This window comes from Pseudoalteromonas sp. 78C3, assembly GCF_002836695.1.
GTDB lineage: Bacteria > Pseudomonadota > Gammaproteobacteria > Enterobacterales > Alteromonadaceae > Pseudoalteromonas > Pseudoalteromonas arctica.
Genome location: NZ_PJAV01000122.1, coordinates 1 through 54,827 on the forward strand (window position 1 = coordinate 1; position 54,827 = coordinate 54,827).

Consider the following 54,827-nt stretch of genomic DNA (forward strand, 5'->3'; position numbering starts at 1 on the left):
TCGGCCTTAACAGTTAGTGTAAATCTACACCCTAAAAATTGGTTTAATAATGTATTTTGGGAATGGTTACCTAGTCAAATAGCAGAGCTTAAATTAAGTGCTAAATTACAATTTGAAATAAGTGAGGTTGAGTTTTTTACTCATAGAGAATCGATAACTAATGCACTAAATATAATTAAAAAAAGCCGTTCACAAGTTGTGATTGATAATGTAAAAAGTAGTGAGAAAATAGCTGTATTAGCTAATTATAACCAAGTATGCGGGCTTAAATTATCATACGAACTAATTCATTTATTAAATGAAAAAACTCAAAATCAAAGGCAAATAAAAAAGATAGTTGAAGCCGCAAACCTTTTAAATTTACCTGTATATGCCGTTGGTGTAGAAACTCAAAAAGAGTTATTTACGCTTGCCAAATTGGGAGTAGTGGGGGCTCAAGGGTTTTACTTTTCCGAGCCACTTCAAGAGTTTACGCAAGCGGTATTTAATTAAATTAATCCTCTATATTTAAGTCCATTTAGCCCCTGAAGCCCGCCAGTATGAACCGCAATAATTTTACTCCCAGGTGGGAAATAATCTTGCTCGATAAGTTGCCACAATGCATACATCATTTTTCCGCTATAAATAGGTTCAAGTGGCAGATTATAGGTGCGGCTCATATCTTGGCAGAACTGCCATAACTCAGGAGAAAACTTACCATAGCCACCACCATGAAACTCGGTGAGTAACTGCCAGTTGTTTTGATTATTAGCTTTAGCGCTCAGCTTTTTTATTTCTTCATTTAAATAATTAGCTTGTTTTAATACTGCTACACCAATCACTTGTGTTGTTGAAGCACTGCCTTCTATTAATCCAGCAAGCGTGCCACCACTACCGGTAGGGCACACTAAGTAGTTATGCTCAGGTAAGCTTTGTACTAACTCTTTACATCCTAATAAGGCGTGCTCGTTTGTACCACCTTCAGGAATAATATAAGCATTTGGAAAGCGCTCTTGCAGAGCATTAAGGTAATCGGTGTCGTGGCGTTTTCGATACTCTATACGATTAACTACATGTAGGTTCATACCACAATGTTTTGCAAATTGGATTGTTGGATTGTTGTTATCCAGTTCAGGTCCGCGAATAATCGCGCGAGTTTTTATATTAAATTCTTTTCCCGCAGCTGCACAGGCGTGAATATGGTTTGAAAACGCACCACCAAAAGTCAGAATTTCTGTTTTATTTATCTTTTGCATGTACGCTAAATTATATTTTAATTTACGCCATTTATTGCCACTTATTAGCGGGTGGAGCAAATCATCACGTTTTATACCTAAATAAATGTTTCTCTTTTTTAGAAACGAGCTATGTATTTGTTGAATATAGTTATTTTCATCTATTTTGAATGTTTCATGCATTTTTTTGGTTTTCAATTTGGCAAAGTAGTTAAAATGTACGACACTTATTTCATACACAATTAACAATAGTAGCTATATGAAAGAAAAGCTGTTTTCATGGTTAAATCGTAGTTTAGATCCAAATACAGCTATTGGTGTTGCAACTTACGCAGATACTGTTAACGCAGTATGTTTAAAAAAACAACGCGACCAATGGATGGTTCACAGTTCTCACAGTGTAAATGTGTCTGAGCAAACCGATTATACCGCTGCAATTGTTGCTTGTACAAATGAGGTTTCTACTGATATTTGTGCAGTTAATTTAGTCATACCGCACTACTTTTATCAAATAGTGCAAATGGATAAACCAAACCTTAGTGATGAAGAAATCATTCAGTCACTCCCTTGGACTACAAAAGATTTAGTTGATATAGCGCCTGAAAATATTGTGGCTGATTTTATCGATTATCCAATAACATTACCGATGCAAAGCAGCAAAATGAATGTGTTTATTACGAATAAGCTGCAACTACTTCCGTTTATAGACAGTTTTGAACAAACTAAACCTGTTTTGCGTGCAATGACCTCTGAAGAAATGGTTTTAGTTACCTTGTTTGGCTCATACAAAGAGGCGCATATGCTGATTGTGCAACATGCTAATCATGAACCTCGAATCTTAATTATTCGTGATGGGCAATTAGTATTAGCTAGGCGATTAAATGGTTTTTTAGGTATTTCAGATAAGGATCAAAATCAAGAATTGGTAGAAGCGTTAGGATTAGAAATTCAGCGTTCTATGGACTTTTTTGAAAGCCAGCTCAAGCAACCACCAATTCGCAGTATTCAGTTACAGTGCGATGATTTATCTTCATTAACTCTTAGAGCCGGGCTTGCAGAGTTTTTACAAGTAAAAGTTGTAGATTTTGAGCCTAACTTAGAATTAGCGCAGCAATTAGAGCCAAATTTTTATTATGCGCTTGGGGCAGCCTATCAATTAACAGATCCTGAGTCTGTGCTATGAAAACCCGGATTAACTTTTATCAAAAAACCTTACGTGTACGGCGAGACCCAGTTCCTTTGTCTGGAATGATTACGTTGTGGTTAGGTGCGCTATTAATTATTGTAATCACGTGGGCTTTTTACAGTTATAAAACATATTCTAGTGAGCTTGATTTAGAACAAAATAGGCAATACCTCAAACAAGGAAAAGCTCAGTTAGAAGTTGTAAAACAGCAGTTAGCAGAGAAGCAAAATAAAACACTCTTTATTAATGAGCTAAAAACACTTCAGCAAGAGGTTTTGCACAAGCAGCAAATATTTAGCTATTTAGAGCAAAGTTCAGATCAGTCTGCAACCGACTACGCACAGGTAATGCACGATTTAGCGAAGTATCATGAACCTAATATTTGGCTGACCCACATTAAGTTTGTAGGGCAGAGTGTGACGCTTCAAGGTCAAACATCGCAATCAAAATTCTTACCAATTTGGTTTGATAATTTAAAACAGTCGCCATTTTTTATTGATAAAGAGTTTTCAGTTTTAGAGTTATCTACGCAAGCAGGTGTGAGTGAATTTAATGTAGCGACAGACCTTAGTGATGAGGGCGATAAACCATGAGCCAAACAACAAGTCGCCAGAATAATAAAAATAAAGGTTGGCCATTATGGGTCAAATACCAAGCTCAGTTTGCATCGCTGCAAAAACGTGAGAAGTATTCCACCTTATTTGTTGGTTTGTTTATAGTGATTTACCTCGGTCTCTGGTTCGTTATTTTTCCACAGCAAGATGAAGTTGCCAACATACGTTCAAAGCACAATACAACGCTGCAAGAGTTACAGCAGATAAATGCGCAACTCTCCATGTTAAACCAAGCACTAAACTACGACTACACTAAGGTTTTACGCGGTCAAATTGCACAAACCAGAGATGAATTAGCCGAAATAAATAATCAACTTAATAGTTTTAGCCAAGGCTTTGTAGCTGCTAAAAATGTACCTGCCGTTTTAAAAGATTTGCTCGTAGATAGTAGCGACGTAAAAGTGAGTAGCTTTAATGTAAAACCAGCACGGGCTATCGATGTAGAAAAACTAGGTGAACATGATACGCAAACATTATTTTTTGAGCATCAGATGGTAGTTACTTTGCAAGGTAGCTACTTTAGCTTACAAAAATATTTAGCCGCATTAAAAAATAATCAAGATAAGTTATTAATACAAGAGTTTAGTTATCAGGTACTAGAGTACCCTCAAGCTGAATTAACTTTACAAATTGCTACAGTGAGCGCTAATGAAAAATTTATCGCATTATAATTTATATTTTTTATTACTTTTGTTCGCTTTAGCACCGAGTGCGCTTGCGCAACTTCGCGATCCGACTCAGCCAAATATGTTCGTGAGTAACAATAGTCCAATTAAGCAAAGTACAGAACTTAAATTGCAATCTATTATTAAAAACAGTACAGCATTTAAGGCCATTATTTCAGGCCATATTTATCGAGTTGGTGATGCTGTAGATAATTTTCGGGTGCTAAGCATTAACTCAAAACAGGTTGTGTTAGCAAATGATGATAAACAAATAAAATTAGAATTATATGACTATGAAATTAAAAAATAATTTATCTCATCCGTGGCTTGTTCTTCTATTGTTACCTACATTTTTAACTGCGTGCCATAGCTTTAAACCAGGCAAAGAGGTTAAAAACCATATAGAGCAAGAATTATCTGAAAGACCTACAGAGCCTAAAGTAATTGCGCCTTTACAAATGCCAAGCGAACTTACACAAAGCTTATTGTCATCTATAAATAATGAGCAAACTATAAGTGATGATTTATCTATCAAGCGTTTTGATGTCGCAGCAAATGATGTCGAAATAGGCGCTTTTTTTGCAGGCTTAACAGACGATACCCCTTTTAGTGTTGCTGTGCATCCTGAGGTAAATGGCACAATTAATTTAAATCTTAAAAGCGTTACGTTTAATGAAGTCATTAATGTTATTAAGCGTATGTATCCTTTAGATATTGTTAATGAAGGACGAATTGTACAAGTACTACCAGCCAAAATGCGCACAGAAACAATACCTGTAAATTATTTAATGATGCAACGCCATGGTCAGTCTACAGTGAGTGTTGTTGCTGGTGGGGTGAGTCAATTTGCACAAAGTGGCAGTGGTTCGAGTGGTTCAAGTTCAGGTAGTAGTAACCAGCAAAATAGTGAGTTTGGCGGCGATAATCAAAGCTTAGATTTAAATGGTTCTCGAATCCAAACAATTAATAAAAACGATTTTTGGAAGGAATTAGAAGTTGCCCTTAAGTCTTTAATTGGCGCAAGCGATGGGCGATATGTTGTTGCAAGCCCACAAGCTAGTTTGGTAACCGTAAATGCATTACCAAGCGAAATTAGTCAGCTAAAAGAGTTTTTACGTCAAAGCCAAGAAAACCTACAACGCCAAGTTATTCTAGAAGCAAAAATAATAGAAGTAACCTTAAAAGATGAGTACCAACAAGGGGTCAACTGGGAGCGCATAGCCAGTGGTTTAGAAGGCGGTATTTCGTTTGCTACAACAGCGGGTTCTACAATTAGTAATAGCATTTCGGCTGCCATTGGCGGAGCGTCATCGCTGACAATTCAAAAAGGTGACTTTAACGGGGTTATTAATTTGCTAGAAACCCAAGGTGATGTGCAAATGTTATCCAACCCTCGCGTTACGGCTACAAACAACCAAAAAGCAGTTATAAAAGTAGGGCAAGACGAATACTTTGTTACTAATGTATCAAGTACGACGGTAACAGGTACTGCTACAACTACCTCGCCTGAGATTGATTTAACGCCGTTCTTTTCTGGTATTGCCCTTGATGTAACGCCGCAAATTGACAAGTACGGCTCAGTTATTTTGCATGTTCACCCTTCAGTAACTGAAACAGAAGAGCAGCTAAAGGTAATTACTTTAGACGATCAACGTTTTGAATTACCTCTAGCGCAGAGCAACATTCGAGAGTCAGATACCGTTATTCGCGCTCAAAGTGGCGAGATAGTGGTTATTGGTGGTTTGATGCAAACGTCAACACAGGATGAAGAATCAAAAACACCCGTGCTGGGTGATATCCCCATATTTGGCAACTTATTCAAAAGTATTCGTAAACGCCAAGAGAAAAAAGAACTAATTATTTTAATCAAACCAACCGTTGTTATGCCCGATACTTGGAAAAAACAACAAGGTGAAAGCCGTCAGCTTTTAAAAACATGGTATGAAAACTAACTATGTATTTAAGCTTTTTTAATTTAAGTGAAATGCCTTTCACGTTAACCCCTAACACACAATTTTTTTGTGCACTTGAACCGCACCACGAAGCGATGCAAGTGCTAACAACAGCCATTGAAATGGGTGAAGGGTTTATTAAAGTCACCGGTGAAGTTGGGACTGGTAAAACATTGCTTTGTAGAAAGCTATTAAACCAACTTGAGCCAGATTACATTGTGGCTTATTTGCCTAACTCTTATTTAAGCCCTGAAGAGCTTAGATGGGCGATTGCAATTGAGCTGGGTATGGATGTAGATAAAGCATTGGACCAACAAGCACTAGGGCAGCTTATAAATCATCACTTACTCGACTTACAAGAAGATAATGAGCGCGTAGTGCTTTTGATAGATGAGGCGCAATGCTTGAGTTGGGAGACACTAGAGGCGCTGAGATTATTTACAAACTTAGAAACAGAAAGCGAAAAGCTGATTCAAGTTGTGTTATTTGGGCAACCTGAACTTGATGAAAAACTGGCAAACAATAAAGTAAGGCAGCTGCGCCAACGTATCAGTTTTTCTTATAAATTACGGGCGATGACTGGCGCTGAGGTTGTTTATTATATTAATCATCGCTTACAAGTTGCAGGATTTAATAGACCTCCTTTATTTAATAATAGTATGGGGCTTAAGATTGCCAGAGCAAGCCGTGGAATTCCTAGATTAGTTAATATTTTATGCCACAAAGCACTATTACAAGCTTATGGGGAAGGGTTAAATACAATAACAAATCGCCATATTCAGCTTGCCATAAAAGATACCGAAGACTGCGCAAAATATCGAACCGGTCAATATTGGAGCTACAGCGCGTTAATGTTTAGTGTTTTAGCTATTGCTGCCATATGGGTTTGGAGGCAGTGGTTATGAGCGTTATAAATAATATGCTTAAAAATATTGAGCAACGTGAAGCTAAACAAGTGAATATTCAAGAAGGTATAAGCGTAAAGCCAATATATGATGTAAAAAACATTGTATTTAAAGCCGTAATTTTACTTATTATGCTAAGTGTCATTTTTTTAGCATACCTGTATTTACCGACCGCCGACAAAAAAGAAACTCAACGTGAGTCTGTGCTACCACAGCAAAAAATGGTCGCGGTTTTGAGCTCTAATTTATCTGATTCTCAAGATGAAAAAAGCACTGTAGAGCCTTTAGTTGAGCAAGAAGTTGTGAAGAAGGCTGTGCAAGTTGAGCAAATAAAACCGGAAGTGAATGATTTAGCTGAATCCAAGTTGAGTGAAGCAACATCACTGGTTTCTCAACCAACGGCTGAGCCGGTTGTAATTGCCGAGGTTAAACAAAGCCCTGCACTAGCTAAAGATAATATGTTAGTGGCTAGCAAAGTTATTGTCAGCAAGCCAAAAATTACTTCAGTGGCTAAAACTAAGCCACAAAATACTATGATCAAAAGCGCAGCAGAAACTAAGTCACCACAGGCTTTATTAGTCGAGCAATTAGCAGCAGCTAAACAGGCAATACAGTTTGGCTTATACAATGAAGCTATTAGTGATTTAAACATTATTTTAGCGCAATCGCCTTTACATGTTGAGGCCCGAAACTTACTGGCTGCAACTTACTTTAAACAACAAGATATAAATTCTGCGCAACAGGTTTTGCAATCAGGTATTCGCCAAAACCCTAACGTACTTGAATGGCGTGTAATGCTAAGCAAAATACTCATTATGCAACAACAGTATGAAGGGGTATTACTGCTTTTAAGTGATGAATTTGAATCCCAGGCGAATCTAGATTTTTGGGTGCTGCAAGGTACTGCTGCGCAAAGTGCGAGTAAGCACCATAAAGCACTTGAAAGCTTTAAACATCTTACACAGCTCCAGCCTAGTCAAGCCAAGTGGTGGCTTGCACTTGCAACCTCAAAAGATGCACTGGGAGAGTACCTCGATGCTAAACAGCTTTATAAGGTGGCTCTAGATTTAGGTGGGTTAAATACCGCTATGACCCAGCATGCATTACAGCGTTTAGTTGCACTAAAGGAGGCCGTATGAGACCTAGTTTAAAAATGCGCTTAGGCGATTTACTTGTCCACGAACACATGATCACCGAAGCGCAACTAAGTGAAGCATTAAACGTTCAAGCTGCAACGGGCCGTAAATTAGGTTCGACACTTATTACACTTGAGTTTATTAGTGAGCCACAATTATTACGCTTTTTAGCGCAGCAATTACAGGTACCTTTTTTAGATATATCACAGCGAAAAATATCACACGATGTATCTAAGCTTTTATCTGAGGTATATGCGCGTCGTTACAGAGCACTAGTAATCGAAGATAATGGTGACTCTGTTTTGGTTGGGATGAGCGATCCTGCTGATTTAAGGGGCCTTGATCAACTTGCGACTATGCTTGCTCCTAAACGAATAGATTTAGCTGTTGTACAAGAAAGCCAAATCATGGCTGCATTTGACAACGTATATCGTCGTACAGATGAAATTACCAACTTTGCAGCACAACTCCATGAAGAATATCAAGACGTAGAAGAGTTTGATTTAAACTCTTTAGGTGATGAGACATCCGATGCAACCGTTGTAAAGTTACTGCAATCAATATTTGAGGATGCTGTGCAAGTTCGCGCATCTGATATTCACATTGAGCCAGATGAAGGTTTGCTTCGCATTCGTCAACGTGTAGATGGAATATTACAAGAGCACACTCTTAACCAAGTAAAAATAGCATCGGCACTAGTGCTACGTTTAAAGCTTATGTCGGGATTAGATATATCTGAAAAACGCCTCCCTCAAGATGGCCGGTTTAATATAAAAGTGCGCAGCCATAGTATTGATGTGCGCCTATCTACCATGCCGGTTCAGCATGGTGAATCAGTTGTAATGCGCTTGCTTGATCAATCTGCAGGATTATTATCGTTAGATGAAACAGGCATGCCGGCACACATATTAAAACGTGTGCGCAGCATTATAAAACGTCCACATGGCATGGTTTTAGTTACTGGGCCAACAGGCTCGGGTAAAACAACCACACTTTATGGTGCATTAAGTGAGTTAAACCAACAAGAAAGTAAAATTATTACAGTAGAGGATCCTGTTGAGTATCGTATTGGACGTATTAACCAGGTACAAATAAATAATAAAATAGGGCTAAGTTTTGCCAGTATTTTACGGACCGCTCTAAGGCAAGATCCTGACATTATAATGGTTGGCGAAATGCGTGACCAAGAAACCGTAGATATTGGATTAAGGGCCGCTTTAACAGGCCACCTAGTACTATCAACGTTACATACCAATGATGCAATTACCAGCGCTATGCGCTTAATCGACATGGGTGCACCGGCTTACTTAGTGGCAAGTTCACTGCGAGCGATTATTGCTCAGCGATTAGTAAGGCGAGTATGTAATGACTGTAGAGTACCGTACTTGCCAGATCGCCAAGAAATAAGTTGGTTAAAATATTTAGGCGAAGAGATTACAGATGCTCAATTTTCTAAAGGGCAAGGTTGCACAGCATGTAATCACACTGGTTATAAAGGACGTGTAGGTATTTTTGAGTTGCTCGAAATGGATGATGCAATGATGGATGCCTTACGAGTTAACGACACACAAGGCTTTGCAAAGGCTGCTAAAAATAGTGCTAACTTTTCGCCGCTCTCAGCAATGGCATTAAATTACGCTAAGAAAGGTATTACCTCTTTAGATGAAGTATTTAAAGTGGCTGAATATATCCCAGAAATAGTAGGGGATATTGATGCAACTATATAGCTATAAAGCGAAAGACAGCAAAGGTGTTTTGGTAAAAGGCCAATTAGAAGCGAGTAACCAAGCTGGCGTAGCTGATAGTTTAATGAAGCGTCAATTTATACCAATATCAATTTCTTTAGTTGAAACAAAAAATAATATTAAAATTTTTGATAATTTATTTGTCGAAAAAATAACGCTAGACGACATGATTATGTTTTCTAGACAAATGTATTCGCTACTAAAAGCGGGTATTCCAATTATACGAGCAATGATTGGATTGGCAGATACAACACAAAATAAAGAATTTAAAAATGTATTGATGGAAGTTACCAGGCAACTTGAGCAAGGCCGGGACTTATCCAGTGCAATGGCAATTCATAACGAGGTATTTAGCCGCTTAACCGTGTCAATGGTAATGGTTGGTGAAGGTTCTGGCCGATTAGAAGATGCATTTTATCAACTCGCTATTTACTTTGAAAAAGAACAGGAAACTCGCAAACGAATAAAAGCAGCTATGCGCTACCCTACTTTTGTTATTTTGGCTCTTGTAGCAGCTATGGTTATTTTAAATATTTTTGTAATTCCTACCTTTGCTAGCATGTTTGCCAAATTCGATGCCGAATTGCCGTTAATGACTCAAATATTAATTGGTACTAGCAGCTTTTTTGTTAATTACTGGTGGTTATTGTTGGTAATGGGTATTGGGGCGGTATTTGCGTGGAGGCGTTATTTAAATACAGATGCTGGGCGCTTCAAGTGGGATCAATATAAATTAAAAATTCCATTTATTGGAGATATTTTAAAACGCACATTGCTTGCGCGCTACAGCCAAAGTCTAGCTATGGTATTGCGCTCTGGCGTACCTATGACCACGGGGTTATCGCTAACAGCGCATGCCGTAGATAATAGCTATATGGAAAAAGCGATTATTACTATGCGCCAAGATATAGAAAAAGGCGATAGCTTACTTAGAGCCTCAAAAAGTTCTGAGCTGTTTTCTCAGCTTGTATTACAGATGGTCGCCGTAGGTGAAGAAACCGGTCGGGTTGATGAGTTACTTCAAGAAGCAGCTGATTATTATGAGCGTGAAGTTGATTATGACTTACGAAGCTTAACTGCAAAAATAGAACCTATTTTAACTGTGTTTGTTGCCATTATGGTGCTGATTTTAGCATTGGGTATTTTTATGCCTATGTGGAACATGATGTCGGCAATTAAAGGGAATTAAGGTGAACACAACCATAGCTTACTCAAAAGGTTTCTCATTATTTGAGTTAGTTATTGTTGTTATTTTACTGGCAGTAATTTTGAGTTTTGCTATACCTCAATATATAGGTATTAAAAATCAAGCGCATAATGCAAGCGTAGATGCTATTGCGGGTAGTTTTTCATCGGCTGTTGGCATGGTTAGAGGTCAATGGGAGTTAGAAGGGAGACCAAATAGTAAGTCAAATATAACATTCGTTAATTATGGAGGAGTGATAGTTGCTGTTGATGGATCGTTAGGTACACCAACGGGTGATGGAACAGAAAAAAAAGATACTCGCGCAGAGTCTATAAATGCTTATAAATGCCGCCAAGTATTAAATATAATTTTACAAGATGCACCAAGCAGTACCTTAAGTAGTGAAATATCGATAATAAAAAGTGTAAGTTTTTTAGTTAGGTACCATGCAGAAAGTACGCAATGCGTCTATTATTTAACTCATACCATTGATATTAAAAGTATACCTACCAATACGGGTGAAATATCAGGTTTAACAGGTTTTTCATACTTTGCTAAAACAGGCAAAGTAAAAATATTTAAAAACTAAGTAATTAAAAAGAGGCTTATCTATGAAAACGCAATCGTTAAAAAGTTTACCAATAAATAAACAAGCAGGTTTTACACTTGTTGAATTGATCATCGTAATTGTTATTTTAGGCATTTTAGCCGTTACCGCAGCCCCTCGTTTTTTAAACTTGCAAGGTGATGCGAATGCTTCAACACTTGAAGGCTTACAAGGGTCGATTCGCAGTGGTATGAATATTGTAAATGGCAAATCTATTATTGCTAGTGATCACAAAAAGGCAACGGCTACAGTTACAGTAGATACTGGTGTACCAGTACCTACTGTTTATGGTTACCCAGCAGCAACAGAAGAAGCCTTTGAAGCATTTTTAGATGTCAACTTTGCAGATGGAACACCAAATGCAATTGATTCAGCTGATTTCAATTTATTTGTAAACGATACAACAGTAACTATTTTTCCAAATAGTTACACTGTGGATGCAACTACTGTTGATGATTGTCGCATTGAATACACACAAGCTACTGCGACGACAGGCCCTGTAGTTGTAACTCCTCCAGTAATAACACTAGTTACTACGGGCTGTTAATTACATAAATGATAAGCAGTAGTAAGCAACGATTGCGTGGCTTCACACTCATTGAGTTAATTATTACTCTAGTGATATTGGGAATACTGTCGGTAACGGCAGTTCCCAAATTTCTGGGCAGCTCAACAGAAGATGCATACTCATATCGAGACCGTACTTTAAATGCACTGAGAACAGTGCAGTTACGTGCAATGCAAAATACAGCGACAACAAGTTGCCATACTCTTTATATAACCTCCACACTTATTGCTCCCCCCAGACCTGATACATGTATCGGTGGCGCTGATACCAACAACACCGATCATTTAGTGGTACAAATAAACACGCAAAGAAGTGATATAACATTTAGCGCTTTAGATAGTAACGCGAATATATTTACCCAAATTAGTTTTGATCCTTTAGGTAAATCAAATCAAACCTGCACTTCGCAGTGTCGAATAGATGTTGGATTAGCTGGCGTATGCATAAGTGGTGAAGGGCTTATCTATGCGTGCCCTTAAAGTACAAGGTTTTACTTTAATTGAGCTTATTATTGGCATAGTGATGTTTGCTATTGCATTAAGCATTATTACCGCGCTCATTGCCCCGCAAGCAAAAAGAAGTGCAGAGCCAATTATTGCTTTAAGAGCCTCTGAATTTGGTCAATCACTAATGAACGAAATTCAAAGTAAATCGTTTGATGAGCACAGCGATAGAAGCGCACCTTTTAGACGTTGCGGCGAAACAACCTTAGGTGCAGAGCCTTGTACCGCAGAGGGTGATTTAGGCGTCGATAACTTAGGGGCTGGCCTAGAGACCCGAACCAGTTATAACGATGTAGATGACTACATTGCACTTTCTAACCAACCTATTACAAATAGCTTAGGTGAGGTGTTAAGCCAATACAGTGACTTTAACTTAGTTGTTACTGTTGAGTACGATAGCGACTTTAACGAATTGACCATCAACGATGGCACAACCTTTAAGCGTATTACTATTGAAGTAACATCACCCTTAGGCGAAGTTTACGGATTTAGTGCATATAAAGGGAATTACTAATGCAAAGAGCTAAATACCAAAATGCATTTACCCTTATAGAACTATTACTTGTCATGGTTATTATTGGTATTTTAGCCGTAAGTGCATTTTCATTTATTGGTGCTGGGGTCAGTATTTACTCACAAGGGGTTGAGCGCCAAGAAGCAGTAGCTCAGGCCCGCTTTTTAATAACGCGACTTAGTAAAGAGCTTCGCCACGCTACGCCAAACTCTTTAAGGCTCTCTTGCGATAACAGTACTAGCGGAGCGTGTAGTGCTCAGCAGTGCCTAGAATATACGCCGTTTTTATCAGCGACTCACTATACAAATTACCTACCTACCGTAGCGCCTTTTAATGTTAGCGCTGTTGATTTTGAACTTAATAACTTAACGCAGCCGCAAGCTGGAAATTGGGCAACGATATACCCATTAAGCAGTGCTGATATATACGATGAGAATAATAATAAGCGTTTGCAAGTATCAGCATTTAATAGTTCAGCGAGCGAAATTGATGAGTGGCAATTTAGCAAAGCATTTACCCAAGAGTCGCCGAGTAAACGCCTTTATTTACTTTCAGAACCTGTAAGTTTTTGCGTTGAAGGGCAGTATTTATATAGATATACCAATTACGGTTTTACTATTAATCAATCAGATGCTGTGAGCTTACAAATAAGCAGTGGTGTTAAACGTGATTTATTAGGTATTTACATTGCTAACAATTTAGCGAGCGATTTATTTTTTACTCTTGATGCGCTCTCCCTACAAAGAAACGCTGTGCTTAATGTGAATGCGCAAATGCAATTTAACGATACTGAAGTAATGAACTTTAACCATGAGGTACATATTCCTAATGTACCTTAAAAAAAATCCTCACGGAAAAGCCTTACCCAGTAAACAAAAAGGGAACTTAATAATTGTTTCTTTGGTAATTATTGTTGCTTTATTAGCACTAGGATTAGCATTAGTTAAAGTGCTTTCTGGTGCATCTCAACAAAATACAATTGAGTATTATGGGGCTCGCGCTTTTATGGCAGCACAAAGCGGCCTAGAAAGTGGTTTAACGCAACTATTTCCAATAAATAGCTCAGTTCAAAGCTGTACATCAGTTACTACTGATTTAACCTTCCAAACTGCATATTTAGCTAACTGTAAAGTAGTGGTGAGTTGCGATGAATATATAGACTTACCTGATAGCAGTACAACCAACGGGCTTGTGAATATATATTACTTACAAAGCAGTGCAACGTGCGCCGCAATTGATTGCCCTGCAGGGAGTAGCTGCAGAAAAGATTATTGGCAAACACAAAGAACGCTCAGTCTGGAGGCTAAAACTTTACCATGATGAAAAATGCATTGGTCACTATATTTTTTAGCTGCGTGTTACTTTGTAATTACGCAAATGCAGTGCCTCCAAAAATCGAAGGCCGTTATATAGAGCTGCAAGATACATATACATCGCCTGTTTGGACAAAAGTTAATTTTCAACAGCAATATATAACGCCTCCTGCTGTTTTTATGCTCTCAACAAACCAAGGCGGAAACCCTGCAATAATAAGAATACGTAATATAACCACAACTAGCTTTGAGGCCTTACCGCTTGAACCTTCAGGAGAGGATGGCGGGCATATTAGTATGGGAGCGCACTATTTAGCTATTGAGTATGGTGTGCATCAATTTCCAGACGGCACAATTATGGAAGTAGGTAATACTGATCTATTACTCGAATTACAGTATGGCTCTAAGTCTGGTTTTGCTCCACTAACACCTAAAGGCTATAAGCCTTTAACATTTGCTGAACCGTTTACTCAAAGGCCAAACTTTTTTCATTCGTTACAAACACTCAATAGCATAGACAGCAATCCACCAACGCAAGCATTAATACCATTTTTAACAGTTGCAGTAGAAAGTAATTCTCTATCTGCCAGCGGCGTTAATATTGCTTTAGAAGCATCTGAAACAGCACTTGGGCTTATAAAAACCGAAACTGTTGCCTATATGGCTGTGGAACCCGGAAGTAACCGCACATTTTCTGACGATAATGGCGTTGAGGTATCGTGGGAAACTTTTTTCACAGGCTTTGAAGTTGACGGTTGGAGCAATGGCTGTAATTACTTTAGTTTTACTAATAATTTTAGTGTGGCTCCGTTAGTTGTAGCAAGTAAAAACTCACGCCAAGAAGATGATGGCGGGTGGCTACGCAGCTGTAACCTGCGAACTGACAGGTTAGGACTTGTAGTTGACGAAGATCGTGATGGCGATAACGAGCGCCGTCACGTAAACGAGGAAGCATCAATACTCGCCATGACTAGTACCTTTGTATTTAATGGTGATACTTTAGATTGTGATACGTTATTCCCGGGCGCTATTTCTACTTATAACAATGGTGAAGTGCAGCTGGTGCAGGGAGTAGAAATAACCGATGGTAATGCGCAGTTTGTCACCACCACAAGTTTAATTTCTACAGCGCTGACGAGCCCTCCTTTGTGTAATGGTCAGGCGTGTGTTGCTGGTGGTTATAACTCTTTAGAACCGAATCAAGCGGCGCAGGTGCCAACGGTTACAAATGATGGTAGCTCAACAGGGCCCGTACCTACTTCTTTAGCTGGCGACTATTATTACGATGAGTTGCAGTTAAGTATGCTGGAAACAGAGTACAGAGTAACAGCGCCTACACGTATTTTTTTAAAAGACACAACCTCACTTCTATCAACTTCATTTTTGAATATAGGTAAAACAAATATAGTAGTAGAAACTGGCGCGTACTTGGCTATTTATGTGGATGGTGCGGTTGCTATTGCAGCCGATGCAAATATTGCGGGCTATATTGTTGCAACTGGTGAGGTAAGAATCGCTCAAAATGTAACGTATCAGGGATCAATTACATCGGCTACTCAAATTATTACCGAAGGGAGCTCAACGTTTGACGCTCTACCAGTACCCGAAAGTATCCCTGGTTTTTGTGGTATTTATACACCAGAAACACTGGATCATTATCGTTTAACAATAAGCGATAACAAAGGTCTGACGTGTGAAGCTAAAGAAATGACACTAACAGCCTGCGCTAATGATGCCTGCGACTTATTATTTGCGGAACCCTCTAGTTTAAACCTTTCTCCAGATAATAGTGGTCAGCAAAGTTGGGTTACGGGGGAGAATATTAATTTTACAGGATCAGCGGTTGTCGAATTTGCTAAACGCACCACAGGCAGTGTTACATTTGGATATAACACTGCTGATCCTTCTGCACCTCTTCGTTGTTATATCGGTGGTAATAATGTTGGTTTGAGTGGCTGTAAAGTTACGTTTTCTGATGCTGGATTTATTTTTAATAATGATACAGATGGAAATACTACAATTCCTACTCAGTTATCAGCAAAGCCTTCAAATACTGGATTTAATGCAAAAGTGCTATCTATTCAAGCGGTAAAAACAAATACCACTACGGGCGTATGCGAAGCTGCATTTCCCGCTGGTGGCGATGTAAGCTTAGATTTATCGTATACATGCAGTGCTGGTGCAAGTTGCTCTGATACGGTTTCACTTAGTAACAACAATAATACCTTTGCGGTCGAGCAAGCCTCTAAATCATTCATACTTAACTTTGATAGTGAGTCTAAAGCCCCGATTGTTATAAATTACCCCGATGCAGGAAAGTTGAGTTTAAATGTAAATACCAATTTAATTTTAGACCCACTAACTAATTTATCAGTAAATTTAACGGGTAGTTCAAATGAATATGTCGTAAAACCATTTGGATTAGCCATGGAGGTAGCAAGTGATGGTTATGCAGCAGACGCTGATGGAAGTTTATTTAGACTAACGGGCGAAGCATTTGATTTAAAAATGAATGCGGTGCAGTGGCAAACAGGGCAAGACACTAACAACGATGGTTTCCCAGACAACTACAGCAATATTACAAATAACACCATTGCCAAGCATTTTATTACAGAGCAACCACTTGTAGAGGCATTACTTAAAGCGCCTACGCCAGGCATTCAAGGTACGCTTGAAGCTATGAGTACTGTTGCCTTTAATGACACAGGTAGTTTGAGTGAATCTATATCGCAATATAATTACGACCAAGTTGGCATCATTGATTTAACAGCAGGCCTTCAAGATGCCGATTATTTTGGTGCGGGAGATGTAAAAGGTGAGCTATATAACGTTGGTCGTTTTGCACCTTCGCAGTTTCAGGTAGTGGGGGTTCAAGCTGCCGCGCAATGCACGCAATACGGCAGTAATTTAACTTACCTTGATCAACCTTTTGAACTTGGCTTTACAGTACAAGCACAAAATCAAAATGGTGAGTTAATGGCTAATTATAAAGCGGGCTTTGATAAGTCCAGTGTAGCCATTAATGCCGAAAATAATGAAGTAGGTAACTATGTACCTGCAACTAATTTTACTAGCCGCTTAATAAACCTAGGAAATAACAACTGGGGAGATACAAGCGATGGTCAATGGCAAATGAGCCAACTCAACACGACACTTAAAAGATTAGGTGTAGGGCAAGCAGACGGACCGTTCGCTATGGTGAGCTTAATGGCAACGCTTTCTAACATAGAAGGAGCAACACTCATTGATGCAAATGATAAACCTAATACACAAACAGCATGCTCGGGTGGTTGTAATAGCGTACGACTAAATGCATTACCGATAGAGTTTAGGTTTGGACGTTTAGTCCTTGGTAATAACGCAGGCTCCGATCTCGACCCTTTACTTATTCCTATGCAGGCTCAGTATTACAACGGCAGTGGATTTGTAAATAACACTGAAGATAATTGTAGTGTATTTGATCATACCCAAATCACTCAAATATCACCTAGCAGCCCACAATTAACCTATAAATATGGGACTGGTGTATCTGGCCAGCTAGAAGCGGGAGTGTATCCGGCAGATAACGGTATTTATGCACAGCCAAATGGTTTGGGTGAATTTACCTTAGAATATAATACTTATGATTGGTTAAAGTGGGATTGGCAGGGCGATGGAACACAGCTTGATCCTCGTACTATTTTACAATTTGGACGCTTTAGAGGAAATGATCGGGTTATTTACTGGCGTGAAACACGCGAATAGTTGTAAACTAATATAATAATTGAACAAAGCTTGTGTTTTGTGCTGCAAGTACATAGCATAAGGCTTTAATTATAAAAAATAATAACGACCAAATAATTGCCGCTTTTTGGGACTGGAATATATGCGAATTACTCCTTTATCTCTGTTAATTTCAGCTAGTTTGTTAGCTAGTAGTGCATTTGCACAAGACACAGCTACAGTGACTGGAATTGACTCAGAGATTAGTGTTAAACAGACAGAATACGATAACTCGACAAGAATACTTGAAAAACATCTTAAAGAAGAAAGTCAGTTACAAAATCAATTAGAGCTACTTCGTTCTCGTTCTACAGAGCTAGATAAAGAAAAAAACCAAGCGCTCGATGCGATGAACGAAATGTACCGTCGTTTAATTGACGATCCCACTATTAATATTAGTGCGGCTCAATCACGCTATCAAAAAGCGGTGATTGATCATAAGCAAAATAAAGATGATATTTCTATGCAGTTGGCGGCAATTGCATCCCACCGTAAAGATATAGAACAAATTCGTGTTGCTAAGCATACGCTTTTAAATACATTAGAAAGTTTAAAAGAACAGTTAACTACAGCCCGCGTAGAGCGTTTACGTAACGAGTTTACACGTGAAGGTACGCTTGAGGTTAACCACACTATTAACTGTAAGCGAACAGAAACGCTAGCAGCATGTGAGCAACGCGGTCAGCAAATGGGTCTACAAAAAGCAACTAAACGCTTTGTTGATCAAATTTTTGCAAATCTAACAGAAGAGCGCATTGTTGAGCCAAAACGCAATTTGGCGGGCGCTCAAGTACAAATATTAAGTAGCCATGTAGTTAACAGTGCATTTAGCGGCCAAGGTAATTACAACGTTAACTTAAGTGTAACTATGCGCGGCGAAGTTAATAGCAGCCGTTTATGTAGCTTATTAAGCATAGATAACCGCTATTGTTCTGAGTACGGCACGCCACTTACGGCTGCTTATCAACCAGCGTATAATAATACATTTACCGATAGTCAGTTAACATTCAGTAATAGCGCGGATAATAGCAACACAGTGTCGGTTTCTCGTTTAAATGAGCAGCCAGTACGTGATTATTCAGTTAAACCTGCATCGGTGAAAAAAGATTACCCTTCTATCCTTAATAAGAAGAAGGATAAATCAGTAGAGCTAACATTACGATCAAACGTATACGACGATGAAGTGTTTATCGATGGTGTAAGCTTTGGCTCAACACGCTTGATTACACGTTTACCGCCGGGCATTCATAACATTGAAATACGTAAACTTGGTTATAAACCTTATCAAGCACGTGTTGATTTGAATAAAGCGCAAACAATTAATGCAAATTTAGTAAAAAAGCCTAAGTCGATTGCTGCACCGACCTATACTCGAGAGCAACCAGAAGTAACAACACGCCAGGTTAGTGAAAACGTTAATGTATTAAATGCAAACGTTGAAACGCCGGTTGTCGTTATTCCTGCAGGCAAATTTAAAATGGGCGATATTAACGGCAATGGTTTAGCTAATGAACGTCCAGTGATTGAAAAAGTAATAGCAAATTCTTTCGCTATGCAAAGTAAAGAAGTAACCGTGGGTGCCTACGAAAAGTTTGTAGCAAATACAGGTTATAAAACTCAAGCGGAAAAAAATAAAGGGTGTGCGTATTATTTAAATGGCGAACCAGTATGGGAAGCAAATTTAAATTGGCGTAATCCTGGTTTTGAGCAAGGCAGTGACTTTCCTGCTGTATGTTTAACTTATAACGATGCAAAAGCTTACGCTGAGTGGTTATCTGGTCAAACAGGACAGCAATTTCGTTTACCTAACGAAGTTGAGTGGGAATACGCAGCACGCGCAGGAACTGAAACAGAATACCCTTGGGGTAACGAAATTGGTAAAAACCTAGCTAACTGTGGTTGGTGTGGTAGTGAATGGTCAAACAGACGTGCATCACCAGTAGGTTCTTTTTCTCCAAATGCATTTGGATTATACGATACCGTAGGCAATGTATGGGAATGGACCGATAAAGAATCAGGTGAGTCTGATGTAGCAGTAAGAGGCGGAGCGTGGAACTTTGCACCAAGCCTTGCTCGTGCATCTACGCGTTTAATTTTAGCGCCTGATTTTAGATCTAACTACATTGGTTTTCGCTTAGTTCGCGAACGATAAAACTCAATTAAGGAAGCTTTGCTTCCTTTTTTCACAAATTCACAAAGGCGCTGCGCTTTATATTGCTCATATAGTTGAGCATGTTAAAGTGAGGCAGCTAATATAAGAACGTATTTCAAAGGTCATCCAGCCTCATGTTTAAAAAACTCCGTGGTATTTTTTCTAACGATCTATCGATCGACTTGGGTACAGCCAATACCCTAATTTATGTAAAAGACGAAGGCATTGTATTAAATGAACCTTCTGTTGTTGCTATCCGCCAAGAGCGTGCTGGTGGACCTAAAAGTGTTGCATCTGTAGGTACAGAAGCAAAGCTTATGTTAGGTCGTACACCGGGTAATATAAAAGCGATTCGCCCAATGAAAGACGGTGTTATTGCTGACTTTTTTGTAACAGAAAAAATGTTACAACACTTCATTAAACAAGTGCATAACAATAACTTTATGCGTCCAAGTCCGCGTGTACTAATTTGTGTACCGTGTGGTGCTACTCAAGTAGAAAAACGTGCAATACGTGAATCTGCAATGGGTGCAGGTGCTCGTGAAGTTTACTTAATTGAAGAACCAATGGCAGCAGCTATTGGCGCAGGCTTACCAGTATCAGAAGCAACAGGTTCTATGGTTGTTGATATTGGTGGTGGTACAACTGAAGTTGCTATTATTTCACTTAACGGCGTTGTTTACTCATCATCTGTTCGTATTGGTGGTGATAAGTTTGACGAAGCTATCATTAATTATGTACGCCGTAACTTTGGTAGCTTAATTGGTGAAGCGACAGCTGAAAATATTAAGCATCAAATTGGCTCTGCGTTTAAAACTGATGAGCCAATCGAAATTGAAGTGCGCGGTCGTAACCTTGCTGAAGGTGTTCCGCGTTCATTCACACTTAACTCGCACGAAATCCTAGAAGCTCTACAAGAGCCATTAATGGGTATTGTGAGTGCAGTAATGGTTGCGCTTGAGCAATCACCACCAGAGCTGGCATCAGATATTTCTGCACACGGTATGGTACTTACTGGCGGTGGTGCATTGTTAAAAGATTTAGACCGTTTATTAATGGAAGAAACGGGTATTCCGGTTGTTGTTGCTGATGATCCACTTACATGTGTTGCACGTGGTGGTGGTAAAGCACTTGAAATGATCGATGTTCATGGTGGTGACGTTTTTAGTTACGACTAATGAAATTAATGTTTGGACGCACAGTCTCTTTGCAACTGCGACTTTTTGTCGCAGTGCTTTTGAGTATCGCACTCATTGTTGGAGACAGATATACGCAAGGTGGTACCGTTGTTCGTACCAGCCTCAATACCTTAGTTAGCCCACTAATTTATGTTGCTAATTTACCCTACGAATTATTTAGCTTAAGTGCTAAAAGCCTGCATACGCGAGAGCAACTTCTTACTGAAAACGAAGCGCTGAAAAAAAAGCAAATGCTACAAAGCGAGCAACTTCAGCAGTATCAATTTCTAGCCAGAGAAAATCAAAAACTACGCGCCTTATTAGGCTCATCTGCAAAACAATCAAATCGTAAAATTATTGCTCAAGTACTTTCTGTGCATTCAAATCCGTATAGCCATCAAGTTGTTATAAATCGTGGTACCACCGATGGACTTAGTGAAAGCCAAGCCGTAATTGATGAGATGGGTGTAGTAGGGCAATTAACTAAAGTAGGGTCAACTACGTCACGCGTATTACTCATGACCGACACTACGCATGCCACACCTGTGCGTATACTGCGTAACGATGTACGAACGGTTGTTGAGGGCATAGGTAAAATTAACGTCGTTAAGCTCTCTCACGTTCCGCACAGCTTAGATGTGCGAATTGGCGATGTACTTGTTACATCAGGATTAGGTGGCACATTCCCAGAGGGATACCCGGTGGCTGTAGTAACCGAAATAAATCGTGATGAAGGCCGCCCGTTTGCACAAGTTTTTGCAGAACCTATTGCGCAATTAGATCGCATTCGTTTGCTGGTTATTTTATGGCGTAATCAACAGGAGCAAATCAGCGATGATTAACCGTTATTCATTGTTAATTGCGCTAAGCATCTTTTTTGCGTTAATAATGGCATTAATGCCGCTCCCTTTTTCGTTTGAACCATTTAGACCTGACTGGGTTTTACTTGTACTAATGTATTGGTCGTTGGCAGTACCGCATCGTTTAAATATTGGTACTGCTTGGGTTGTTGGTTTATTAATAGATTTAGCATCTGGCTCACCGCTAGGTGTGAACTCGCTTACATTTTCAATATGTATATTTGTAACCGCGAGCAACTTTCAAAAAATTCGTAACTTTTCGCTTTGGCAACAAAGCTTATTAATTGGTTTGTTTTTAACGCTGTATCATTTAATGCAGTTTTGGCTAAATCACTTTTTGTTAGGGGTTTACTTTAATCCACAGTATTTATGGCCAGTAGCAACCGGAATGGTTAGTTGGTTTTGGGTGTTTTTACTACTTCGTAAATATCGCAGACATTTTAGGATCAGGTAATGACTACCGCAGTATATTTGGCATCAGCCTCTCCCCGTCGTAAAGAGTTATTAAGCCAATTAGGTGTCGAATTTACACAATTTAGTGTTGATGCAGATGAAAGCCCACTTCCAAACGAGCAACCCAGAGCACTTGTTGAGCGTTTAGCTCGCTTGAAAGCCCAAAGCGGTGTAGAGCTTGGATATACTGATCGCCCTGTACTTGGTAGTGATACCGTGGTTGTTATCGATAATGAATCACTGGGTAAACCTCGTGATAAAAACGATTTTATACACACATTAAAACGTTTATCAGGTAACACACATCAAGTACTTACCGCAGTTGCATTTGCGACGCAAAATGATGTGCTTAGCTGTGTTGTAAGCACAGATGTCACCTTTAAAACTTTAACTGATGAAGAAATAAATACCTACTGGGATTCTAATGAGCCACAAGATAAAGCCGGTGGCTACGGTATCCAAGGTTTAGGTGGTCGCTTTGTAACTCACATTGCGGGTAGCTATTTTTCTGTTGTAGGCTTACCTTTATATGAAACCGAACAATTATTAAAAACATTCTTAAGAAGGTAACATGAGTACAGAATTACTGATCAATGTCACACCGAGCGAAAGCCGTGTTGCCCTAATAGAAAACGGTGTACTGCAAGAAATACAGCTAGAGCGAATTGGTAATCTAGGTATTGTAGGCAATATTTACCTAGGAAAAATAAGCCGTGTACTTCCGGGTATGCAGGCTGCTTTTGTTGATATCGGCCTTGAAAAAGCGGCATTTTTACATGCATCCGATATTGTAAATAGTGCCTCTATTGTTGAAGGCGTAGACGACGTACCAATAAAAAAAGTACAAGACATTAGAGAGTTAGTTCGTCAAGGCCAATACATTATGGTGCAAGTGGTAAAAGATCCGCTAGGCACTAAAGGCGCAAGACTCACCACAGATATAACTATTCCTTCTCGCTATTTAGTGTTTATGCCAGATGCGACCCATGTAGGGGTTAGTCAGCGTATTGAAACTGAAGAAGAGCGCTCACGCCTTAAAAAAATAGTCGCAGAATATGGCGATGAAAATGGCAGCTTTATTGTACGTACAGCAGCCGAAGGCGCTAGCGAAGCAGAATTACGACACGATGCCGGTTTTTTAAGAAAACTGTGGGAAAAAATTACAGCTCGTCGCAAAAAAACCAGTAAGGCCAGCATCCTTCACGAAGATTTAACGCTTGCCTTTAGAACCCTACGTGACTATGTAGGCGAAGATATGGAACGCATTCGCGTTGACTCTAAACTTACTCATGAAGAGCTAAAGTTATTTACTGAAGAGTTTGTTCCACAACTGTCTCAAGTACTCGAATACTATCCAGGTGAGCGACCTATATTTGATTTGTTTGACGTTGAAAACGAAATTCAAAAAGCACTACATCGTAAAGTCACACTAAAATCTGGTGGTTATATAATTATTGACCAAACAGAAGCAATGACGACTGTTGATGTTAATACTGGTGCATTTGTGGGACATCGTAATTTAGAAGAAACAATTTTTAATACCAACGTAGAAGCAACCTCTGCAATTGCGCGCCAGCTTAGGCTGCGTAATTTAGGCGGTATTATCATTATCGACTTTATTGATATGGTAAGTGAGGATCATAAGCGCCGAGTATTACATTCACTTGAATCGGCACTCGCAAAAGATCGTACTAAAACGAATATTAATGGGCTTTCAGCGCTTGGGCTTGTTGAAATGACACGTAAACGTACACGCGAAAGCTTAGAACATATTTTATGTGATGTATGCCCGGCGTGTTCTGGTCGTGGTTCGCAAAAAACAGTTGAAACGGTTTGCTACGAAATACTACGTGAAATAGTGCGTGTTAACCGAGCATACGCTGCCGACAAGTTTATGGTGTATGCGGCGCCTGCTGTGAGCGAAGCCCTACTAAACGATGAGTATCATAACCTTGCCGAGCTTGAACTATTTATTGGTAAGCAAGTCAATATTCAAACAGAGAGCTTATACAGCCAAGAACAGTTTGATGTGGTAATGATGTAATGAAAGCAAAAGCGGTCTGTTTTTTTTGTTTTAGAAAGTTATGGCAGACCTGCGCCATAATTTTGGTATTACTGGCCGTTATTGTTTCAATTTTAAAATATACCCTCCCGTATGCAAACGAATACAAAGGTAATATAGAAAGCTATTTACACGAAAAGTTTGAAATAAGCTTATCTATCGGTGAAATATCAGCTAGTTGGCAGGGCAGTGGTCCTGCATTAGTGCTAGAAAATTTATCGTTTAAAGATAACGAAACCGCGCCAATATCACTCACCATTGCTAAAACCAGCTTAGAGCTAAATCTATGGGAAAGCTTAAAAGCACTGCAACTTAGATCTAATTATTTTGTTATTAATGGTTTTCATACCAGTGTAAATATCACCAACTTATTTAAAACCGGTGACAACGATGAAGTCTCTTTTGAGCAAAAAGAGCTGATTGAAGAACTGTTTTTGGGTAAAACGGGTCATTTTGCAATAGAAAATTCCAGTATTAACTTTGTTCTAGAAGACGGTAAAGAACGTAAGTTACTCCTCAAAAATATTGTTTGGCAAAATGAAGATGAGCAGCATCTTGGTAGTGGGAGCTTAGCACTGCCGGGTATTTCGGTCGGTGATTTTGATGCGCGCATAGCACTCACTGGCGATACCCTAGAGCAAGTTGCGGGCGACATTTATGTGCAGGCTAACAAAGTCGATGTATCTAACTGGTTAGCGCAATATATAAATACGCAAAAGCAACAACTGCATAGCGATATTAATTTACAAGCGTGGCTAAAACTAGATAAAGGTTTTGTAAGCGATATAAAAATGCAGTGGCTACCAAGCTTTGTGCGTTGGCAGCGAGAAGAGCAAAGCCAACAAGTTAGCTTGAGTGAAGGTGGATTCCATCTATATCCCGAGCAAAATAGCTGGCACTTAAAAAGCACCGGTTTAACATTTAATAGTAACGATAAAGCATGGCCAAGTTTAGAGTTTGAAGCTCAACTAGGGGCGAAAAATGAAGTGTGGCTCCATCAAGTTGATTTTGAATTACTGAGTAACCTAGCAGGGCTAAGTAATTTTAATGCACTTGAACCATTTTTAGAGCGCCAACCTAGCGGGCAAATAGATCAAGCTTATTTAAATTTTTCTAATGCACAGCAATGGCAATTATGGTTTGAGGCTGACAATATTGGTTGGCAAGAATTAAGATCGGTACCTGCAGCACAAGGACTTAGAGTAAATGGTTTACTTAATCAAAGTAGTGGTCGAATAAATTTATTTGGCGAAAATGGCACATTAGTTACAGGCGAAAGCTTTAGTAACGACATAAATTATAATCAGCTAAATGTAGAGCTAGATTTAGCTAAGCGAGATGATGGCTGGCATATAAGTAGTGACAATATATGGTTTGATAATGATGACGTCACTCTTGCTGCAGAATTACAAATTAGTCTAACAGATGATCCTCGATTAGATCTTTACGCTGAAGCCTTCGCCCCAGATGCCAAAATTGCAGGTCATTATTTCCCATTAAAAGCAATGAGCCCTGAGCTCGTTAGCTATTTAAATGGGGCAATTAAAGGCGGAGAAGTATCTAAAGCACAAGTCTTATTTGCAGGACCTTTATCGGGCTTTCCATTCACCGATGGCAGTGGCCAGTTTGGTGTATTAGCGCAAATAGACAACGCAACCTATGAGTTTGATCCTGATTGGCCTTCGGTCACCAATGCCGACGTACAGCTACATTTTGATAATGAGCGTATGGACATATATAGCCAGCAAGGTAAGTTGGTTAATTTAGATATTGGTAATAGTGTACAGGTAAGCATTACAGATTTAATGCATGCTGATGAACTTATTGTGCAAATTGATAAAAAAGCAGAGATGGAAAAGTTACATGACTTTTTTGCAGCGACACCTATTGCCAAACCTCTTGCTGAAATTTTTAAAGTTGTACAGGGCAAAGGCGAAGCCGATGCCAGTATTGAGCTTTTAGTAGGCTCTAAGTTTAAAGGCGGAGCCAGTGTTAGCGGCAAAGTTAATTTAAATGACTTGCCAGTATTTATAGCAACGCCAGGTATTGAGCTTAAAAACTTAACTGGCGAGCTTAATTTTAAAAACGACAATATCACACTTAAAAATGCGACTGCGAAGTGGTTGGGCATGCCGCTAACTATTAATTACAGCAGCAAAAGTGATGCTAAAAATTACCAAGCAAACATAGATATAAACGCCAAAATTGACGCCGATACATTAATTGACAGTGGACAAGGTATATTAAAAAATTATTTAAGCGGGCAAAGCGATGTTGATATTGGTTTAGTACTTAATTTTACCGAACAAGGCTTTAATTACCGTGCACAGGTAAACTCAGAACTACTTGGCTTAACGAGTAACTTACCCGCACCTTATAATAAAAATAGCGAACAAGCGTGGGCGCTTGATGCAATAGTACAAGGTGATGACATTTCTAATCTCATTACAGCAAACGCTAATCAACAGTTTTACTTTAATGCTATTTTAGAAAATGGTAAATCACAGTTTAGCAATGTCCATTTTGTGCTCGGAAAACAAGATTTAGGATTAAACCAAAAAGATTTAAGCGTAAATATAAATCTAGAACAGAGTGAATTAGTGCCTTGGTTTGATCTGATTGATCAAATAATTAAAGCTGGTAAAGCAAACCCAGATCAAGAATCAAAAGGGATTATGCCACCGCTTAATGAGGTGGTCGCAAATATAGGTTTACTTGATGCGAGTAACATCATTTTTAATGATTTTGAAATGCGTTTAGCACCATCAAAAGACGATTTATACCTAAAGCTAAATGCTAAAGAACTTAGAGCTGGGGTTTTTATTCCTACATCACAGCCTAGCCAGCCCATACGAATTAATGCCGATTACTTAAGGCTTAATTTTGCACCGCACAATGAGCAAGCACTTGAAATAACAGATGTACTTCCTGAGAAAGACTTGAGCTGGCTTACTAAAATACCTGCTATTGAGTTTGAATGTAGTGATTGCAAAATTGACCGCTACCAACTTGATAAAGTGAGTGCGTCATTATTAGGTGATGGAGAGCGTTTATCAATATCAGAACTTGTAGTCGATAAAGGCGATCATGTACTGCGCACTAAAGGGCAGTGGCAAAATGGATTAACAACGCTAAGTGGCGAGCTTAAAAGTGATGATATAGGCGCTCTTTTTGGCGAGTTTGATATAACCTCCGCGATTAAAGATTCAAAAGCCGATCTAAATTATGATCTTACTTGGCAAGCAGCACCTTATGATTTTGATGTGAAAAGTTTAAGTGGCGAGATAGCTTGGGATTTAGGAGAAGGTCACTTAACTGAAGTTAGCGATGGCGGGGCACGCGTATTTTCGTTACTGAGCCTTGATTCATTAGTACGCAAGCTGAAACTTGATTTTAGAGATGTATTTTCAAAGGGCTTTTTTTATAACAGCATGCAAGGCACTATGCAGTTAGAAAACGGTATCGCTTACACTAAAGATACTAAAATGGACGGCGTACCCGCCGATTTAACCATTAAAGGTTATGCAAATTTAAACACGCTTGATATAGATTATGACCTTGCTGTAGCGCCGCAGGTAACCTCGAGTATTCCGGTTATAGTTGCATGGATGGTAAACCCAGTAACAGGGCTTGCTGCCTTAGCAATTGATAAAGTTATTCATTCTGCGCGCGTCATCTCAGAGATCAACTTTAAAGTAACGGGTAAAATGAACGATCCTATTGTTCAAGAACTCGACAGAAAAAGTCGTGAAGTTACACTACCTCAAGCTGCGCAAAATCAGCCACAAGCATCAGTCGATTTAAAACTTAAAGATGCTCAAGTAACAGTAACGCAATGAACAAAACAGCAAGCATAAGCACACCCACAATAGTTGCCCTACAAATGTGTTCAGGGCTAAACCCTGATGACAACATTGCAAGCTTAAAGCGCGCACTTAAAACCCTCCCAACAACGAGGCCATTACTTGTTTGTTTGCCTGAGGCTTTTTTAGTGTTTAGTAAAAGCGGCAACGACACGTTACGTGTTGCTAAGCAAGTTGAGCGATACAAACTACAACTTAGTGAATTGTGCCAACACCATAATATTTGGTTAAATGCAGGGACAATGCCTGAGCCATTTAACGAACATAAATATTATGCAGCATCGCACTTATATAATAATCAAGGCGAGCTGGTTGCAACGTATAACAAAATACATTTATTTGATGTAAACGTAGATGATCAAACAGGTAGCTATCGAGAGTCAGATTTTACCCAAGCAGGTAGCGATGTGGTTGTTGTTGATTCTCCCTTTGGTAAAATAGGCTTAACAGTATGTTATGATCTGCGCTTTAGTGGCTTATTCAACGAACTAGTACGCCAAGGCGCCGATATTATTTTAGTACCCAGTGCATTTACAGTCGTCACAGGACAAGCGCATTGGCAGCCATTATTAGCAGCTCGCGCAATAGAAACACAATGTTATGTAGTTGCAGCAGCTCAGTACGGTACACATGAAAATGGCCGACAAACATATGGCCACAGTATTATTATTTCACCTTGGGGAAATATCCTGAGTGAATTGCCAACAGGCACCGGTTTTATAAGCTGCAACGCAGATTTAGACCAGTTACAAAAAATTAGACGAGATATGCCCGTGCAGTCTCATCAACGATTTAGAGAGCATTTATTATGAATTCGGTTGAACAGCATTTACTACACGACAGCCAGCTAAATAGAGAAGAGCTCGAAAAAACGCTCGCTTACATACATCAGCATAAAGTGGATTACGCCGATTTATATTTTCAATCAAGCCACCACGAATCATGGGTGCTTGAAGACGGCTTAGTTAAAGAAGGCTCTTATAACGTTGAACGTGGAGTTGGTGTACGTGCTGTAAGCGGCGAAAAAACAGGTTTTTCTTACTCTGATGCAATAAATCTTGAAGCACTTAATAAAGCGGCTACAGCGGCTCGTAGCATCGCAGATGCTGGCGAAGATAGAGCGATTAAAGTATTTAGTGATGTTAAAGCTAAAGAGCAGTTTGCACCGCATCAGCCAATTTCGAGTATGAGCGATACCGACAAGGTGAGCTTATTACGCGAACTTGAAAACTATATTCGTGAGCTAGCACCCGATGCAGAGCAAGTCATTAGTTCAATGTCAGCGGTTTACGAAGAAGTATTAATCGCAGCAAGTGATGGTACGTTTGCCACCGATATTCGCCCGCTTATTCGTTTAAACTGCTCAGTACTGCTTGAAAAAAATGGTCGCCGTGAACGCGGTGGCGCAGGTGGTGGTGCACGTTTAGATTATGGTTACTTTAAAGAACTTGTTGATGGTAAACCACGTTGGATGGAATTTGCTGAAGAAGCTGTACGCCAAGCTAAAGTAAATCTTGAAGCTATTGATGCACCTGCAGGCACGATGGAAGTTGTACTTGGTAATGGTTGGCCTGGCGTGCTTTTACACGAAGCAGTAGGGCATGGACTTGAAGGCGACTTTAACCGCAAAGGCGCGTCTGCGTTTAGTGGTAAAGTGGGCCAAAAAGTAGCATCTGAGCTGTGTACTGTTGTTGATGATGGCACCATGGCCGATCGCCGTGGGTCACTTAATGTGGATGATGAAGGCACACCAGCCGCTTACAACGTACTCATCGAAAACGGTATTTTAAAAGGCTATATGCAAGATAAGCTAAACGCGCGTTTAATGGGTGTAAGCCCTACAGGTAACGCACGCCGTGAGTCGTATGCACATTTACCAATGCCTCGCATGACTAACACATACATGTTAGGCGGAGAGCACAGCCAAGCCGATATTATCAGCTCAGTTAAAAAAGGGGTATTCGCGCCTAACTTTGGCGGCGGACAAGTTGATATAACGTCTGGTAAGTTTGTATTTAGCGCATCAGAAGCGTATTTAATCGAAAATGGTAAAATTACCCAACCAATTAAAGGCGCAACGCTTATTGGTAATGGCCCAGAAGTAATGCAGCAAATATCGATGGTTGGTAACGACTTAGCACTTGATAAAGGTGTTGGTGTGTGTGGTAAAGATGGTCAAAGCGTACCGGTAGGCGTAGGCCAACCAAGCCTTAAAATTGATCGGTTAACAGTCGGTGGTACAGCATAAAAAACCATGAGCGCGAAGTGGATTCGCGCTTTCGTTTTGATGAAAGTGAGGTTTTACACCTCGCTTTTTAAATATACGCTCACGTAATAGAGCGCGAAATAAATTCGCACCTACGATTTGCATTCTTACTCTGTGTAGGTGAGGTTTTACACCTCGCTTTTTAAATATACGCTCAGAAATAGAGCGCGAAATAAATTCGCACCTACGATTTGTATTTTTACTCTGTGTAGGTGAGGTTTTACACCTCGCTTTTTAAATATAGGCTCAGAAATAGAGCGCGAAATAAATTCGCACCTACAATTTGCATTCTTACTTTGGGTAGGTGAGGTTTTACACCTCGCTTTTTAAATATACGCTCACGTAATAGAGCGCGAAATAAATTCGCACCTACGATTTGTATTTTTACTCTGTGTAGGTGAGGTTTTACACCTCGCTTTTTAAATATACGCTCAGAAATAGAGCGCGAAATAAATTCGCACCTACGATTTGCATTCTTACTCTGTGTAGGTGAGGTTTTACACCTCGCTTTTTAAATATACGCTCAGAAATAGAGCGCGAAATAAATTCGCACCTACGATTTGTATTTTTACTCTGTGTAGGTGAGGTTTTACACCTCGCTTTTTAAATGTAGGCTCAGAAATAGAGCGCGAAATAAATTCGCACCTACAATTTGCATTCTTACTTTGGGTAGGTGAGGTTTTACACCTCGCTTTTTAAATATACGCTCACGTAATAGATCACGAAATAAATTCGCACCTACAATTTGCCTGCTTAGTCTGGGTAGGTGAGGTTTTACACCTCGCTTTTTAAATATACGCTCACGTAATAGAGCGCGAAATAAATTCGCACCTACGGTTTGTATTTTTACTTTGTGTAGGCGAGGTTTAGGCTTCTCCTTCATCCTCTTTATTTTTTTCAGCCTCTTTGTACCATAACGCAAAAAAGCATTCTGTTAATTTGTGCTCTATCTCAAGCGCTTTTTCTGTTGGGCAAAACAAGGTAAAGCTTGCTTTAAATTCACCTAAATCGGTTGTACCAAAGTGAATTACCGGTTCTGGGCCAGATATTTTTGCATCAAGTTTGCGCTCAATCATCGAATTATAACGGCTTGCTACTTCTTGAAACTCTTCGCAGTACAGTTTAGCTTGCTCAGTCAATGTGTCGTGAATAGGGTACGGGTTAAAGCTCTCTCTTCGGACAATAATAAAATGATGTGTAACAAAGCGTTTTACAAAGTTTAAGTTTTTAATAGAACTGGTAATCAGCTTATTATTAGGTATGTATATGGTTTTTCTAGAAAATTGATAAGTGTGTATATCAATTTCATGCATGGTTGTTTTAATCCAATCAGTTTCAGCTACTTCACCAAAGTAATCACCTACTTGTATCCAATCACCGACTCTAAACGGGCGGGTTGTTACGAGGTAAAAAAAGCCTATTACACACTGAATAAACTCACGCGTTGCAAGCACAATCGCCACAGCAAAAGCAGCAATAGAAAGTGCAAAGTTTTGAATTTCGGTAGACCACACAAATAGCAGCGATATCATCATTACAAAATTAATAAAATGCTTAATATTGTGTGCGATATAACGAATATCTTTTTCTTTTTTTTCTGCGCGATTTTTAGCCAGCTTATCAACAAGTACTTTTAGTACAAATGCAATTGTGATCATTACAATTGAAAGAAGAAACGGATGCAGCAATATATCTTTAGTCATAATATCCAATTAAACGCGAGTTAATAAAAACAGGCTCAGTATATTGATTTATTAAACCAATTAGCAAATTTAGTGCAAAAAAAGTAACCAATAAAAATGGAGAAACGCTATTGAGTTACTTCATCAGTGCAATGTTTGTGATTTTTAGCCATTCTTTTTCGGCATATGAGTACAAGCTCAATGGCTGAAATAAAGATTAGAGTATAGCCAAGCGTTTCTATACCTTCTTCAACAATGTTTTTTACCGCACGTACATAGTCATCACCCATTACTGAATGCCAAAATGCGCCTTTGCCCATCATTCGCGAAAATGCGAGTAAAGTAACCATGCCTGATAAGCAAATTCCATAACTAGGAGTGAAGCTATAGGCTTTTAAAGCGTTAAAAATACTTCCTTTGTTTGTTATTAAATAAACAAACACACCAGCTAAAATTGAATAGACGATACTTTGCCAAGCGCCATCAAAAAAGTATAAGTCGAGGTAGGTATCAAACTCTCTTACAAACATCATTGCCGATAACGCAGCAAGTAATACTGCCGGTATTTTGAGTTGAAAGTTAATTCGCGAAGCATAGAAAAACAAAATACAGCTTAAAAAAGTTAAAACATCTTGCATATGTTCAGTAAGAGTTTCTTCACTGTAAAGTGCATACTGTTTTAATTCAAAGCCTTCAAGTTGAATTAAATGAGCAACACCCGCTAGGCATAATAAATAAATAAAAGATCGCAGTAAAAACATAAATAACCAAGAGAAACTATAAATGCGCGAGATTCTAATTGTAAAAATGCCTTAAAGCCAAAACAAAATTTAAACTTTTAATCTTTTTATCGGTCTAATATTTTTGCTGTTAAAATAATGGCTTAGATATTTATTTAATGTTGAATGGATGTTTTTAATGTGACGTTTTAAGTGGTTTGTTGTGCAAAATATAACAAGCATTAAAAAGCCCTTACTATTTACTTAGCAAGGGCTTTTTATAATTGAGAACTTAGAGTTTAGCGCCTAGCGCATCGTTACAAATTCTTCCGAGCCTGTCGGGTGAATCGCAACAACGGCATCAAAATCAGCTTTAGTAGCGCCCATTTTCATGGCAACGGCAAAACCTTGAATCATTTCATCAACCGCAAAACCAATACCATGTAGGCCAACTACTTTTTCGTCAGGGCCGGCACATACAAGTTTCATTTTACAAGGCTGGCGATGTTTAGTTACCGCTGTGTACATAGCCGTAAAACCAGATTGGTAAATTTTAACGTTTTCTTCGCCGTACTGAGAAATAGCTTCTTGCTCAGTTAAACCAATAGTACCAATAGGTGGATGACTAAATACAACAGTAGGAACTAAGCTGTAATCCATTTTTAAATCATCTGGTAGTTCTTTATTAAATAAACGCTCAGATAAAGTACGGCCTGCTTTTACTGCTACCGGTGTAAGTTCAATACCATTTTCGATGATATCGCCAACCGCGTATACATTTTTAGCTGTGGTATTTTGATACTCATCAACTTTTACAAAACCACTGCTGTTTACTTCTACGCCAGCTGCTGCAACGTTAATAGCATTGGTTGTTGGCTCGCGGCCAATGGCCCAAATAACTTGATCAACGTTATGAGTTTTGCCGTTATCTAAATGTAGTGTTACAGAGCCATCATCTTCTTTTACCAATTTATTTGGTACAGAGTGAGTATGTAAAGTAGGACCTTCGGCAGCCATTACTTCAACAAGCGTATCTACAATATATGGGTCAAAACTACGAAGTGGGGCATGCTTACGTACAAATAAATGTGTCTCAGTACCTAAACCATGTAATACACCAGCAAGCTCAACGGCTATGTAGCCTGCGCCTATTACTGCAACGCGTTTAGGTTGCTCTTTTAATTCAAAAAAGCCATTTGAATCGATACCGTGTTCAGCACCTTCAATATGCGGAATGCTTGGGCGGCCGCCTACTGCAATTAATATATGATCGGCTGTGTAGTGCTCGCCGTTTACTTCAACTGTTTTATTATCTACAAATTTAGCAAAGCCTTTAATTACAGTAACGCCATTGCTAGCAAGGCCACTGTCGTAACCTTTATGAATTCGGCCTATGTAGGCTTCACGGCTTTCTACTAACTTGCTCCAATCAAAGCCTTTAACTTCAACATTAAAGCCGTAATCTGGGGCATATAAATTAATTGCTTCAGCAACCTGAGCACCGTGCCACATTACTTTTTTAGGTACACAGCCCACGTTTACACACGTGCCGCCCATGTGTTTTGCTTCTATAAGTGCTACTTTAGCGCCACGCATTGCCGCTCTATTTGCAGAGGCAATACCACCACTGCCACCACCGATTGCAATATAATCAAAGTGTTGTGTCATTTTATGTCCTTAGGCGTTGAGTTTTATGCGCATTAGCATAACATTAAGTTTTAAAAATAAAGAGTGTTTAGGTGACCTATGTTTAGTAAAAAAACATTCGAATTTCTTGCCCAGCTTGATCAAAACAATAATAGAGACTGGTTTAACGACCATAAATCACAGTATGAGGAATACGTAAGAGAGCCCGCTTTAGATTTCATTAAGCAAATGCAAGCACCACTTGCTGAGGTTTCTAGCCATTTTGTCGCATCAGATAAAAAAGTCGGCGGTAGTTTAATGAGAATCCATAAAGACGCGCGTTTTAGTAAAGATAAAACCCCATATAAAATTAATGTAGGAATTCAATTTCGCCATTTTATGGGAAAAGACGTACACGCCCCAGGGTTTTACTTTCACTTAGCAAATGACGAATGTTTTGTAGGTGCTGGTATTTGGCGACCAGAATCAAAGGCGCTTAACGCAATTAGAACCTGCATAGATGAAAACCCAAATAGCTATAAAAAAGCAATTTATGATGAGCAATTTAAATCTATATTTGAAATGTCAGGAGAGTCGCTAAAACGCCCACCAAGAGGTTTTGAAAAAGAGCACCCCTTAATAGATGAGCTCAAACGAAAAGACTTTATAGCCATTAGCCCACTTACTCAAAAGCAAATATGCAGTAATAACCTAGTTGATACGGTGTTAGAACGTTATAAAGTGGCCGACTCATTAATGGGTTATTTGTGTTTTGCTCTGGAGCAACCTTATTAAAATTACACAACTTAAAAGCGGCTGAGTTGTTTTTTTACTTTTAGACCCAATTTAAAACGTAATGCATTAACGCAAAGAGAGTATTTATGAGCAACCCACTAATTGGCCTTGAAGGCTTACCACCATTTTCAAAAATAAAGCCTGAGTACGTAGTACCAGCACTAAAAGACGGTATCGAGCTTTGTCGTAAAGCCATTGATGACGTGTTAGCTAAAGGCTCGTACACGTGGGATGACTTAGTATTACCCCTTGAAGAAGCCGACGATAAATTATCGCGCATGTTCTCCCCTGTATCGCACTTAAATTCAGTAATGAATAACGACGAATTACGCGAAGCTTACGAGCAGTGCTTACCGTTAATATCTGAATATTCAACATTTGTAGGTCAGCATCAAGGTTTATACAACGCGTATAATACGCTTTATAACAGTGACGAATTTAAAACGCTGACTACAGCACAACAAAAAACAATTACTAATGCGCTACGCGATTTTAAATTATCGGGTATTGCTCTGGCGGCAGAGCAGCAAAAACGCTACGGCGAAATTAGCGCGCGTTTATCAGAACTTGCCTCAAAATTTGGTAACAACGTAATGGATGCCACACTTGCTTGGCACAAACATATTACTGATGAGAGTGATTTAGCAGGCTTGCCAGAATCTGCTTTAGCACTTGCAGCTGACACAGCAAAAAGTAAAGAATTAGATGGTTGGTTATTTACACTCGATTTCCCGTCGTATTTACCAATAATGGCTTACGCAGATAACCGCGAATTACGCAAAGAAACTTACACCGCGTTTTCTACGCGCGCATCAGATCAAGGCCCTAACGCCGGTGAGTTTGATAACTCTGATATTATGAGCGAGGAGCTTGCGCTTCGCCATGAACTTGCACAGTTACTAGGGTTTAGCAGCTACGCTGAAAAGTCACTCGCGACTAAAATGGCCGAAACACCAGAACAAGTATTCTCATTTTTAGAAGACCTAGCAGCTAAATCAAAACCACAAGCAGAGCAAGAAGTGGCCGAGCTAAAAGCGTATGCTGAGCAAAAACACGGTATTTCTGAATTAGAAGCATGGGATTTTGGTTACTACAGCGAAAAGCTTAAGCAAGAAAAGTATGCAATTTCAGACGAAGTACTACGTCCTTACTTCCCAGCAAATAAAGTGCTTAGCGGCTTATTCGAAACCGTTAATCGCTTATTTGGTATTAGCGTAAAAGAAGTTACTGACTTTGATACTTATCACAAAGATGTACGCTTTTTTGAAATTGTAGATAGTAGCAATACTCTACGCGGACGTTTTTATCTCGATTTATATGCACGCGACCACAAACGTGGCGGCGCGTGGATGGATGACTGTATGGGTCGTAAAGTACGCGCTAACGGCGAACTACAAACTCCAGTGGCTTATTTAGTGTGTAACTTTAATAAGGCGGTTGGCGATAAACCGGCACTGTTTACTCATGACGAAGTAACTACTTTATTTCATGAGTTTGGTCATGGTATTCACCACATGCTTACACAAGTTGATGCCGCGCCAGTGGCTGGCATTAATGGTGTAGCGTGGGATGCGGTAGAGCTTCCTAGTCAGTTTTTAGAAAATTGGTGTTATGACGAAGAAGCCCTGAGCTTTATTTCAGGTCATTATGAAACGGGTGAGCCGTTACCTAAAGAGTTACTTGATAAATTACTAGCGGCTAAAAACTATAACTCAGGCGTACAAATGCTACGTCAAATTGAGTTTTCGTTATTCGATTTTAAAATCCATAACGATTACAAAGTGGGTGAGCAATGCCAAATTCAAGCAGTACTAAACGATGTACGTAGCCGCACATCAATCGTTAAACCGCCTGAGTTTAACCGTTTTCAAAATGGTTTTAGCCATATTTTTGCCGGTGGTTATAGTGCAGGTTACTACTCGTATAAATGGGCTGAAGTACTTTCTGCTGATGCATTTTCTAAATTTGAAGAAGAAGGTATTTTTAACGCTGAAACAGGGCAAGCCTTCATGCAAAATATTTTAGAAAAAGGCGGTAGCGAAGAGCCAATGGAATTATTTAAAAAGTTCCGTGGTCGTGAGCCAAATGTCGACGCGTTACTACGCCATAGCGGTATTGCTGTTTAAAAATTAATATTTAGCACAAACCAAATTAAAGCGCCTATATGGCGCTTTTTTATTATTTTAAAATTATTATCTAATAATTTTTAGTAATTTCATCCTACCGTACTATGCTTTTAGCACACCTAATAAAATGGACTAAGGCATGGCAAAGTTGGTATTGGCAATTGATGACGACAAGTATGTTCATCATATAATTGAAGAGTCTTTAGCAGGGTTTTGTAAAATAATTCATGCAAAAGATGGCGATGAAGGATTAAGGCTAACCAATAAATACAACCCAGATATTATTTTACTCGATATTGAAATGCCAGGTATGTCAGGTTATGACGTATGTAAAACTATAAAGCAGAGTCAAAATACTCAGGATATTCCCGTTATGTTTCTCTCATCCAAAATAGAGCTGAGCGATCGGGTAAAAGGTTATAGCGTCGGCGCATCTGATTACATTACAAAACCTTTTAACGCAGAAGAGTTAATAGCGCGAATAAAGGTACTTTACGAATATAGGCAAAAATGCGCAAAACTAAAATTGGATATAGTAAAAGCGAATAAAACAGCTGAAATAGCAATGACAGAGTCGGGCGATATGGGGCGTATAATGCGCTACGTTGGACAAAGTTATCACGCTAATAACTTTCAATCGTTGAGTGAATACTTTTTTACTTTTTTTGCTCCTTTAAATTTAGATGTTGTGGTGGTGTTTTGGTATCAAGGGAAAGGTATTTTTTACAGCCAGCAAAGTGGTGTTTGCCCGTTAGAGCAAGAGCTGCTTGAGCAACATCGACATGCTCAACGATTTGTTGATATTGGTAGCAGTACTATTATTAATTATCCCAAAGTATCCCTTTTGATAAAAAATATGCCTGTTGATAACGATGCTTTGTACGGGCGCTATAAAGATCTTTTCCCGCATATATTAGAAGTGACCAACGAGAAGGTTGTTACCATGGAAAGAAGCGAAAGCAGTTATGAGCAGGCAGCTCAAATAAGTACAGCCCTTCAAGACATTGTTAAGCAGTTAACTACTCAAAATATAGAGCAAAACAAAAGTACTAAAGAGTTTATAGAGCAGCTACATGAACTTGACTGCGCTATTAAGCTACAACAAACACAAGCAAATCCTGCGGATCTCACTTTATATATATCTCAATTGGATCAAACAATGCAGTTATTTGTATCGGCTAATAGTGATTTAGCCTTTATCAAATATCAGCTTAAGCAAGTTGCCGAAAGCCGCAATGAACTTATATCTAATTTACGTACTAAAGCGGAAGCCGCAAAGGTCAATACGAATCATCATAGTGATATAGAGCTATTTTAGTGCTTTAAAGTAAAGCGGTTGATATACTACAGGCGTATTTTATCGTCGGAGTTTATTGTGGTTATTCAGTGTGCTTTTAAAGAGTTACGCCCTTATTTAAATGAATTAGAAACACGCTTTGGTTTAGCCCAATGGGCGCAAAATTGCAGTGGCTTTAGCTTACATTACGATGATAAAGGGTTAAGTCTATTTAAAACCGACGAGCCTAAACTAGGTGCAATTAACGTTGATTTTGTAACCGGTGCTGCCGCCCATAGGCGTAAGTTTGGCGGTGGTAAAGGGCAAGCTATAGCTAAAGCGGTTGGCTTAAACAAAGGTGCAACACCTGTTGTACTTGATGCTACCGCTGGTTTAGGGCGAGATGGTTTTGTACTTGCCTCGCTAGGGTGCAAAGTTATATTACATGAACGTCACCCGGTTGTAGCTGCACTTTTATACGATGGTTTAAAGCGAGCCTATAGCGATATTGAAATTGGTTTGTGGATGAAAGAAAACATGAGCCTAATATTTGGTTCAAGCCACACTCTACTATCGCAATGTGAAAGCATGCCCGATGTGGTTTATTTAGATCCCATGTTCCCGCATCGCGAAAAATCAGCATTAGTAAAAAAAGAAATGCGCGTATTTCAAGAGCTTGTTGGTGCAGACAACGACGCTGACGACCTACTTGATTTTGCCTACCCACTTGCCAGTAAGCGCGTCGTTGTAAAACGCCCCGATTACGCCCCATTCTTAAACGATAAAACCCCAAGTATGCAAATCAAAACCAAAAAGAACCGTTTTGATGTTTATGTAAAGGCGGCGATGGTTTAAGCATCAAAACAAATCGGCGTTATATCCCTAGAACTTTTGTCGCTGAAATCATACTTTGCATGCAGCGACAACTTTGTCGCTGAAACCATAGTTTGCTTGCAGCGACAGAACTTATCCATGTAAGAATCGTTATATTGGGTTTGATCATAGGATCTAGCCTTTTGAATCTAGGATCTTATTACATTTTCATGTTAGAATTTGCGCAATTTTTTGGCATAGCAAAGTAGCACAGTAATGATCTTAGATGATATTCGCATTGTTTTAGTTAACACGTCACATTCGGGCAATATTGGTTCGGCGGCTCGCGCCATGAAAACCATGGGTTTATCAAAACTTTATTTAGTTGATCCTGCTTGCGAAATAGACAGCCAAGCAAGTGCATTAGCTGCAGGCGCAACTGATGTTTTAGGCAATGCAGTTATTGTAGGTACCGTTGAAGAAGCTATCGCTGACTGTACATTAACGATTGGCACAAGTGCGCGTTCTCGTACGCTTTCGTGGCCAATGGTTGAACCACGTGAATGTGGTGAAAAGCTCGTTGCTGAAGCCGTAAATGGTCCTGTAGCGCTAGTATTTGGTCGTGAAAACAGTGGTTTAACTAATGAAGAATTACAGCTTTGTAATTACCATGTATGTATTCCTGCTAATCCAGAGTACAGCTCGCTTAATTTAGCTATGGCCGTACAAACACTTAGCTACGAAACTCGCATGGCATTTTTAAATCAACAACCTAAAAAGGTTGAAGAAGACGATGCAGTTTACCCAAGCTCAAAGCAAACTGAGCTGTTTTATGATCACCTTGAAGACACGTTGTTTAAAACAGGTTTTATCATCAAGCAACACCCTGGTTTAGTTATGACTAAATTACGCCGTTTGTTTAACCGAGCTCACCCTGAAGATGCTGAAATGAATATTTTACGCGGTATTCTCACCTCAATTAATAAGGCTATCCCTAAGTAACTTAGGTATAGCTATTAGTTATAAAAGACCTAGACTAATTAACGCGCTAATACTTGACTAAATTACTCAGGTAATTACAATGGCTGTAATACTTGACCAAAGAGGTCAAGTATTGAAAATTTGTTAACTCTACAATTTAAAAGTAAGAGTTTCTAAATCAAATTTTTATCAAGTGATAATACTTGACTAATTTACTCTGGTAATTAAAATTTGCACTCTTTTGTGCAGGGGGCGTTATGAAGTTAACATCAAAAGGCAGATATGCCGTTACAGCTATGCTGGATGTTGCACTACACACAGGTGTAGGTCCTGTAGCCCTTGCTGATATTTCACAAAGACAAGAAATTTCTTTGTCTTACCTTGAACAATTATTTGCTCGTTTACGTAAAAATGGCCTAGTAAGTTCTGTTCGTGGACCTGGTGGTGGTTATTTACTAGGGCGTGAAGCGAGCGTTATCTCTGTTGGCGATATTATTAGCGCCGTAGACGAATCGGTCGATGCAACACGTTGCCAAGGTGCCGATACCGGCTGTCAGAGTGGTATGCGTTGTTTAACACATAATTTGTGGTCAGACTTAAGCGCACGCATAGAAGAATTTTTGAATAATATTACCCTTGCTGAATTGGTGGAAAAATCAGATGTGAAAGAAATAGCATCGCGCCAAGATAACAGTATTAATAATGCAATTAAGCAGTTGGAAAACATTCAAGTAAGCTGTCAACTTTAAGGTTGACCTGCAGCGGAGAGAGAAATGAAGTTACCGATTTATTTAGATTACGCAGCGACCACGCCTGTTGACGAACGTGTTGCTAAAGAAATGATGCAATGCCTGACAATGGACGGTAAGTTTGGTAATCCTGCGTCACGCTCACACCGTTTTGGTTGGCAAGCAGAAGAAGCTGTTGATCAGGCGCGTACAGATATTGCTGATTTAATTAATGCAGACCCACGTGAAATTGTTTTCACATCGGGTGCAACAGAATCAAATAACCTTGCTATTAAAGGTGCAGCACAGTTTTATAAGAAAAAAGGTAAGCACGTTATTACCGCTAAAACTGAGCATAAAGCTGTAATCGACACATGTCGTGAGCTTGAGCGCCAAGGTTTTGAAGTAACTTACATGGACGTTGAAGAAAACGGCCTACTTGATTTACAAAAACTTGCCGACACAATGCGTGACGACACAGTACTTGTAAGCATTATGCACGTTAATAACGAGCTAGGTGTAATTCAAGATATCGCGACTATTGGCGAAATGTGTCGCGAACGTAAAATTATGTTCCACGTAGATGCCGCGCAAAGCGCGGGTAAAGTATTAATCGACGTGCAACAGCTTAAAGTTGATTTTATGTCGTTCTCTGCACATAAAGTGTATGGCCCTAAAGGTGTTGGCGCACTTTACGTTCGTCGTAAACCACGTGCTCGCCTTGAAGCGCAAATGCACGGTGGCGGACATGAACGCGGTATGCGTTCTGGTACACTAGCTACTCACCAATTAGTGGGTATGGGTACTGCGTTTAAAATTGCTAAGCAAGATTTCGAAAAAGATCACGCACACATCAGCGCCTTACGTAATCGTTTAATCGACGGCATTATGGCTGATATGGACGAAGTATACTTTAACGGCACGCAAGACCAATCAGTACCTGGCATTGTAAATATCAGCTTTAACTTTGTTGAAGGTGAGTCGTTACTTATGGCAGTAAAAGACATTGCAGTATCGTCAGGTTCAGCCTGTACATCTGCAAGCTTAGAGCCTTCTTATGTATTACGTGCACTTGGCCGTAACGACGAATTAGCACATAGCTCAATTCGTTTTAGTATTGGTCGCTTTACTACCGAAGAAGAGATTGATTACACCGTCGAATTAATGAAAAACTCTATCGGTCGCCTACGTGAGATGTCTCCACTTTGGGAGATGCATCAAGAAGGTATTGATTTAGATTCAGTTGAATGGGCTCACCACTAATAGTGTGAGCACATACCCTAGCAGGTAATGAGGATAGAATAATGGCTTATAGTGATAAAGTAATCGACCACGTAGAAAACCCACGTAACGTAGGTACTCTAGATAAGAATGATCCGTCAGTGGCAACGGGTATGGTAGGCGCACCAGCATGTGGTGACGTAATGAAATTGCAAATTAAAGTATCTGCCGAAGGCGTTATTGAAGATGCAAAATTCAAAACCTACGGTTGTGGTAGCGCAATTGCTTCATCTTCACTTGTAACAGAGTGGGTTAAAGGCAAAACGCTAGACGAAGCAGCTACAATTAAAAACACTGATATCAGTGCAGAGCTTGAATTACCACCAGTGAAAATTCACTGTTCAATTTTAGCCGAAGACGCAATTCAAGCAGCAATTGCAGACTACAAAAGCAAACAAGCGAAGTAAGAAGAGAAACTCATGGCAGTGACATTGACAGATGCGGCAGCAAACCGCGTACAATCATTTTTAGCAAACCGCGGTAAAGGTTTAGGCCTGCGCGTTGGCATTAAAACGACGGGCTGTTCAGGTCTTGCTTATGTACTTGAGTTTGTTGACGATTTAAACGAAGACGATGAAACTTTTGCGGCTAAAGGTGTCACATTAATTGTTGACGCTAAAAGCTTAGTTTACATCGATGGTACAGAGCTCGACTACACTAAAGAAGGCTTAAATGAAGGGTTTAAATTTAGAAACCCTAATCAAGCAGATGAGTGTGGTTGTGGCGAAAGCTTTACCGTTTAAGCTTAAAATATCTTTGTAGTTTAAATAAGCCCTGCCAGTTAATGTAGGGCTTTGTTATTTCTGAATATTATTGGTTGAAGTTATGCGTTACTTTGAATTATTTGCAGTCCCCGTTGATTACAATATTGATTTAGCAACGGTTAACAAGCACTACTTGGAATTACAGCGTACTGTACATCCAGATCGCCACGCGAATGCGAGCAGCCGCGATAAGTTAATGGCAGTGCAAAGCGCCGCCGAAATTAACGATGCGCTACAAACATTAAAGCACCCAGTAAAACGTGCTGAATATATGTTGAGCGAGCTAGGCGTTGATATTCGTGCAGAGCAGCAAACCTTGCAAGATCCAATGTTTTTAATGCAGCAAATGGAACTTCGCGAAGAGCTTGAAGAGCTAACATCGTCGCGCGATCCTGATACTGCAATTGCAAATTTTGAAAAACAAATTAAGCAACTAAACACGCAGTACAGTGCACAACTTGCTGAGCAACTCGCAAGTAACGATGAGCAGCAATATCAACTTGCCGCAGATAATATTCGTAAACTGAAGTTTGTTTATAAGTTACGTGACGAACTAGAGCGTATTGAAGACAGTTTATTTGACGATTAATTACTTGCTGCAAAGCGAGCAACACGAGTTTAAAGAGCATTATGGCATTATTGCAAATTGCTGAGCCGGGGCAGAGCGCGGCACCACACGAACATAAACTAGCTATTGGTATTGATCTTGGTACAACTAACTCATTAGTTGCAACAGTACAAAGTGGCGAAGCCCGCACGTTAACTGATGATCTTGGCGCGGCTATGTTACCGTCGGTTGTTCGTTATCAAGCAGGCGGTATTACTGTTGGCGCAGAAGCTGCTCAAGCAGCAACGCAAGACCCTGCTAATACACTTATTTCGGTTAAGCGTTTTTTAGGTAAAACTCAGGCTGAAATAGAGCAAAGTTATGGGCAACTACCGTATGAGTTTTGTGAGCACAATGGTGCGCTAGCAATAGAAACTGCGGCAGGTAAAATCAGTCCAATTAAAGCATCAAGCCATATTTTAGCTGCATTAAAAGCACGAGCTGAGCAAAGTTTTGGCAACCAAGAAATTTTAGGGGCTGTAATCACAGTACCAGCGTACTTTGATGACGCACAGCGCCAAAGTACTAAAGATGCCGCAGAACTTGCTGGTATTAACGTACTACGTTTATTAAATGAGCCAACAGCAGCAGCTGTTGCTTATGGTTTAGATTCTGGCCAAGAAGGTATTATTGCTGTTTATGATTTAGGCGGTGGTACATTTGATATATCAGTACTTAGATTACACCAAGGTGTGTTTGAAGTAATGGCAACTGGTGGCGACTCAAGTCTCGGTGGTGATGACTTTGACTCACTACTTGTTGATTACTTTAAGCAGCAAACTGGTGTGTCAGCGTTGTCACCTTCAGTTTTACGTTTATTCATCAATAAAGCAAAAGCCTGTAAAGAAGCATTAAGCCAATACACTAAAGTAAACGTGGGTCTTGAGTTTGACGATCAAAAATACACAGTTGAAGTAACGCGCGAAACGTTTGACGAAATGGCTATGCCTCTCGTTAAAAAAACACTGCGTTCGTGTCGTCGTGCTGTAAAAGATGCTGGCATAGAAAACGACGAAGTACTGCAAGTTATTATGGTAGGCGGTTCAACCCGTATGCCACTGGTACGTAGCCAAGTACAAAGCTTTTTTGATAAAGAGCCGCTAACTTCAATCGACCCTGATCGTGTTGTCGCTTTAGGTGCTGCGCTTCAAGCTGACGTGTTAATTGGCAATAAGCCCGATTCTGACATGTTATTGCTTGATGTATTACCGTTATCGTTAGGTCTTGAAACTATGGGTGGTTTGGTTGAAAAAATCATTCCGCGCAATACGACGATTCCGGTAGCACGCGCGCAAGAATTTACAACGTTTAAAGACGGCCAAACAGCTATGTCATTACATGTGCTGCAAGGCGAGCGTGAGCTTGTTGATGATTGTCGTTCGCTTGCTAAGTTTAGCTTAAAAGGTATTCCACCAATGGCGGCAGGCGCTGCGCATATTCGTGTAACCTTTAAAGTTGATGCTGATGGCCTATTAAGTGTTTCAGCTATGGAAAAATCAACAGGTGTACAAGCTGAGATTCAGGTTAAGCCTTCGTTTGGTTTATCTGACGACCAAGTAGCTAACATGCTAAAAGAGTCAATGAGCAACGCTAAAGGCGACATGCAAGCACGTATGCTTAAAGAGCAACAAGTAGAAGCTCTGCGTGTAATAGAAGCGCTTAATGCATCACTTGCAGCCGATGCTGCATTGCTTGACGATATGCAACTTGCTAACTTACGCGCTGAAATTGCAGAACTGGTAAAAGTGCGCGAAAATGCACAAGAGCCTGGCGAAATTAAAGCAGCTATCGAAAAAGTCGATAATGCGAGTAGCGACTTTGCATCGCGTAGAATGGATGCATCAATTAAAAAGGCCCTTACAGGGCAGTCAGTAGACAACATTTAAGAGAGATTAGAATGCCACAAATTGTTTTTCTTCCACATCCTGAATTATGTCCTGACGGCGCTGCAATTGAAGCTCCTACAGGCCAAACGGTACTCGACGCTGCACTTAAAAATGGTATTAGCATTGCACATGCCTGCGAAAAGTCGTGTGCATGTACAACTTGTCATTTAGTGATTCGTGAAGGATTTGATTCACTACAAGAGAGTGATGAGCTAGAAGATGACATGCTAGATAAAGCATGGGGTTTAGAGCCTGAGTCACGCCTTGGTTGCCAAGCAATTATAAGAGATGAGGACTTAGTGGTTGAAATACCTAAGTACAATCTCAATATCGTTAATGAAGAGCACTAGTTTTTAACGATGTATATATTAAAAGCCGCTGTTTGATACAGCGGCTTTTTTGTTTCAAGAAAGCATTTATAAACACGTAGCAGCGACTTTATGTCGCGTTTTTAAATATCAAACGTTTTAAGTTAAATTTTTCTAATCTCAAACTTGAACATCAAAATGATCACGTATTTTTCAGATTATATAAACGCGGGGTAAACCCGCTGCTACGAGTTCAACCCAATCCCTAAAATCTATTTCGGAGGTGTATTTTGAGTAATCTTATTTTTTCTGACTCATTTATTAACGGCGAGTTTTATAAAACTGATACGCGCTTTAGCGTTAACGATCCCGCGACCGAAAAAAGTATTGTTGATGTAAGCGATATTGACGAGCAGGGTGTAAATAGCGCAATAACTGCAGCTCAAGGGGCTTTTGTTAAGTTAAAAACTACGAATGCCACCGAGCGAAGCGAAACGTTAATGCGCTGGTATGAGCTAGTTATAAAGCACAAACAAACCCTTGCAGAGCTAATGACCAAAGAGCAAGGCAAGCCGCTCAAAGAATCGCTTGGCGAAATTGATTACGGTGCTGGTTTTATCAAATGGTTTGCAGAAGAAGCCAAGCGCAGTTACGGTGATGTAATTCCGCCAACAGATAACTCGCATCGTTTAACTAGTTTTAAGCAGCCTGTAGGTGTTGTTGCTGGTATTACGCCATGGAACTTCCCTGTTGCTATGGTTACTCGTAAAGTAGCTCCAGCTTACGCTGCGGGCTGTAGCTTTATACTTAAACCTTCTGAACATACGCCACTATGTGCTATCGCACTTGCTTATTTGGCCGATCAAGCTGGTTTTGTTAAAGGTGCATTTAATGTACTGGTTTCACAAGATGCCAAAACAGTCGGTAAAATGCTGACTGATTCAGAAGTCGTGCGTAAGTTTACATTTACCGGCTCTACCGGTGTAGGTAAGCAGTTGCTATCTCAATGTGCAGACACAATTAAACGCACCTCGATGGAGCTTGGCGGCAATGCGCCTTTTATCATTTTTGATAATGCAGATTTAGATGAAGCTGTAGAAGGGCTAATGGCGGCTAAATTTAGAAATAGTGGGCAGGCATGTGTTGCTGCAAACCGTATTTTTATACAACGTAATATTCTCGACAAAGTACTGTCAAAAATCACGCCTAAGGTTGCAGCGTTAAAAGTGGCAAATGGTTTTGAAGACGATGTTGATATTGGCCCACTCATTTACCCTAAAGCTAAAGAGAAAGTACAACAGTTAGTACAAGACGCACTTGATAAAGGCGCTACGTTGATTGGCGATAATAGTGACTTAGGTGGCAGCTTTCAAAACCCATTAATAGTAAACAACGTAACGACAGAGATGGATATTTACCACGAAGAAGTATTTGGTCCAGTATTAACGGTTATTCCTTTTGATGAAGAAAGTGAAGTGCTTGCACTTGCTAACGATGTACCATTTGGTCTAGCAGCCTACTTTTACAGCCAAAATATTAAGCAAATTTACCGAATTAGTGAAGGGCTTGAATTTGGTATGGTCGGCGTAAATGAAGGTGTTATATCAAACCCAGTAGTGCCTTTCGGTGGCGTTAAACAATCTGGTTTGGGCCGAGAAGGTGGGCATCAAGGGCTGGATGAGTACCTAGAAGAAAAATACGTGTGTATTAAAATATAACGGCAGTTAAGTATACGAGCGCGAATTTACTTCGCGCTTTTTTATGACGTTAATATGGCAGATATATGAACTTTACCTTTTACTATTGCTACCCAAAGCGCTAAATGCTACCTTTGGGAACATATTTTTTGTTAATAAAACAACATAAAAAAACAAATAAAAAGTAAAAGGATTTCTATAAGTAGAAATAACCCCGTGTGTAAATGCCACCTTATTTAAGGTGGCATTTTTTATAATTCATTATAAATTATATGCGAGGGCTTACCTCGCGAAAATAAAACTCTAAACCAACGCAAAAGCGCGGCATAAAGCTCCGCCTACGAATAAAACTGGTGCTCATGATAAACCCTTTTATACCTCAATATATCTATTTTCTTCTTGAGGTCCTCAAATTGAGGGGGGGCTTAAAATGGATTGTAACTACATACTTTTTATTCTGGAGGATCTTGGTTTATAATTTAAAAATGCACAATAAAATTAAGCCCCGCAGTTTTATTCATTTTAATTGTTATGAACATAGAATATAGGGTAGCTAAATAATTGTTGTAAATAAGAGATATAATAATATTTGGATTAAAATGGAATATTGATAGGTGTATTAAGTATTTTTGAAATATGTTGAAATGAAATATTACTAGGAGAAAAAGTGGGGCGATTGACGGGGCTTGAACCCGCGACAACCGGAATCACAATCCGGGGCTCTACCAACTGAGCTACAACCGCCACTACACACACCTCGTTTGGTGTGGCGCGCATAATACATAAAATAATAATTGTTGTGAAGCCTAAAAGTGAAATAAATTAAAATAATTTAAATCACGCAAATATAATTAGCATTTGGTCGTTAATATTTTTCCAAAGTAGGCTACATTTTATCGCATAATTGCCTCTGAAAAATCGAATATAGTTGCATTTAATAGTATTAATTCATTATTCTATGAGAATAAATTGTAAATTAATGTATAATAATGCCCGAAAACGCTTAATAAAAAACATTTGGAGTAAATATGGATTCAGTACTTAATTGGCTTAACGAAAACTCAGGCCTAATATTACACTACGGTATTCAAGCGGTTGTTGCGCTTGTTATCTTTTTACTTGGTAGTCGTATTGCCAAGTTTTGTTCTAACTTAACTGAAAAAGGTTTTGCTAAAAAGAAAGTAGATAAAGCTGTAGGGTCGTTTGTTTCAAGCATTGTGTACACACTTGTATTTGCTGTTACTATTTTAATGGCACTTTCGCAAATTGGTATTGAAACAACTTCGTTCATTGCTATTTTAGGTGCTGCAGGCTTAGCTGTTGGCTTAGCATTACAAGGTTCATTATCTAACTTCGCATCAGGCGTACTTATTATTTTACTTCGCCCATTCAAGTCTGGTGACTTTGTTGAAGCAGGTAATAAAATGGGTACTGTTAAGAAAATCGAAATATTCTCAACTGAACTACGCACTCCAGATAATAAAGTAATCATCGTACCAAACTCTCAAATAATGTCAGGCGCTATTACTAACTTCTCGCGTGAGTCTACTCGCCGTATCGATTTAGTTATTGGTGTTAGTTACGATGCTGATTTACGTCAAGCAAAAGAAGTATTAAAATCTGTATTAGATGCAGAAACACGCATACTTAAAGATCCAGCTTATACCGTAGCTGTAAATGAGCTAGGTGATTCTAGCGTAAACTTTGTTGTTCGCCCTTGGGTTAACGCTGCTGATTACTGGCCTACTTACTGGTCATTAATGGAAAATATTAAAATTGCATTAGATGATGCAAATATTGCAATCCCATTTCCACAAATGGATGTTCATTTACACAAGCAAGACTAATTTTAAATAGTTATTTAATTAAAGTTTTCTTTAATTGTTGTAGTGATAAAACGGCTATTAGACATAAAATTTCATGCAGTATTTGCTGCATGAAATTTTTTACATTATTACTTAGCTGTTTTGCTTGCTCTAACAAGTAACGCTTTAATAAAATAGATATACATTTATACAAAGGTTATTTTTTAATGAAATTAAAGCTTTTATCAGTTTTAGTTGCAGCCTCTGCTGCAACAAATGCATTCGCTGCAGACGCAGATCAAAAAACGTGGGAAGTTACCAGTGAACTTGGTGCTATTATCACAAGCGGTAATACCGAAACAACCACACTTAAAGGTGGTATCAAGGTACAACATAACCTTGAAAACTGGAACAACGAATATAAGCTAGACGGCATCTACAAAGAAGATGAAGTTGAAGATGCTAATGGCGACAAAAATAAGCAGCGCACTAACGAAAAGTATTCAATTTCTGCGCAAGGTAATTACAAATTAAATGAAGATCATTCTCATCTATTCATTTATGGTTCACACGTTTCAGATTATTTTGGAGCATATAGAAGTGAGTCGGTAATTTCTGCAGGTTACGGTCTACGTTTATTAAACGAAAAAACAATGTGGTTAAGTGCCGAAGTTGGTCCTGGTTATAAATATTTTGAATACCCAGATGACAGCACTGAAATAGATGATAACGGTAACTCTCTTGCTGGCGAGTTTGAAGGCGAAGTAATTGCCTTAGGTAAATTAGATTACAACTGGCAAATTTCTGAGAGTGCACGTTTTACTCAATTAGTTGCTGTAGAGTATGGTGATACAAACACTAAAACTCGTTCAGAAACTGCATTGCTTGCAAAAATAAACGGCTCATTACAAATGAAAGTCGCTTTTAATGTCACTAACAACTCAGATGTTGCTGACGACAAAGAAAGCACTGACACAGAAACATCATTCACACTGGTTTACAGTTTTTAACCAATGTAACTAAGTTAATGACACTAAAGTGACAAAAGGGACGAAAGTCCCTTTTTTATTTGCTCAAAATTAATGTATTATAGCCACCAATTTTGGTTGTAGACCTAGGGATATACCTACTCGTGAAAGTTTTTACACAATTTATTAGTGCTTTTATTCTACTTTGTAGTTTTAGTACTTTGGCTTTTACGCCAACAGCATCTCAAATTGAGCAATTTAAAAAGTTGCCAAAAGCTCAGCAAGAAGCCCTAGCAAAACAGTATGGTGTTGATATATCAACGATCACCGGTACAAACCAATCTAATAATCAAAATAATACTGAGCAACAAAACAGTATTGGTGAGCGCGCAGAGCCAGAAAAAGAAAAGCTAACAGATGAAGAACGCTTCAAACCAAAAGCAGACGAATTAAAACCATATGGTTATGAGTTGTTTGCAGGTGAACCCACTACATTTATGCCAAGCGAAAATGCCGCAGTATCTGATACGTACATTGTAGGCCCTGGCGATCAGTTAAAAATTAACTTTTACGGAAAAGAAAGCGAAAGTTTTGAAGTCATAGTTGATCGTGAAGGACGTATTAGTATTCCTGATCTAAGCCCTGTAGAAGTTGCAGGTTTAACCTTTGCTGAAATTAAAGAACTAATAAAAGTAAAAGTAGAGCAAGAAGTTATTGGCGTAAAAGCTTTTGTATCGCTTGGTCAACTTCGTAGCATGCGTATTTTAGTGCTAGGTGAGGCTTACAAGCCGGGTAGCTACAGTGTTTCTTCATTAACAACTGTTTCGCACGCATTATTTGTAAGTGGTGGTGTGTCTGACATTGCCTCTCTTCGTAATATTCAAGTTAAACGCGCAGGCAACGTAGTTGCAAATTTTGACCTTTACGACTTACTTATTAATGGTGATAGCAGTAACGATATCGTATTAAAGCCGGGCGATGCTGTATTTATTCCATCAGTTGGCGCTCAAGTAAGAGTTGAAGGTGCGGTTAAACGCCCAGCTATCTTTGAACTTAAAAAAGGTGAATCTGCTAAGCAGTTATTAGCAATGGCCGGAGGCCTTAAACCAAATGCATATGCCAAAAGTGCAATTGTAGAGCGCTTTAACTTCGATCGTAAAGAAGTACTCTCGGTAGATTTTTCAAAATCGCAAATTAACTATATTCCACAAGATGGCGACCGTATTCGCTTTAATTCAGTTAGCTCGCAATATCAAAATTCGGTTAGTCTAATTGGTGCAGTAGCACGCCCAGGTAATTATCAATGGCACCAAGGTAAGCGTATTTCTGATGTACTTAAATCAGTACGTGGTGACTTACTACCGCAAGCCGATTTAAGCTATGGCCTCGTAATCCGCGAAATAAATATAAACGGCGATATAGAAGCACATCAATTTGATGTTGCTCAAGCGATTATCAATAACCCTGAAAATAATTTACAGCTTCAAGCAAATGACAAAATAGTTGTATTTAGTCGTTTTGAAGAAAAAGAAGCAGAGCAATCAGCTCTAGCAAATATGGCCCTTAGCCAAGAGCAACAAGAGCAGCAACAAAAAGCAGAGCAATGGCATAAGTTTGAGCAAAAAGAATTCGAAAAATATATTGGCGTTAATCAAGAAGACGAAGAGCTTGTTCTTGAAGACAATAAAATACTAACAATTGCTGAAATTTCTAAACGTAAAGCAAAAGAAGAAGAAGACCAAGAACTCAAACCTGAAGATTACGCATTATTTAGCCGCCATAACTTACTAGCGCCAATTATTGCTAAATTTAAGCAGCAAGCATCAGTGCAACAAGCAATGCAACTTGTGGAGATCAGTGGAAACGTTACTTTCCCTGGTATTTATCCATTAATGATTGGCGGTGAAGCAAAAGACTTAATAATAGCAGCGGGTGGCTTGTTAGAGTCAGCCTACGTGAAGCAAGCTGAAATTACACGTATTGTAGCCAGTGATGGTTCAAAAATAGAACACCTACGGTTTGATCTCGAAAGTGCGATGAAAGATGAACTTCAAAGTAATATTACATTACAAAGCAAAGACAGCATCAATGTTTTTGCAATTCCAAACTGGCAAGAAAATGTAAAAGTAGAATTAAAAGGCGAGCTTAGATTCCCGGGCACTTATACAATACGCCGTGGTGAAACGCTTACTGAACTACTTGAACGTGCGGGTGGCTTTTCAAAATTTGCAGAGCAAAAAGCAGCTGTATTTACGCGTGCATCGATAAAAGAGCAAGAGCAAAAGCAACTAGCGCGTTTATCTACAGAGCTTCGTCGTGATATAGCTTCAAAAAGCTTTCAGAACTCCGTAAGCAGTAGTACGCTTTCATATGAAGAGATGAACAAGCTGTTAAACGACCTCGCTAGTGTTGAAGCCGTAGGCCGTTTAGTAATTGACTTACCGTTAATTGTAAATAATCAACAAAATTTAGTATTACAAGATGGCGATACACTATATGTACCAAGCAAGCGCGATTCAATTAGTGTAATTGGTGAAGTTAACTACTCAACATCGCATCTTTATAAAACAGGTGTAAGTGTTGATGATTATATAGCGCTAAGTGGCGGGCTCAAAGAGCGTGCCGCTGAAGATCGAATTTACATTATTAAAGCTAATGGTTCAGTGAAAATACCAAATACAGGTGGCTGGTTTGCAGCAAATAATGCTGACCAGTTAGAACCAGGGGACACAATAGTAATCCCAATGGATGCAGGGCATATGGATAAGCTAACGCTTTGGAGTACAGCAACGCAGATTCTTTATCAGCTAGGTGTAGCTGTAGCAGCAATTGGAAGTCTTTAGGTGAAAAATGAATAATCAAGATTACATAGAGGTGGATTTCCGAACTTTAATTTCTATATTATGGAAAGGGCGTATATTAATTGTAGGTATTACAGCTTTATTTTCTGTAATAGCCGTTTTATTCTCACTGTCTTTGCCAAATATTTATCGTTCTGAGGCATTGATCAGTGTCGTTGAACAGGGACAGGACTCAACTTTAAGTGGATTATCCTCCACATTTGGAGGACTGGCTTCCATCGCCGGAATAAATTTACAAGCTGGAAGTGGTAGTAAACGTGATATAGCAATCGAAACACTGAAAAGTAGGACGTTTATTAGTGATTTTATCAATATTAATGAGCTAAAGCCCTTACTAATAGGTGTTGAGGGCTGGAATGCTGAGAAAAACGAACTTATTTATGATTCTGAAGTTTATGATATAGAAAATAACATCTGGGTGCGTGAGGTCAGTTACCCTAAAACAAAAACACCTAGCGACTTAGAAGCATACCGCTACTTAATAAAGGAAAACTTGTCTATTTCGGAAGATGAAGACACTGGTTTTATTCGTGTATCTATAAAACATTATTCACCATATATAGCTAAAAGAATCTTAGATAGCCTTATTAACTCTATAAACAATAAATTACGAATGATCGATATTGAAGAAGCCAATAAAAGTGTAGTTTTTTTACAAAGTAAACTTAAAGAAACTAAGAATGTAGATATAAGAAAAATCATGTTCGATATGATTGAAGGGCAAGTGCAAAATCAAATGCTTGCAGAGGTAAGGGATGAGTATGTGTTTAAAACTATCGATCCTGCAATTGTTGATGAAGTTAAGTTTTCACCTAAAAGAGCTATTTTAAGTATTATGGGTGCAATTTTAGGTTTTTTTATAGCTGTATTCAGTCTTTTAGTGTTTTTTATATATAAACGACAAAAGTAACTAGTGTTAAACCTTGAATATTACTTTTTCTTTTCTATATGTCGCTTTTTAGCATTTAATCAGAGATCAAAAATTTGTCAAAAATAATCTTAAAAGAGTCATATTTATACCTTTTAGGAGAAGTAATAAGTAAAGGTATACCTGTTTTTTTACTTCCTTATATGGCTAAAAAAATGGGAGTAAATGAGTTAGCTAATTTTTCTTTGTATCAGTCAATTATCGCAATAGCCTCTGTAGTTATACTATTGTCAATGGATGGTGCAATTGCCCGCTATTATCACAGGTATGGT

47 protein-coding genes, 1 tRNA gene and 1 pseudogene are annotated in these 54,827 nt (G+C 39.1%); 44 read left to right on the forward strand and 5 right to left on the reverse strand.

Annotation, left to right across the window (positions count from 1 at the left end; translation table 11 throughout):
• On the forward strand, positions 1-492 hold a 492-nt coding region (locus CXF76_RS05270), incomplete at its 5' end, for an EAL domain-containing protein (RefSeq protein WP_157823340.1).
• On the opposite strand, the gene CXF76_RS05275 is transcribed toward CXF76_RS05270, so the two are convergent.
• Positions 489-1,397, reverse strand: coding sequence for a 1-aminocyclopropane-1-carboxylate deaminase/D-cysteine desulfhydrase (locus CXF76_RS05275; RefSeq protein ID WP_101163223.1), 909 nt, complete (start codon positions 1,395-1,397; stop codon positions 489-491). The two genes, CXF76_RS05270 and CXF76_RS05275, sit on opposite strands and share 4 nt — an antisense overlap.
• A gap of 76 nt (positions 1,398-1,473) precedes the next feature.
• Here CXF76_RS05275 and CXF76_RS05280 point away from each other — a divergent pair, with 76 nt between their 5' ends.
• The 25 genes from CXF76_RS05280 (at position 1,474) to tldD (ending at position 30,686) form a co-directional block, all read left to right on the forward strand.
• Entirely contained in the window at positions 1,474-2,397 is a 924-nt protein-coding gene (locus tag CXF76_RS05280) for an MSHA biogenesis protein MshI (protein WP_101163202.1), read from the forward strand.
• Positions 2,394-2,993, forward strand: a complete 600-nt coding sequence (locus CXF76_RS05285; RefSeq protein ID WP_232785100.1) for a PilN domain-containing protein — start codon at positions 2,394-2,396, stop codon at positions 2,991-2,993. Before CXF76_RS05280 ends, CXF76_RS05285 begins: the two co-directional genes overlap by 4 nt.
• Positions 2,990-3,685 (forward strand): hypothetical protein, encoded by a 696-nt coding sequence (locus tag CXF76_RS05290; RefSeq protein WP_024607420.1) that lies wholly within the window; start codon positions 2,990-2,992, stop codon positions 3,683-3,685. The genes CXF76_RS05285 and CXF76_RS05290 overlap by 4 nt, the downstream gene beginning before the upstream one ends.
• Positions 3,663-3,989 (forward strand): hypothetical protein, encoded by a 327-nt coding sequence (locus tag CXF76_RS05295; RefSeq protein WP_024607419.1) that lies wholly within the window; start codon positions 3,663-3,665, stop codon positions 3,987-3,989. Before CXF76_RS05290 ends, CXF76_RS05295 begins: the two co-directional genes overlap by 23 nt.
• The gene (gene mshL / locus CXF76_RS05300) at positions 3,973-5,631 is read left to right on the forward strand and encodes a pilus (MSHA type) biogenesis protein MshL (protein WP_101163224.1); all 1,659 of its coding nucleotides are present in this window, start codon (positions 3,973-3,975) and stop codon (positions 5,629-5,631) included. Before CXF76_RS05295 ends, mshL begins: the two co-directional genes overlap by 17 nt.
• 2 nt (positions 5,632-5,633) lie before the next feature.
• Positions 5,634-6,536, forward strand: coding sequence for an ExeA family protein (locus CXF76_RS05305; RefSeq protein ID WP_007586321.1), 903 nt, complete (start codon positions 5,634-5,636; stop codon positions 6,534-6,536).
• Positions 6,533-7,675, forward strand: a complete 1,143-nt coding sequence (locus CXF76_RS05310) for a tetratricopeptide repeat protein (protein WP_101163204.1) — start codon at positions 6,533-6,535, stop codon at positions 7,673-7,675. Before CXF76_RS05305 ends, CXF76_RS05310 begins: the two co-directional genes overlap by 4 nt.
• A complete protein-coding gene (locus tag CXF76_RS05315) occupies positions 7,672-9,399 on the forward strand; it encodes a GspE/PulE family protein (protein ID WP_024589866.1) in 1,728 nt (575 codons plus the stop codon). Before CXF76_RS05310 ends, CXF76_RS05315 begins: the two co-directional genes overlap by 4 nt.
• A complete protein-coding gene (locus CXF76_RS05320; protein WP_024589865.1) occupies positions 9,386-10,606 on the forward strand; it encodes a type II secretion system F family protein in 1,221 nt (406 codons plus the stop codon). Before CXF76_RS05315 ends, CXF76_RS05320 begins: the two co-directional genes overlap by 14 nt.
• Before the next feature lies 1 nt (position 10,607).
• Positions 10,608-11,192: a pilus assembly FimT family protein gene (locus CXF76_RS05325; RefSeq protein ID WP_101163205.1), complete on the forward strand. Its 585-nt coding sequence runs from the start codon at positions 10,608-10,610 to the stop codon at positions 11,190-11,192.
• Between the two features lie 22 nt (positions 11,193-11,214).
• Positions 11,215-11,757, forward strand: coding sequence for a prepilin-type N-terminal cleavage/methylation domain-containing protein (locus CXF76_RS05330; RefSeq protein WP_101163206.1), 543 nt, complete (start codon positions 11,215-11,217; stop codon positions 11,755-11,757).
• An 8-nt stretch (positions 11,758-11,765) separates the two neighbouring features.
• Positions 11,766-12,257: a type II secretion system protein gene (locus CXF76_RS05335; protein ID WP_101163207.1), complete on the forward strand. Its 492-nt coding sequence runs from the start codon at positions 11,766-11,768 to the stop codon at positions 12,255-12,257.
• Positions 12,244-12,795 (forward strand): prepilin-type N-terminal cleavage/methylation domain-containing protein, encoded by a 552-nt coding sequence (locus tag CXF76_RS05340; protein ID WP_101163208.1) that lies wholly within the window; start codon positions 12,244-12,246, stop codon positions 12,793-12,795. Before CXF76_RS05335 ends, CXF76_RS05340 begins: the two co-directional genes overlap by 14 nt.
• Positions 12,795-13,634 carry a PulJ/GspJ family protein gene (locus CXF76_RS05345; protein WP_101163209.1) on the forward strand — a complete coding sequence of 280 codons (840 nt, stop codon included), beginning with the start codon at positions 12,795-12,797 and terminating at the stop codon, positions 13,632-13,634. Before CXF76_RS05340 ends, CXF76_RS05345 begins: the two co-directional genes overlap by 1 nt.
• Positions 13,624-14,115, forward strand: a complete 492-nt coding sequence (locus CXF76_RS05350) for a hypothetical protein (RefSeq protein ID WP_024589859.1) — start codon at positions 13,624-13,626, stop codon at positions 14,113-14,115. The genes CXF76_RS05345 and CXF76_RS05350 overlap by 11 nt, the downstream gene beginning before the upstream one ends.
• On the forward strand, positions 14,112-17,852 hold the full coding sequence (locus CXF76_RS05355; RefSeq protein WP_101163210.1) for an H-type lectin domain-containing protein: 3,741 nt from the start codon (positions 14,112-14,114) through the stop codon (positions 17,850-17,852). The genes CXF76_RS05350 and CXF76_RS05355 overlap by 4 nt, the downstream gene beginning before the upstream one ends.
• Before the next feature lie 121 nt (positions 17,853-17,973).
• Entirely contained in the window at positions 17,974-20,022 is a 2,049-nt protein-coding gene (locus tag CXF76_RS05360; RefSeq protein ID WP_101163211.1) for an SUMF1/EgtB/PvdO family nonheme iron enzyme, read from the forward strand.
• 134 nt (positions 20,023-20,156) lie between these two features.
• Positions 20,157-21,200, forward strand: coding sequence for a rod shape-determining protein (locus CXF76_RS05365; protein WP_007586338.1), 1,044 nt, complete (start codon positions 20,157-20,159; stop codon positions 21,198-21,200).
• Positions 21,200-22,042, forward strand: a complete 843-nt coding sequence (gene mreC, locus CXF76_RS05370) for a rod shape-determining protein MreC (RefSeq protein ID WP_193371825.1) — start codon at positions 21,200-21,202, stop codon at positions 22,040-22,042. The genes CXF76_RS05365 and mreC overlap by 1 nt, the downstream gene beginning before the upstream one ends.
• Positions 22,035-22,514, forward strand: a complete 480-nt coding sequence (gene mreD, locus CXF76_RS05375) for a rod shape-determining protein MreD (RefSeq protein ID WP_007586341.1) — start codon at positions 22,035-22,037, stop codon at positions 22,512-22,514. Before mreC ends, mreD begins: the two co-directional genes overlap by 8 nt.
• Positions 22,514-23,083, forward strand: coding sequence for a Maf family protein (locus CXF76_RS05380; RefSeq protein ID WP_007586343.1), 570 nt, complete (start codon positions 22,514-22,516; stop codon positions 23,081-23,083). Before mreD ends, CXF76_RS05380 begins: the two co-directional genes overlap by 1 nt.
• A gap of 1 nt (position 23,084) precedes the next feature.
• Positions 23,085-24,557 carry a ribonuclease G gene (gene rng / locus CXF76_RS05385; RefSeq protein WP_007586345.1) on the forward strand — a complete coding sequence of 491 codons (1,473 nt, stop codon included), beginning with the start codon at positions 23,085-23,087 and terminating at the stop codon, positions 24,555-24,557.
• The gene (locus CXF76_RS05390; protein ID WP_101163212.1) at positions 24,557-28,414 is read left to right on the forward strand and encodes a YhdP family protein; all 3,858 of its coding nucleotides are present in this window, start codon (positions 24,557-24,559) and stop codon (positions 28,412-28,414) included. Before rng ends, CXF76_RS05390 begins: the two co-directional genes overlap by 1 nt.
• Positions 28,411-29,250, forward strand: coding sequence for a carbon-nitrogen hydrolase family protein (locus tag CXF76_RS05395; RefSeq protein ID WP_101163213.1), 840 nt, complete (start codon positions 28,411-28,413; stop codon positions 29,248-29,250). The genes CXF76_RS05390 and CXF76_RS05395 overlap by 4 nt, the downstream gene beginning before the upstream one ends.
• Positions 29,247-30,686, forward strand: a complete 1,440-nt coding sequence (gene tldD, locus CXF76_RS05400; RefSeq protein ID WP_101163214.1) for a metalloprotease TldD — start codon at positions 29,247-29,249, stop codon at positions 30,684-30,686. The genes CXF76_RS05395 and tldD overlap by 4 nt, the downstream gene beginning before the upstream one ends.
• 884 nt (positions 30,687-31,570) lie before the next feature.
• On the opposite strand, the gene CXF76_RS05410 is transcribed toward tldD, so the two are convergent.
• From CXF76_RS05410 to gorA, 3 genes are all read right to left on the reverse strand, one after another.
• Positions 31,571-32,407, reverse strand: coding sequence for a mechanosensitive ion channel family protein (locus tag CXF76_RS05410; protein ID WP_024594472.1), 837 nt, complete (start codon positions 32,405-32,407; stop codon positions 31,571-31,573).
• Positions 32,408-32,514: 107 nt separating this feature from the next.
• Entirely contained in the window at positions 32,515-33,147 is a 633-nt protein-coding gene (locus CXF76_RS05415) for a hypothetical protein (protein ID WP_024594473.1), read from the reverse strand.
• Positions 33,148-33,411: 264 nt separating this feature from the next.
• Positions 33,412-34,773: a glutathione-disulfide reductase gene (gene gorA / locus CXF76_RS05420; protein WP_024589851.1), complete on the reverse strand. Its 1,362-nt coding sequence runs from the start codon at positions 34,771-34,773 to the stop codon at positions 33,412-33,414.
• Positions 34,774-34,851: 78 nt separating this feature from the next.
• Here gorA and CXF76_RS05425 point away from each other — a divergent pair, with 78 nt between their 5' ends.
• From CXF76_RS05425 to CXF76_RS05485, 13 genes are all read left to right on the forward strand, one after another.
• Positions 34,852-35,526, forward strand: a complete 675-nt coding sequence (locus tag CXF76_RS05425; RefSeq protein ID WP_024589850.1) for a DUF2461 domain-containing protein — start codon at positions 34,852-34,854, stop codon at positions 35,524-35,526.
• Between the two features lie 86 nt (positions 35,527-35,612).
• Positions 35,613-37,652, forward strand: coding sequence for an oligopeptidase A (gene prlC, locus CXF76_RS05430; protein ID WP_101163216.1), 2,040 nt, complete (start codon positions 35,613-35,615; stop codon positions 37,650-37,652).
• Between the two features lie 139 nt (positions 37,653-37,791).
• Complete coding sequence (locus CXF76_RS05435) at positions 37,792-38,970, forward strand: response regulator transcription factor (RefSeq protein ID WP_101163217.1); 1,179 nt, start codon at positions 37,792-37,794, stop codon at positions 38,968-38,970.
• Between the two features lie 57 nt (positions 38,971-39,027).
• Positions 39,028-39,783 (forward strand): class I SAM-dependent methyltransferase, encoded by a 756-nt coding sequence (locus CXF76_RS05440; protein ID WP_024605444.1) that lies wholly within the window; start codon positions 39,028-39,030, stop codon positions 39,781-39,783.
• Between the two features lie 234 nt (positions 39,784-40,017).
• Complete coding sequence (gene trmJ, locus CXF76_RS05445; RefSeq protein WP_024589846.1) at positions 40,018-40,743, forward strand: tRNA (cytosine(32)/uridine(32)-2'-O)-methyltransferase TrmJ; 726 nt, start codon at positions 40,018-40,020, stop codon at positions 40,741-40,743.
• 236 nt (positions 40,744-40,979) lie between these two features.
• The gene (iscR, locus tag CXF76_RS05450; RefSeq protein WP_007586371.1) at positions 40,980-41,471 is read left to right on the forward strand and encodes a Fe-S cluster assembly transcriptional regulator IscR; all 492 of its coding nucleotides are present in this window, start codon (positions 40,980-40,982) and stop codon (positions 41,469-41,471) included.
• A gap of 24 nt (positions 41,472-41,495) precedes the next feature.
• A complete protein-coding gene (locus tag CXF76_RS05455; RefSeq protein ID WP_002958425.1) occupies positions 41,496-42,713 on the forward strand; it encodes an IscS subfamily cysteine desulfurase in 1,218 nt (405 codons plus the stop codon).
• A 41-nt stretch (positions 42,714-42,754) separates the two neighbouring features.
• Positions 42,755-43,138, forward strand: coding sequence for a Fe-S cluster assembly scaffold IscU (gene iscU / locus CXF76_RS05460; RefSeq protein ID WP_007377675.1), 384 nt, complete (start codon positions 42,755-42,757; stop codon positions 43,136-43,138).
• A gap of 12 nt (positions 43,139-43,150) precedes the next feature.
• Positions 43,151-43,474, forward strand: coding sequence for an iron-sulfur cluster assembly protein IscA (iscA, locus tag CXF76_RS05465; protein WP_007377674.1), 324 nt, complete (start codon positions 43,151-43,153; stop codon positions 43,472-43,474).
• A gap of 82 nt (positions 43,475-43,556) precedes the next feature.
• On the forward strand, positions 43,557-44,084 hold the full coding sequence (gene hscB, locus CXF76_RS05470; RefSeq protein ID WP_007586374.1) for a co-chaperone HscB: 528 nt from the start codon (positions 43,557-43,559) through the stop codon (positions 44,082-44,084).
• 41 nt (positions 44,085-44,125) lie between these two features.
• Positions 44,126-45,988, forward strand: a complete 1,863-nt coding sequence (gene hscA, locus CXF76_RS05475; protein ID WP_101163218.1) for a Fe-S protein assembly chaperone HscA — start codon at positions 44,126-44,128, stop codon at positions 45,986-45,988.
• A gap of 11 nt (positions 45,989-45,999) precedes the next feature.
• Positions 46,000-46,338 (forward strand): ISC system 2Fe-2S type ferredoxin, encoded by a 339-nt coding sequence (gene fdx, locus CXF76_RS05480; RefSeq protein WP_007586379.1) that lies wholly within the window; start codon positions 46,000-46,002, stop codon positions 46,336-46,338.
• Between the two features lie 248 nt (positions 46,339-46,586).
• Positions 46,587-48,014, forward strand: a complete 1,428-nt coding sequence (locus tag CXF76_RS05485) for an NAD-dependent succinate-semialdehyde dehydrogenase (protein WP_101163219.1) — start codon at positions 46,587-46,589, stop codon at positions 48,012-48,014.
• A gap of 647 nt (positions 48,015-48,661) precedes the next feature.
• Here the strand turns inward: CXF76_RS05485 and CXF76_RS05490 are convergent.
• A tRNA-His gene (locus CXF76_RS05490) sits at positions 48,662-48,737 on the reverse strand.
• A 284-nt stretch (positions 48,738-49,021) separates the two neighbouring features.
• On the opposite strand from CXF76_RS05490, the gene CXF76_RS05495 reads away from it, so the two are divergent.
• The 5 genes and pseudogenes from CXF76_RS05495 to CXF76_RS20795 all read left to right on the forward strand — a co-directional run.
• Positions 49,022-49,840: a mechanosensitive ion channel family protein gene (locus CXF76_RS05495; protein WP_024589843.1), complete on the forward strand. Its 819-nt coding sequence runs from the start codon at positions 49,022-49,024 to the stop codon at positions 49,838-49,840.
• 185 nt (positions 49,841-50,025) lie between these two features.
• Positions 50,026-50,808 (forward strand): DUF481 domain-containing protein, encoded by a 783-nt coding sequence (locus CXF76_RS05500; protein ID WP_101163220.1) that lies wholly within the window; start codon positions 50,026-50,028, stop codon positions 50,806-50,808.
• A 122-nt stretch (positions 50,809-50,930) separates the two neighbouring features.
• The gene (locus CXF76_RS05505; RefSeq protein WP_101163221.1) at positions 50,931-53,609 is read left to right on the forward strand and encodes an SLBB domain-containing protein; all 2,679 of its coding nucleotides are present in this window, start codon (positions 50,931-50,933) and stop codon (positions 53,607-53,609) included.
• A gap of 7 nt (positions 53,610-53,616) precedes the next feature.
• Complete coding sequence (locus tag CXF76_RS05510; protein WP_101163222.1) at positions 53,617-54,537, forward strand: Wzz/FepE/Etk N-terminal domain-containing protein; 921 nt, start codon at positions 53,617-53,619, stop codon at positions 54,535-54,537.
• A gap of 74 nt (positions 54,538-54,611) precedes the next feature.
• Positions 54,612-54,827, forward strand: a pseudogene (locus CXF76_RS20795) (hypothetical protein); the annotation flags it as partial.

Bases quoted from the DNA above. Each gene is read 5' to 3' on its own strand.
- CXF76_RS05275 (WP_101163223.1), bottom strand. From the start codon at position 1,397: ATGCATGAAACATTCAAAATAGATGAAAATAACTATATTCAACAAATA.
- CXF76_RS05280 (WP_101163202.1), top strand. From the start codon at position 1,474: ATGAAAGAAAAGCTGTTTTCATGGTTAAATCGTAGTTTAGATCCAAAT.
- CXF76_RS05285 (WP_232785100.1), top strand. From the start codon at position 2,394: ATGAAAACCCGGATTAACTTTTATCAAAAAACCTTACGTGTACGGCGA.
- CXF76_RS05290 (WP_024607420.1), top strand. From the start codon at position 2,990: ATGAGCCAAACAACAAGTCGCCAGAATAATAAAAATAAAGGTTGGCCA.
- CXF76_RS05295 (WP_024607419.1), top strand. From the start codon at position 3,663: ATGAAAAATTTATCGCATTATAATTTATATTTTTTATTACTTTTGTTC.
- mshL (WP_101163224.1), top strand. From the start codon at position 3,973: ATGAAATTAAAAAATAATTTATCTCATCCGTGGCTTGTTCTTCTATTG.
- CXF76_RS05305 (WP_007586321.1), top strand. From the start codon at position 5,634: ATGTATTTAAGCTTTTTTAATTTAAGTGAAATGCCTTTCACGTTAACC.
- CXF76_RS05310 (WP_101163204.1), top strand. From the start codon at position 6,533: ATGAGCGTTATAAATAATATGCTTAAAAATATTGAGCAACGTGAAGCT.
- CXF76_RS05315 (WP_024589866.1), top strand. From the start codon at position 7,672: ATGAGACCTAGTTTAAAAATGCGCTTAGGCGATTTACTTGTCCACGAA.
- CXF76_RS05320 (WP_024589865.1), top strand. From the start codon at position 9,386: ATGCAACTATATAGCTATAAAGCGAAAGACAGCAAAGGTGTTTTGGTA.
- CXF76_RS05330 (WP_101163206.1), top strand. From the start codon at position 11,215: ATGAAAACGCAATCGTTAAAAAGTTTACCAATAAATAAACAAGCAGGT.
- CXF76_RS05335 (WP_101163207.1), top strand. From the start codon at position 11,766: ATGATAAGCAGTAGTAAGCAACGATTGCGTGGCTTCACACTCATTGAG.
- CXF76_RS05340 (WP_101163208.1), top strand. From the start codon at position 12,244: ATGCGTGCCCTTAAAGTACAAGGTTTTACTTTAATTGAGCTTATTATT.
- CXF76_RS05345 (WP_101163209.1), top strand. From the start codon at position 12,795: ATGCAAAGAGCTAAATACCAAAATGCATTTACCCTTATAGAACTATTA.
- CXF76_RS05350 (WP_024589859.1), top strand. From the start codon at position 13,624: ATGTACCTTAAAAAAAATCCTCACGGAAAAGCCTTACCCAGTAAACAA.
- CXF76_RS05355 (WP_101163210.1), top strand. From the start codon at position 14,112: ATGATGAAAAATGCATTGGTCACTATATTTTTTAGCTGCGTGTTACTT.
- CXF76_RS05360 (WP_101163211.1), top strand. From the start codon at position 17,974: ATGCGAATTACTCCTTTATCTCTGTTAATTTCAGCTAGTTTGTTAGCT.
- CXF76_RS05365 (WP_007586338.1), top strand. From the start codon at position 20,157: ATGTTTAAAAAACTCCGTGGTATTTTTTCTAACGATCTATCGATCGAC.
- mreC (WP_193371825.1), top strand. From the start codon at position 21,200: ATGAAATTAATGTTTGGACGCACAGTCTCTTTGCAACTGCGACTTTTT.
- mreD (WP_007586341.1), top strand. From the start codon at position 22,035: ATGATTAACCGTTATTCATTGTTAATTGCGCTAAGCATCTTTTTTGCG.
- CXF76_RS05380 (WP_007586343.1), top strand. From the start codon at position 22,514: ATGACTACCGCAGTATATTTGGCATCAGCCTCTCCCCGTCGTAAAGAG.
- rng (WP_007586345.1), top strand. From the start codon at position 23,085: ATGAGTACAGAATTACTGATCAATGTCACACCGAGCGAAAGCCGTGTT.
- CXF76_RS05390 (WP_101163212.1), top strand. From the start codon at position 24,557: ATGAAAGCAAAAGCGGTCTGTTTTTTTTGTTTTAGAAAGTTATGGCAG.
- CXF76_RS05395 (WP_101163213.1), top strand. From the start codon at position 28,411: ATGAACAAAACAGCAAGCATAAGCACACCCACAATAGTTGCCCTACAA.
- tldD (WP_101163214.1), top strand. From the start codon at position 29,247: ATGAATTCGGTTGAACAGCATTTACTACACGACAGCCAGCTAAATAGA.
- CXF76_RS05410 (WP_024594472.1), bottom strand. From the start codon at position 32,407: ATGACTAAAGATATATTGCTGCATCCGTTTCTTCTTTCAATTGTAATG.
- CXF76_RS05415 (WP_024594473.1), bottom strand. From the start codon at position 33,147: ATGTTTTTACTGCGATCTTTTATTTATTTATTATGCCTAGCGGGTGTT.
- gorA (WP_024589851.1), bottom strand. From the start codon at position 34,773: ATGACACAACACTTTGATTATATTGCAATCGGTGGTGGCAGTGGTGGT.
- CXF76_RS05425 (WP_024589850.1), top strand. From the start codon at position 34,852: ATGTTTAGTAAAAAAACATTCGAATTTCTTGCCCAGCTTGATCAAAAC.
- prlC (WP_101163216.1), top strand. From the start codon at position 35,613: ATGAGCAACCCACTAATTGGCCTTGAAGGCTTACCACCATTTTCAAAA.
- CXF76_RS05435 (WP_101163217.1), top strand. From the start codon at position 37,792: ATGGCAAAGTTGGTATTGGCAATTGATGACGACAAGTATGTTCATCAT.
- trmJ (WP_024589846.1), top strand. From the start codon at position 40,018: ATGATCTTAGATGATATTCGCATTGTTTTAGTTAACACGTCACATTCG.
- iscR (WP_007586371.1), top strand. From the start codon at position 40,980: ATGAAGTTAACATCAAAAGGCAGATATGCCGTTACAGCTATGCTGGAT.
- CXF76_RS05455 (WP_002958425.1), top strand. From the start codon at position 41,496: ATGAAGTTACCGATTTATTTAGATTACGCAGCGACCACGCCTGTTGAC.
- iscU (WP_007377675.1), top strand. From the start codon at position 42,755: ATGGCTTATAGTGATAAAGTAATCGACCACGTAGAAAACCCACGTAAC.
- iscA (WP_007377674.1), top strand. From the start codon at position 43,151: ATGGCAGTGACATTGACAGATGCGGCAGCAAACCGCGTACAATCATTT.
- hscB (WP_007586374.1), top strand. From the start codon at position 43,557: ATGCGTTACTTTGAATTATTTGCAGTCCCCGTTGATTACAATATTGAT.
- hscA (WP_101163218.1), top strand. From the start codon at position 44,126: ATGGCATTATTGCAAATTGCTGAGCCGGGGCAGAGCGCGGCACCACAC.
- fdx (WP_007586379.1), top strand. From the start codon at position 46,000: ATGCCACAAATTGTTTTTCTTCCACATCCTGAATTATGTCCTGACGGC.
- CXF76_RS05495 (WP_024589843.1), top strand. From the start codon at position 49,022: ATGGATTCAGTACTTAATTGGCTTAACGAAAACTCAGGCCTAATATTA.
- CXF76_RS05500 (WP_101163220.1), top strand. From the start codon at position 50,026: ATGAAATTAAAGCTTTTATCAGTTTTAGTTGCAGCCTCTGCTGCAACA.
- CXF76_RS05510 (WP_101163222.1), top strand. From the start codon at position 53,617: ATGAATAATCAAGATTACATAGAGGTGGATTTCCGAACTTTAATTTCT.